We start from the raw sequence: 45,548 nt of genomic DNA on the forward strand, positions 1-45,548 counted from the left end.
TTGCTGTCGCCCCTTGATTGCCTATCTGCAAAGGCGGGCGGGGCTGTCAACGGCGGCGCGTATGCGTCGTTCATCTTGACCGTTGACTGGCTCGGCTGGCTTTGCTATTACCTTGCGGTAAACGTAAATGGATATGATCGCAGTAATCACTTCCGTGATCCAAAACGCATTCCAGACGCCAACCGCTCCGAGAAACCTGCTGAGTAAAAACGCAGCCGGGATGATTACCACTACATACCGGCAAAGAGAAATCAGTAAGGAGGGCGTGCCTTTCCCCAGCCCCTCCAATGCGCCGGAAGAAGTAACAGAAACCGCCGAGACGATAAATCCGGCCCCGATGATGCGCAAGGCAGTTTCCCCGGCCTGGATCGTCGCTTCCGTGTGGGTAAACAGCCCTATCAGCTGGCCGGGGATCAGCAGACATATCGCGGTTCCAAGCACCATAATGATACCGCTCATGCACAAAACAATCTGATAAATCTGGCTGACTCGTTTGTGCTCCCCTGCACCGTAGTTATAGCCGATCAGGGGGCGCATCCCCTGCACAATGCCATTCGCCGGAAGATAGATGAAGGTCTGCAATTTGTAATAGATCCCCAAAACCAGAATATACACTTCGGAATAGGCCGCTAAAATCGCATTGAGCGCCGAAATCAAAAGAGACGGAAGTGCAAGATTCAGGGTTGCGGGAATGCCGATAGAATACAGCTTGATGACCATCTTTTTGCTGGGCAAAATGTACTGCCTGCGGATATGCACGCGAATTGGCCGCAAAAGATAGACTACAAGGTAAATCGCCAGTGTCAGAGCCTGTCCGATGCCGGTTGCCAGCGCAGCGCCTTCAATTCCCATTTCCGGGAATGGGCCATAGCCAAAAATCAGAACGGGGTCTAAGACGATGTTTGTGATGCACCCGCACATCAGGCTGATCATGGTTGTCTTCATGTTTCCTACTGCCTGGAACAGTTTCTCAAACGCCATGCTGACGGTAACAATGAGCGTAAAGGCGAACGCAACGATAGAATAGCGGACGCCAAGTTCAATGACCGCTTCGGATGAAGTGAACATCCGCAGGAAAACCGGCATGATGGCGATACAGCAGACTGTCATAACAACGCCATGAATCACGGCAAGCACAAGTCCCTGCGTGGCTGCCTGATCCGCTTTTTCATGATCCCCAGCGCCCAAATGAATGGCGATTACGGCGTTGATTCCAACGCCAAATCCAATTCCAACAGCATTGATAAAATTTTGAACCGGGTAAACCAACGATAATGCCGTCATAGCCTCCTCGCTGATCTGCGCGACGAAAAAACTGTCCACAATGTTGTAGAGGGAATTGACCAGCATGGATAACACCATAGGCAGGGACATGGATAAAATCAGCGGTAATACCGGCTTTTCTTTCATGAAAGTATCGTTCATAATTCCTCCTTCGCAGAATACGTTATGATTTTTTACGGTGATACCAGGCCATCATTATGAGAGCAACAAGCAAGGTGCCAGTTTCCGCGACAGGGAATGCAAGCCAGATTCCGTTCAGATGGAACAATTTGTCCAGACACCATAAGGATGGAACAAGGAAAAGCAGTTGCCTGCATAATTGAATTGCCATGCTGGAACCTACTTTTTCTGTGGCCTGAAAATAGGTGGAAATCATAGTAGAAAGACCGCAAAACAGATAGCTTGTCGCCATAATCCGCATAGCGGATATTCCAAAGGAGCGCATGGCTTCCGATGCCGTAAACAATCCCAAAATCTGCGCCGGAAAAAGGATGACAGCCAACGTTCCCAGTATCATCATGCCGGTGACCAAAGCAGTTCCGTATCGGAAAGCGGAATGCAGCCGTTCGCTGCTCCCTGCGCCGTAGTTAAACCGCATGACTGGCAAACAACCCTGGATTAAGCCATTTACCGTCATAACAATCAACTGCTGCACCTTAAAATATGCACCGAAGAATGCAATCGCCGTATCAGAATACGCCACCAGAAACAGATTGACGAACGTCACCATAAACGAACTGAGGGCGTTCATAATAAAAGATGGCAGGCCAAAGGCAAAAATACGGCGGATCATCTGTTTCTGCAAGTGAAAGCCTTTGATTTTTATCTGCACTTTTTGCTTTTTGTCCAGCAGCAAAGCAAACGCCAAAATCATGGACAACAAATAGCCCGCAACAGTAGCCACCGCAGCACCGCGGATTCCCATAGCCGGGAAAATACCAATACCAAAAATCAGGATGGGATCGAATACAAAATTGACCACCACGCCCGCAATCTGAAACCACATGGGAGCAATCATGTTCCCGGTGGCCTGTATCATCTTCTGGATTGCGATATGCACCATATTGGGGATTTGCATGAACGAACATACGCCCATATAGGCAATGCTCAACTGATAGATTTCTTCATTATTGGTGAATGCCCGAAAGTAGGGTTTCATAATCAGGAATGACAGAAGGTTGAGCAAAGCACCTATTCCAAAGGCCAGTAACAATCCGTGTGTGACGGTGGTATTTGCTTCATCCTGCTTTTTCTGTCCAAGATACCCCGCAATCAGTACATTCACGCCGACACCAATCCAGATAGACGCCGCATTCATCAGTGTTGTAATCGGGAATGACAGAGAAACAGCCGTCAGCGCATTCTCACTCAGCCGCGCTACAAACGCGCTGTCTATCAGGTTATAGGAATATTGCAGGAACATGGAGATCAGCGGCGGTATCGACATTTGCCAAATGAGCTTTCCAACGGGCGCAACTGCCATTTTATTACTGGTCTGCATACTTTCCCTCCTCTCCACAAAGTGTCCGGCGCAATTTTTTTGCGCCGGACAGCAGGTTATTAAATCCGAACAATATAGTTTTGTTTGCGTGCTGCGGGCTGACCGGCTTCCTTAGCTGGATAACCCAATGCAATCGCTCCGACGCCACGCAAGGTTTCCGGCAGCTTCCACTCCCGCAGGAGAGCCTTACCGCTTTCACTGTCGAAAATCTCACGTTCCCGATGTACCCATACGGTTCCCAGCCCAAGAGCATGGGCGGCGAGCATCATATTTTCAAGGACGCAGCTTCCATCCTCTACAAAGGTGTTTGCGGAGCCATCTGCCAGAACCAAAATCACGACAGGCGCGCCATAATAAGGGTCTGTATTGTTCCCCATCACTTCTGCGTTTAACCTGGCGATTTCCTGCCGGTATTTGGGGTCTGTGATTGCAATGATGGTAGGGGATTGACGTCCTCCGCCGGTAGGTGCATAAGTCCCGGCTTCCAGTACAGCGTCCAACGCCTCGGAAGGGACAGGTTGCGGTTTGTAAGCCCGTACACTACGGCGCGTCTTGATCAGAGATAAGAAGTTGTTTTCCATAAAAAATCATCCTCCATTCTGTCAACATTTCCGAGATGCAGGCAACAAAAAAGCCACACAACTATCATAAGACAGTTGTGTGGCAAAAAGATGACCGAATCCGGAAAAGTCCACTCAAATTTTACGTCTATTATTATAGCGAGCTTTCGGGAGACTGTCAAGTATCAATCTTTACGGAATTGTGGCGGCTGTCTGTTGCTTTTTGTGTTACTTTATGGCACATGAGCAATGGTCCTTGCCTTCTCATGCTGCTCTTTCACAACCTCCACCACTTTTCTGTCGATCTCCGCCTGTGTCTGGGCAGAACAGGAAAGAGATGTGTCGCCTCCCAGGTACTGGTTGGTCTGTGTCTCCATGGCCACCATGTCAAAAGCCTCGCTCATGCCGTACCTGGTGATCATGGCCCTGGCCAGCTTGGTGGCCTGCTCAATATCGTTGGAAGCGCCTGTTGTGATGGAGTGGAAGACGATTTCCTCCGCCGCCCTTCCGCCAGTCAGCGTGGCGATCTTGTTCTCGATCTCCTCCTTGCTCATAAGGTTGTGGTTGCCTTCTTCCACCTGCATGGTGTAGCCGAGGGCTCCGGATGTTCTTGGCACAATGGTGATCTTCTGCACCGGAGCGGACTGGGTCTGCATGGCCGCCACAAGGGCATGGCCGATCTCATGGTAGGATACGATCAGTTTCTCCTTGTCTGTCAGGATGGCGTTCTTCTTCTGGTAGCCTGCGATGACCACCTCAATGCTCTCCTCCAGATCCGCCTGGGTGGCAAACTTTCTGCCGTCCCGGACTGCTCTTAAGGCCGCCTCATTGACAATATTTGCCAGCTCTGCCCCCGAAGCTCCGGAAGCCATCCTGGCGATCTTGTTGTAATCTACATTGTCCGCCACTTTGATCTTTCTGGCATGGACTTTCAGAATATCTTCCCTGCCCTTCAGATCCGGAAGCTCCACAGGCACCCGCCTGTCAAACCGGCCCGGACGCAGAAGAGCCGGATCCAGTGATTCCGGACGGTTGGTGGCCGCCAGGATGATGACGCCTGTGTTGTCCTCAAAGCCATCCATCTCTGTCAGAAGCTGGTTCAGTGTCTGCTCTCTCTCATCATTGCCGCCCATCTGGCCGTCCCTCTTCTTGCCGATAGCGTCAATCTCGTCAATGAATACAATACAGGGGGCCTTCTCTTTTGCCTGGCTGAACAGATCCCTTACCGTGGAAGCGCCCATGCCCACGAACATCTCCACAAACTCTGATCCGGAGATGGAGAAGAAGGGCACTTTCGCCTCCCCGGCCACTGCTTTTGCCAGCATGGTCTTACCTGTTCCCGGAGGGCCTACAAGCAGAATACCCTTTGGCATAGACGCGCCGATCTCTTTGTATTTTCCAGGATCGTGGAGGTACTCCACAATCTCCGCCAGATTTTCTTTTGCCTCATCCTCGCCGGCCACATCGGAAAATCGGATGCCTTCGGAGGAGTTCACATAGATCTTGGCATTGCTCTTTCCCATACCGAACATCATGGAGTTGGGGCCTCCCCCTGCCCGCTTGGCCAGTTTCCTGGACATGTACTGTCCGATGGCAATAAAGACGATCAGCGGGACCAGCCAGGAAAAGATGGCTGTCACAAGGGGAGAGGTCTGCTGGATCTCCTGCCCCGAGAAGGATACCCCCGCCTCGTAAAGGCGCTGAGTCAGCTCCGCGTCGTCCACCATGGCCGTACGGTAGATCTGCTCGTTGTCCTTGTCCGTAAAGAGGATGGTGTTCTCCTGCTCCTGTATCTCTGCTTTTCCCACTTCGCCGTCGTTTGTCATGTCAATGAACGTGCCGTAATCCACATCTTTAATCCCTCTTTCTGTGATAAACGGCACAGCCAGAAGATTAAAAAGCAGAAGCACGACCAGGACGATGGTATAATAATAGATCAATGGTTTTTTTGATGGTTTTACTTCTTTCATATGCGTTCCTCCTGTCTCCTGCAAAGTTCCGGGGTCCCATCGCCCCGGGGTGACATTTTCTCGTCACAGTCCATCTGGGCGTCAATGGCCTTCAGCGCGGACCGCAGGGCATGGTTCATGGCCTGGACCGCAAAGTCAACGCTGAATTCCGCATAGAGCGTCATGGCCTCCGCCTTTCTCTCGGTTCTGTCTTCTATCTCCGACATATAATCTGTCATCTCATTTTCCAGAATATTATCCGCTCTCTTCAAATAATCAAGCTGGATATCTGCCAGTTCTCCCACAGCCCGTGAACGGCATCCGATGATACTCTGCCGCAGCATGTGCTCGCTCTCCTGCCATTCCCGCTCCATATCCCGGATCTCTTCCCTCACAGTATCGTGATCCATCTGCTGGCACGTGGCAAGGCGGGCCTGGAATTTCTTATACTGCTTTTCCAGCTCCAGGAGCTTGGCGGAAAAAATCCCCTGCTGTATGCTCATGGTCTGTCAACCTCCTTCCGCATACTACTTTAGCAGTCTCCGGGTGCATTTGCCATTCGCAATGTTTCACGGATGACTAGACAGATTTCTTCTTCTGTAAAGGAACGCCCGCACGTATCTGGCGCTGGACAAAGGCCTGACGTCCATGCTATGATTGATGAATAACACACAGGAGGCATGACTTTGGCTGAAAATCTGAAAGACAAAATCGCAGAAACCTTTCTGGAAATGACTGCCAGAAAGAGCTTTGACAAGATCACAATAAAAGACCTGGTACAGGAGTGCGGCATCTCCCGCCAGGCCTTCTATTATCATTTCCAGGATATCCTGGACGTCATAGAGTGGATACTCCAGGAGGACGCCAAGCGGCTATCTGGAAAACCTCTACCAGCACACTGCCGTGGACGCGTCCATGAGCTACCGGGATCTGTCCATAGCGCTGGACTTCTTTACATACGGGATCGGCGGCGTGCTCATCGAGAGCAGCAGAAACGGCAGGACGGACCCGGAAGTTCTGACAGACCAGCTCTACCGGCTGCTGTCCGGACAGATGGTGCAGATGCCCCTGGAATAGTCTTTATTCCGGAATACTGTCCCGCACGCACAGAGCCCCGTACCCCACCTGGTTGTTGGGATACAGGGAAAGGCCCGGCAGTTTCCGGGCTCCTTTTCGCAGATAGGCCTTTATCTTCTCACCGTAGAGATAAGGGTCATTTTCTTTTATGATCCCCCACTCCATCAGAAGGGCGGCCCCCCCTGTCACAAAAGGCGTGGCAAAGGAGGTTCCTGTGACTGCCTCCACCGTCCCTCCCGGCATTCTCGTCATCACATTTACTCCGGGAGCGGCCAGGTCCGGCTTTGTCCGGTAGCCTTCCCCCTCTCTTCCCCTCCCCGAGAAATCCGCGTACGTAAAGGTGCGGGCATCATAGGCACCCACCGTGATCACCCGGGAGGCGGTGGAGGGGATGGTAAATGTATCCTCCTCTGAGGGGAAAAGGAAGCCCGTTCCCTGGTTCAATGCCGCCTCCGAGGGGAGCCACATCTGGTATCTGCCGTCCACCACCTCCCCCGCTTCCAGCAGGATCGTCCAGACGCCGGAGGCAATGTACGTCTCCACGGGGAGAAGATCAATAAAAATCTCCTGGGCCAGGCTGTAGGGACTTGGCTCCCCGTAATAGACAAGAATCTCCGTGGGGCCGATCCGGAGTCTCTGGGTTCCTCTTATCTCCTGTATGGGATCGCTTCCCGCCCCGGAGGGAGTGATAATCGTTATGCGTATCTGATCCGCATAGTTTTTCCATATCTGCAGGTTCATGGCCGTCTGCCTTTCCTGTACACCCAACTGGACAGCCACAGATTCGTAGCGTCCAAGCCTTCCTGCCGTGTGCCCCGCCGCATTTCCCTCATTTCCTGCCCCCACGCAGATGCAGGTCCGCCCCAGGTTGGCCACATCGTCAATATACCGTTCCAGAAGGGAGGTGCCGTCGTGGGCGCCGTATGTATTCCCGAAGCTGATATTGATGACAAGTGGCATCCTGTATTCCAGCGACTTTCTCACCGCGTAGTCAATCCCCGCCATCAGCTCCGTCGTCCTTGGGAAGCCATCCGTCCGGGGTACCCCAAGCTTCACCACCAGCAGGCTGCTGCGGGGCGCCACGCCCCGGTACCGGCTCTCCCCTCCGCCGTTTCCCGCCGCAATGGCAGCCACGGAGGTGCCGTGTCCCGACGTGTCCGTGCCGGGGATGATCCTCCTTCTCTGCGCTTCTGACGGCGCTTCTATGGCTGCATTGATCCGCTCCCGGGTATACTCTGTCCCCTCCGCGTATCCGGCCGGGGGAGCTTCCCCCTCCTCCTGGCGGGGCGCCGCCGATTGATCCCACAGGGCCAGGATCCGGGTCGAGCCGTCCTCATTCCGGAAATCCGGCAGCATGTAATCGATGCCTGAGTCTATGACCGCCACCATAACCCCCTGTCCGAAAAGAGAAAAGCGCGCCTCCTGCACCTCGTCAATGCAGGATACGCGCCTCCCGTCCGCTGTCTGAAAAAACAGCCGCTTTGGCTTTTCTATATATTCCACTTCCCTAAGAGCCGCCAGCTCAGACAGCCTGGACTCCTTCACTGTGACAATGGCGTACTCATTGAGCAGGTCTGTCAACCGCACAGCTACATTCCGGACATTGTCCAGACTCCCGGTGTACTTCACGATCACATCCCACTCTCTTTCTATGGGATTATATCCCACATCCAGCTCCAGAGACTTCTCCCTCTCCTCCTGTGTAGCGTCCAGAGCAAGATTCAGAAGATCCTCTATTTTCTGTCCTGCCATCCGCTGTCACTTCCTTATTATAGTTTCTTTTATAACTGTTTCCTTTACATCACCGCTATACTGCCGTCTGTGTACGGAGCCAGGGACAGCGGAATGAAAAACCCCTTCTCATGCCTGCAGAGCGGGCATACTTCCGGGGCTTTTGTCCCCCTGTGAATGTGGCCGCAGTTCAGGCACATCCAGGCTCCCTCCTGTCCCAGCTCAAAGTAGGTGTTTGTCTCCAACAGCTTCTTAAGCGCCCCGAACCGCTTTGCGTGAGTGTTCTCCACCTCCGCGGTCTGGTAAAAAACAGAGGCCGCCTCCAGGAACCCCTCCTCCTTGGCCTGATCTCCAAAGGACTGGTACACATCTTTGTACTCCTCTGTCTCGTTGTGCTGCGCCGCACGCAGAAGATCCGTCAGAGAGTCAAAGGTGTCCACAGGGAAACTGCCGCAGATCTCTATGTTTTCTCCCTCCGCCTCCTTCAGAAGCTCATAGTACCGGTGGGCGTGGGCTCTTTCCTGTTCCGCGGTAAAAAGAAAGATCCGGCTCACCGAGTACATGTGATGTTCCCTGGCCATTTCCGCCGCTATGGTATACCTGTTTCTTGCCTGGCTTTCCCCGGCGAACGCCTTCATCAGATTCTCTTTTGTTCTGCTCTTACAAAAATCAACTGCCATGGTACATACTCCTTTATCTTTTTACATAGAGTATGTGCCATGACAGTTATTTTATACCTTATCCGCAATGTTTTATCGGTATCCGCCTCTTCCTACTGGAAGCCGATGAGCCGCCGGGCCACCATGTAGGCCAGGGATGAGATCTTTCTTCCCGATCTGCCAGGGAGATTCATAGTCTGTCCAAGGATACCGTAGCGGATCTTCACATAAGTTCCGGCGTCCTTTTTTCTCAGATAGATCCACAGTTCTTTTTTCTTATCCAGGTTTTCCTTCTCTTTGGATCGGATACAGAGGATCGATGAAACAGTCATCATAATAGCCAGATAGTTAATCATGTACTTTTTCAGCTTCTTGTTGGTGATCTCTTTCATATGATACATATCGATCATCTTCTTCGTGACAAAGATCTGCTGATCCAGCCTCTTTATCATAACTTTTTCATTGACAGACTGATCCTCCCGCCCGATGTAATAGCGGTAGAAATCCTCGTCCATATAGTAGAGCTTTCTCACATGGGGCAGCGGATAATACACGTAAATATTGTCCACATAGAACGTGTGCTTCGGCAGCGTAAGCTGGCACAAAAGCAGAAGCTCTGTCCGGTAGATCACCGAATGCATGAGAATGTACTGATCCAGATGAAAATGCCCGATGTCCGACCAGTGAAAAATCTCATCCTGGGGCAGCACGTTCCGGTAGTGAATGCACTTCTTATTCTCAACGCCCACTTTTTCATACACGTAATTGGCGATGAACATATCCACCTCTGTCCCCTCTTCCTCGAAATTTCTGAGCACCTGGAGGATCCGGTGCAGGGATTCTTCTTTCACCCAGTCATCGCTGTCCACCACCTTGAAATATTTTCCGGTGGCATTGGCAAGGCCGCAGTTCACCGCGTCTCCGTGCCCGCCGTTCTCCTTGTCGATTACCTTCACAATACCCGGATATTTTTCCGCGTACTCATGCCCGATTTTTGATGTATCATCGCTGGAGCCGTCATTTACAATGATGATCTCCACGTCCTCTCCGCCTGGAAGGATGCTCTCGATCGCATGTGCCATGTAGTCCTGAGAATTATAGCACGGGATCGCAAATGAAATGTACTTCATATAATTTCTTCCTCCTCTGTTCTATAGTATATAGTATTCCTCTCTTTTTTCAACTTAAACTTTGCAAAATCTTCGTCACGCAATTGTAAAAAGGATGGTTTTCCGTTATAGTTATGTGTAGAAGCAAAAGGCCTCTGCTGCGGCAGGGTCTTTGCCGGGGATCAAATATTTGGAGGAAAGAACATGAAAAAAAATATCATTGTGGGACAGTCCGGAGGTCCCACAGCAGTCATCAATGGAAGCCTCTACGGAGTTGCATCTGAAGGGATCAAAAAGACAGATGAGATCGGTACAGTGTACGGCATGATCAACGGTATAGAAGGATTTCTCCAGGGCAACTACATGGATCTGGGCACACTGGACAAGACAAATGAACTGGAGCTTGTCCGCACCACACCGGGCGCCTACCTTGGCTCCTGCCGGTACAAGCTGCCGGAAGATCTGCACGATCCGGTGTACCCGGAGCTGTTCCGCCGTTTTGAGGAGCTGAACATCGGATACTTCTTCTACATCGGCGGAAACGATTCCATGGACACAGTGAGCAAACTATCCCGGTATGCAGGGTTTATGAACAGCTCTATCCGCTTTATCGGCGTGCCCAAGACCATCGACAACGACCTGGTGGAGACAGACCATACTCCTGGATACGGAAGCGCCGCCAAGTATGTGGCCACCACGGTCCGCGAAATCGCCATCGACGCCTCCGTCTACGACAACAAACAGTCCGTCACCATCGTGGAGATCATGGGACGCCACGCCGGCTGGCTCACCGCCGCCAGCATGCTGGCCCGCAAATTCAAGGGGGACAACCCTGTGCTTATCTACCTGCCGGAGGTTGCTTTTGACCAGGAGGCTTTTATCGGGAAAGTAAAAGAGGCCTTGAAGACCACTCCTAATCTGGTTGTCTGCATCTCTGAGGGTATCAACGATGGAAAGGGAACCTTCATCTGCGAGTACGCCAGCGAGGTGGGAACAGATACCTTTGGCCACAAGATGCTCACAGGCTCTGGAAAATATCTGGAGAATCTTGTCAAAGAGCGCCTGGGCGTCAAAGTCCGCTCCGTAGAGCTGAACGTATGCCAGAGATGTTCCTGCGCCCACCTGTCCCGTGTGGATCTGGACGAGGCAGTCAACGCAGGCGTTTATGCTGTACATGCAGCCCTTGCAGGCGAAAGCGGGAAAATGATCACTTTCATAAGAAACAAAAGTGTGCCTTATGAGCTCTCCTACGGCACAGCTGATGTGAATATCATCTGCAACAAGGAGAAAGGTGTTCCCCTGGAGTGGATCACAGGCGACGGCTCGGATATCAGCGACGCTTTTATTGATTACGTCCGTCCTCTGACCCAGGGACATGTGGAGCTGCCAACAAAGAACGGCATTCCTCTTTTCGCTTACCGCAGAGGTTAGACCCGGAACAAAAAACAGAAATCTCAGAAAAATACAGGACAGTATAGCCCGGAGGCTACGCTGTCCTGCTTTGATTCCGGGCTGTTCCCAGACAGGAGACAGCCTCTGCTTTTGTCAGTTTTTCGATGGTACGGCGGATGTCCTCCTCCGTTGTCTCTGGATTGATGGTACACATGCGCAGCACCTTTTTTCCCCCCAGCTCTGTGGTAAAGATCTGGGCAAATCCGCTCTCTGTGATCTCTGCAGATATGTGCTGGTTAGCAGAGTCCAGCTCCTCCTCAGACAGGGTGCCGTCCGCTATGTAACGGAAGTTGACAACTCCCAGAGATGGCCCAGAGATGATCTCCCACTCCGGCTCCTCCTGTATCAGCTTTCCTGCCAGCTCTGCCATCCTGCAGCCGTGGTCGATCATTCGTCCCATCTTCTCCGTGCCTTCTGTCTGCAGGGTCAGCCACAGCTTCAGCCCTCTTGCCGGCCGCGTCAGCTCCGGCCCCAGATCCCAGAACTCGACCCCCTCCTCCGAGGTCTCCGCGTCTTTCAGATACTCCGGATGGGCGGCAAAACTGCGGACCAGATCGGACTGGTTCCGCACCAGTACCGCACTGCATCCATACGTCTGCATCATCCACTTGTGGGCATCCCAGCTCAGACTGTCTGAAAGTTCAATGCCGTCCAGCTTCTTTCTCTGCTCTGACGAAAGAAGCGCCGACGCCCCGAACGCCCCGTCCACATGCATCCACATGTCGTACTTCCGGCAGATGGCGGAAATTTCTGCCAGCGGATCCACGCTTCCTGTGTTTGTCGTCCCTGCGGAAGCCACCACTGCAAAAGGGATATTCCCGTCCGTCATATCTTTTCTGACCGAGGACCTAAGTGCGGAAAGATCCATGCAAAACTCCCTGTCCACGGGGAGAACCCGGATCTGCTCCCTGCCAAAGCCGATGATGTGAAGTCCCTTGGCCACAGACGAGTGAGTCTGGCCGGAGACATACACCACTGCTTTCCCTCTTTCCTCCCAGGTCAGCTTCGCGTCTCTGGCCGCTGTCAGCGCCGTCAGATTGGCAATGGAGCCACCGGACACAAAGAGCCCGCCGCTCTCCTCCGGGTACCCTGCCTGGCCGCACATCCAGCGGATCAGTTTCTTCTCCACCAGATCAGCCGCCGGGGCGTTGACCGTGCAGCTTGCGTGGGGATTATACGCGCCTGTCATCACATCTCCCATCCAGGATACGAGGGACATGGTGGAGGGGACACAGGAAAAGCTGCGGGGATGCTGTCCCAGAATAGTGCTGGAATAAATGTCCCGCTGCATTTCCCGGAACACCTCTTCCACCGGGCGCCCCTTGGCCGGGATGGTCTGTTCCTGTATAGCTGCAAGCCTGTCCTTTGCGGCAGGCCGGCAGACCGGTTCCCTCTCTATATGATCGTAAAAGCCAACTGTCTCTTTGATAAATTCTGTCAGCAGTTCTCCTACCTGTCTGTTCTGCTCTCTTATCTCTCGTCTCATCGTTTCCCTCCTTGACCGCTTCTGACTATCATGCTAACATGGATGGGAAACACTGTAAAATTCATAGTTTTTATAGAAACATTCAAAATTTTTGAACGGTGATGTCATGGAAATACGCAATCTCATAACTTTTGTCCGCATCGCAGAGGTGCGGAACTTTTCAAAAACCGCAGAGCAGCTTGGCTACTCCCAGTCTGCCGTCACCATGCAGATCAAACAGCTGGAAGCCGAATTACAGGTACAGCTTTTTGAGCGGATCGGGAAGAAGGCAAAACTGACACAGGCCGGCCAGCGCCTGCTACCCTATGCCCTGGATATACTAAGCGCAGCCGGCAAGGCAGAAAGCATTGCCCGGGAGCCGGAACAGATCTCCGGGAAACTGCGCATCGGCACGTGTGAATCCTACGTCATCAGTGTTCTCCCTCCGGTTTTCATGGAGATGGGAGAGCGCTGCCCCGGTGTGGAGATCAGCACGCACACGGCCCCGGTCCCCGACTTAATTGATATGCTGCGCCAGAACGACATTGATATTTTGTACTTTCTGGACGAAAAGCTTTACTTTCCTGAGTGGATCAAGGTCATGGAGCAGCCGGAGAATATCTATTTCGTCTCCTCCTCCAGCTCTCCTCTGGCCCTCATGAAGAAGATCCCCATCAGCCGTCTGGTGGGGGAACCGCTCTATCTGACTGAAAAGGGGATCAGTTACCGTTATGCCATGGAGCAGACCCTGGCCGCCGCCGGCTACGAGCTGCATCCCCGGCTGGAGGTGGGAAACACGGACGTGATCACCCGCTTTCTGCTGAAAAACAAAGGCATCTCCTTTCTCCCGGAGTATGTGGTGAAAGACGATGTAGCAGAAGGCCGCCTGGCCATCCTGGACACGGAATGCCCCCGGATCGTCATGTGGAGCCAGCTTGCCTACCACCGGAATAAATATGTGACGCCCCAGATGAAGCTGTTTCTGGAATTCATGCAGAACCGGTAACACAAAACCGCTCCGCCGCTGGCCGATCAGCACAGCTTGCTGCCGTTTGCAACCAGTTTGAATTTGCACCCAAGCCTCTCGGCCGCCCTCCTGCACATGATCATCCGCTGCAGAAAGATCTCAAAATAGTCCATAACTGTGCACATAGAGTCGTCCAGCTCGATCTCCATCCGTATGACACGCTTTTCCTTATCTATCGCAAGACTGGAAGACAAGGCTGCGTAGTTGACCCTGTCATGTATGTCAAAATTAGCCGGAACCGGGTTCTGCACCCGGTTCCTCCGCACATCGGTCTTATCTGCAAGGATCAGGGCGGCCGACACTTCGTCCACAGCCGCCCCTGTCCCCTCGTCATGGTGACCAATAGCAGTCATCACGGTCATGGCGTCTCCCAAGGGCATCTTCCGCTCTTTCAGTATCTGATATGCCAGCATCGCTCCACTGTGGGGATGGTCGTGCCGGTTGACACAGTTGCCGATATCATGCATATAGCCTGCGATCCTGCCCAACTCCACCTTGTGTTTTGCATATCCCAGTTCCTTCAGGATCTTCCCTGCTGTCTCCGCCACCTTGGCGGCATGTTTTCTGGAATGTTCTGTGTATCCCAGCTCATTTAATATTGTATTTCCATGTTCGATCAGCAGCCCGATCTCCTCATCGCTTCTGATCTGTTTATATGTGACTGACAAACTTAAATCCTCCTTTTCCCGGCCCCCATGTCTTCCATGCTGCCGCCGCACTTTACAGCCTGCGTATGGCGTCCATGGCAAGCTCGGATCGCTCACACTCCTCTGCTGTCATGGTAACCTGCCAGCACAGGGGACTGCCCTTCATATGTTCTGAGGCATAGCTGAGTCCATTGGTCCTCTCATCCAGGAAGGGGCGGTCGATCTGGTCCGGATCTCCCAAAAGAATGATCTTGGTGTCTTTGCCCGCCCTGGTGATAATGCCCTTGATCTGGTTCGGCGTCATGTTCTGGGCTTCATCTATAATAAGGTAAGTTTTGATGATCGAGCGGCCTCTGATATAGTTCATGGCCTCTGTCTGGATCAGCCCTCTGGCAAATATCTCTTCGATCTTTCCTCTCAGTTCATCTTCATCTGCATACCGCTCCTCCTCATTGGAGTCGATCAGCTGCTCCAGGTTGTCGATAACAGGGCGCATCAGAGGCGAGATCTTCTCCTGCTCATCCCCCGGCAGGAACCCGATATCTGAGTCAAACTGGGCATTGGGCCGGCACACCAGTATCCGTCTGTACTCCCCGGTTGGATTATTCAGCACCTTTTCAAGCCCAACTGCCAGGGAGTAAAATGTCTTGCTTGTCCCCGCCATTCCCTTGACAATAACAAGGGGCGCTGTCTTGGCCGGCTGCATAAGAGCTTCCTGCAGGAAATACTGTCCTGCGTTTCTCGGTCGGATCCCATAGGGCATGCTTTTTCTGTACTCCAGCTTTCGGATCACTCCGTTTTCCACCCTTCCCAGGTGGGTCTTTTTCACTGACTGGTCCGCCTTCAATATGACAAACTGGTTTTCTGTAAGTTCAGGGACAATTCTGCCATCCTCCCCGTCTGTTACATACACACTCTGGACAGGAATCCCTTTCTTTTTAAAATCCTTAAAAAGTTCCTCTGGCACGTACACCTCGATCCTGCCCTTATACTGGTTTTCGTTGTCAAACACCTGCTCTGTCGTAAAGTCCTCGGCAGATATCCCGAGGATCTGTGCCTTGATACGGAGAAGAATATCCTTTGTCACAAGGATCACCTGCTCTTCGTGTGTCTCTTTCAGTCCAAGACACACTTTCAGTATCCGGTTGTCCATGACCTCCTCCGAGAGCTCCGGCGGCAGCTGGACATCCACATAATTCTTTTCCACCCGGCAGCTTCCTCCACCGGGAAGCTCCACACCAGAGAGCAGATCGCCCCTCTGTCGCATCTGCTCCAGGAATCGGATGGCCCGCCTGGCGCTTGCGCCTCTCTCCCCTTCCGCCTTCTTCAGATTGTCCAATTCTTCCAGTACCGCCATGGGCAGCACGACCTGGTTATCTTCAAAACACTCGGCAGCGTACGGAGCCTGGATCAGGACATTCGTATCAAGTACATAAATCTTTACCATAGAGTATCCCCTTTCCGGATTGTATTTATCTACAGTATATCGTTCTTTTCTTGTTTCAAGATCAAGATCTTGTAAAAAGTGCGTAAAATCTGTCCTGTTCATAATTTGTTCATTTATCATTTAAAAAAGTTTCACTTCTTGAACACTTTTTCTTCACAGCTCTGCCTTATACTAAAATCATCAAATAAATCAAGACGCTTCGTAGTAGAAATACTATTTGGAATAAACTTTTTCATAATACATGCCGGGGACTGAGAAATCGGTCACCCGGCATCCTCCCTTTTTAGGAATTTTTTCTTTCTACACGCATTTTCTTTTGCATTCCCCCTTACTTTTACGCGTTTTTCCTTGAAGACCTTCTCCAGAACCGTTATAATTAGAGGTTGAGAAATGTAAAATTCAGGAGAAATGTGTGTAAAAAATGGGAAAAATATCTATTTATGCAAAGCGAGCTCTGCGTGTACTGCTCACGATCCTGGCTGTACTCCTGGCTGTACTTGCCACGATCATCACCTGCAGTCTCAAGTGGATGTTCGACACCTGGAGCAACCTCACCATGGACGAGCTCATCTACCACCTGACCTCCCCGCTGGAGGGCACAAATGACGCCATGATCAAAGAATACGTTGTCAAATGCATTGTTCCTGCTGTCGTCATCCTGCTTGTCCTGGCTGTCATCTTAACCGCTTTCCGGAAAAAGAAACGGTACTACGCTGTCATGGCGGGAGCCATTGTCCTGTCCGTATCTGTATCCGCCCTGTCGGTCCACGGCGCCTGGCAGGCCCTGGATGTAGGAAACTATGTGGCAGACAGAGGAACCTACTCTACATTTATCGACGACAACTACGTAAGCCCGGCAGATGTGGAAATGACCTTTCCCCAGGAAAAGCGAAATCTGATCTACATCTTCCTGGAGTCCATGGAAACTACATACGCTGACACCCAAAACGGCGGCGCTTTTACCGAGAATGTGATTCCGGAGCTGACCCAGATCGCTCAGGAAAACGAGGACTTTTCCGGCGAGACAGACAAACTGAACGGCGGCTATTCCATGCCCGGCACAACCTGGACCATCGGCGCCATGTTCGGACAGACCGCCGGATTGCCGCTGAGCGTCTCCATCGACGGGAACAACATGGACACCCAGGATACATTCTTTGCCGGCGCTGTGACTCTGGGTGATATCCTGGAGAGCCAGGGGTACTCCCAGACTCTTGTCATCGGATCCGATGCGGTTTTTGGAGGCCGGGAGCTGTATTTTACAGAACACGGCAGCTACGAAATGATGGATTATAAATATGCGGCCCAGAATGGCCTGATCCCGGAGGACTATCTTGTGTGGTGGGGATATGAAGATCAGAAGCTGTTCGAGTTCGCAAAGCAGAAAGTAACTGAACTGGCTGCCCAGCCGGAACCTTTTAACCTGACTATGCTCACGGTAGACACACATTCTGAAGACGGGTATATGTGCGAGGGCTGTCCTAAGCTCTACGGCGATGACCAGTACTCCAACGTCATGCGCTGTTCCAGCCAGCAGGTAGCTTCGTTCATCCGCTGGATTCAGCAGCAGGATTTTTACGAAAACACGACTATTGTCCTGTGCGGCGACCATCCCACCATGGACAGTGATTACTGCGAAGATGTGGACGGTGATTACATCAGAAAGACCTATACGGCTTACATCAATGCCGCTGCCCAGAAGGAGACTGAGACAAGGAGAGATTTCACTACCTTTGACCAGTTTCCCACTACCCTGGCTGCCCTGGGCGTACAGATCGAAGGCAACCGGCTTGGCCTTGGGACCAATCTTTTCTCCTCGGAGCCCACTCTCACCGAGCGCTTCGGTCTTGATACGGAGGCGGCTGAGCTGAAGAAAAAATCGCAGCTTATTGAGGAGCTGGCAGATATCGACTACGACTCCCAGTCGCTGATGGAGCGGGAGGGCCGCGTTCCCACCGGCACAGTCTATGCAGATCCCTATCTGCGCGACATTGGCGGCATTCCTGTGACCGTGACAGATCTGGTCAATCTTCCGGATACGGTGCAGAGTGTGCAGATCGCAGTATGGACCAACGAAGACCAGAGTGACCTGCAGTGGATACAGCTGACGGACCGGGGTGACGGCAGCTACGGCGCCAATATCAATGTGGCCAATTACGGCTTCAAGCTGGGCGTCTACTACATTGATGCCTACATTGTAGACGGCACCGGAACTCCCTATATGATCGGCCAGACAACCGGCTATGTAGATTAAGATAGTTTTGGCGGCGCTGCCCCTAGGGGGTCAGCGCCGCTTTTATGATCCCTTCCTCTTTATTTTCAAACAGCCGGTATATCTCCATGGCATCAGCCAGAGGTGCCCTGTGGGTGATCAGGCACTCACCTTTCAGCTTTCCCCGGGCTGTCAGTTCCAGGATCTCTCTGCAGTTGCATGCATCTACGCCTCCGGTCTTGAAGATCAGATTTTTTCCGTACATCTCAGGCAGGGGAAGGATCTGCTCTTCCTCATACATGGCTGCAATGACGACCACAGCATTGGGCCTTGCCGCCTGCCAGGCAAGCCGAAAACTGTCCTTCCCGCCTGCCGCCTCAATGACCACATCCGCTCCCCGTCCCTGGGTCCACTCCCGCAGTGCTTCTGTCAGCGAGACTTCAGAAGGATCCACAAATTCGTCTGCCAGTCCCTGCTTTCTGGCAAATTCCAGTCTGCTCCTGTCTATATCTGCCGCCACGATGTGGGCAGGCCTGTAGAGAGCTGCACACATCATAGCACAAAGACCGGCTGGTCCGGCCCCAAGCACCAGGACAGTATCTCCCTGCCTGATCTCGCCAATCTTTGCCGCCCAGTATCCCGTAGAGAGCAGATCCCCTGTAAAAAGTGCCTGCTCATCTGTCACCTGGTCCGGGATGGGCGTCAGCGCCTGGTCCGCAAAGGGGACTCTCACATACTCTGTCTGGCCGCCGTCTATCCTGCATCCCAGCGCCCATCCGCCATTTTCATCCTGACAATTATTGACAAAACCTCTTTTGCAGAAAAAACACTCTCCGCAGAAGGTCTCCACGTTGACAGCCACTCTCTGTCCGGCATGTACGCTCTTTACCTTCCGCCCGGTCTCCTCCACAACGCCTACAAATTCATGCCCAAGGATGGTTCCGGGCACTGCCCTTGGCACCGAGCCATTTTTAATGTGAAGATCACTGGTGCAGATGGCAGTCAGCGTCACTCTCACAATGGCATCTGTATCCTTTTCCAGCTGTGGAAGCGGCCTATCTTCCATACAGATCTCACCTTTTCCTCTATATACGACCGCCTGCATCTTTTTTCCTCCTTGCCTGTTTTTTCCTATTTTATCACACTCTCTTCTTTTTTACGATACGTCTGAAGCAGACAAGCCCCGGCAGAAGCAGAAGTCCTGCCGCCACGACTGCCGGCAAAGCGGTCTCATCCCAGCTATCCTGCGCCGACTCTTTTTCTTCTGTCTCTTTCTCACGCTTAAATTGCTCCTCTTCCAGTCCAAGAGACTGTCTGACCGGAGACAGCAGCTTATCGGCCAGAGACTCTTTCGCCACGATTTCAAAGAGAACCGATCGCTCCGCCTTGTTTCCTGCTTTGTCCGCAGCGGCCACCTCCATCTTGTAGACCCTGTACTCGTCAAATGTACAAGTGTACACATCTGTGTCCGGATCCAGCTCTATCTTTTTCCCGTTGACACGGATCTCGCGGATCCAGTCCCCGCTGTTCCCAAGGCGGACCGTACAGGTTCTTCTCTCCTCATAAGCCCTGCCATTTTCCACATCTTCAAACAGAATCTGCGGAGGCGTTCGGTCAATGGCAAACTCTGCCGCAGCTCTGGAGCGGTTGCCGGCCGCGTCCACTGCCTCAGCCTCCAGAAGATGACGCCCCTCCTTTCGGATCGTCTGTCCGGGGAGATAGGGGACGCCGTCCAGTGTCAGCCTGTACGTGTAGCTGGTAAAATCTGTAATGAGTTCAGACACAGGCCTGTTCCAGCAGAATTCCTTCAGCCAGGTCCCATCCAGCTCATCCACATAAGTGATAACCGGATTGTTCTTATCCACAATGACCTGAACCTTTGTCTCCGCATGAAAACCCGCTGCATCCGCCGCCCTGACATGGATCCGGTAAATGCCGTCATTCTGGAAGATCTGCTCCGCCTGCCTGCTGCCGCCTTCCCCGCTCCATTCTCCCCCATCCAGCACGGTCTCCTCTCCCTCCGGAGAAGTCCAGATCGTCTGTACGCTGCAAAAGTCCAGCATATTGTCGTCAGAGACCGCGCAGAGAGCATGAATGTCTTTGCTGGTGATCAGATAGTCCTTGGCACCGCTGATCTGCACAGACGGGGGTGAAGCGTCCACATACACCTCCCCCTCCCAAACCGTCCGGTTGCCGGCCCGGTCAAAGGCAGCGGCTGCCACAGGGATTCCCTGTCCCCCCTTAGAAGTCTGGCGGATCACAAAGGATCCCTTCTCTTTTTCGCTCCTCTCCTGCTCCTTTCCATTTACATAGCATACGATGTATTTAATCCCGCTTCCATCAGTATTTTCACTTGCTTGATACACTAGACCAGCCTGATACTGATGCCAGATATTTCCTCCGTCCACCCACATATCCAGGGCTGGGGGAACCGTATCAACTTTAAACAGCAGCTCTTTTTCATAAAAGATCTGCAGCTCTTTCTCCTGCCCCGGCGGCGTGTATTCAATCCAGATACGGAGCCGGTTTTCCCCCTCTGCAAATGTCTCCTGCCCAATGACAGCCTGCCCTCCCGGCTGGCTGATCCTTCCCTCCAGGACAGTTCCCGCCTCATTTTCCACTGTGTAAACAGTCTCCCCTGTTTCTCCGGGATGGCTGATGGTCACCTGTGGTTTCACCGTATAGTACTGCTCCTCCCCGTCCGGCTCCTCATAAGAAACCTCATAGGGAAGAGGCGGCTCCTTTTCCTGCTCCTCTCCCTGCTCCTCCCCGTCCTCCGGCTCCTTCTCTTCCTCTTCACAGATTGCCTGTGCGTCCTCCTGCGCAAAGATCTCCTGCTGGCCATACAGAGCGGCCAGGACCGCCACCAGCAGAAAGACCTGCCATACTATTTTCCTACCCATACTTCCTCTCCCTCCACTTTGATCTCATATTCTTCCTTCAGTTTTATAAATTCCGGCTCCTCTGCTATCTCCGGTATCTCCTGCAGAAATTCCTGTATCGTCTGCGCACAGATCTGCCTGTCTGTTTCCGGGTTGGCACACTGCATCCGGATATACTGTATCCGAAGCAGTCTTGAGTCCGGAAGCTCCTCCAGACCCTGCCGGCAGAGTTCCCAGGCGGATGCTGTGTCCCCCATTTCCCCGTGCAGAGCGGTCAGCCTGCTGTATATCTGTTCCCGGATGCCCTCGTCCTCCTCCAGTTCCAGTATTGATCCGTACTGTTCCACTGCCTGCTCCGGATCTTCCGCAGTCTCAAAAGCCCCCGCCAGCATCCACCGGACCTCTTTTTCTTTTTCGTGGTCAGAGTCCGACTCTGTCCAGTCCTGAAGAGAAAAGAGCTGTGTTCCCAGGCGGATGATCTCCTCATTCGCACTGCCTTTTCCCAGAAGCGAGTAGCCCCGCAAAATGCTGAGACAATATCTGTAGTCTGACCTGTCCGGTATCCTCTCCTGCATACCTGCCAGGAGTGACTTTATCTGGCTTTCCTCCATGTGATCGGCATCTTCCATACAGGCGGACAGTTTCTCATAGTCTGCTGCCAGAAGATCACTGCCGGCCATCTCTCCGAACAGCCTCCGGCTTTCCCCGTAATCTTCCAGCTCAAGAAAGTAGAGCATGGCCATATCAAATTTTAGACTGTCCTCCCCGTCTCTATCCTTCTCTGCGGCGGAGATTTTCTCCCGTGCGCCGGCATTCTCTGTTTCGGCACCATCGGAAATGGTTTCCTGCGAAAAGAATGTTCTTTCCCCTGCGGCTACCACAGCCAGCAGGGCCAGGGCAGCCGCAGCGGCAACTATCACTTTTTTCGTCTTTTTATGTTCCTGTCTGTCTTTTGGAAATTGTTCTGATATCTCGTGAACAGAATGATATTGTTTCTTTGATCTGCCCCCTGTCTCCTGACCAGGAGTATGACAGAGGCATCTGAAAATGATCTTTTGAAGTTTTCTTTTTGTGTTCCCTTTGATGGGAGGTACCGCCTCCACCGCTGCCAGCATATACTGGAACGTCCTCCCAATTCCATAAATGTCATCCGCCAGGCTCATCCGCTGACAATGCTGGTTGTCCGGCATCAGAAAACTTTCTCTTATGCTCCTTCTCTGCAGCTTTTTCCGAAGATCCTGCTGCCCTGCACTGGAGAGATCGAGAAGGTGGATCTTCCCGTCATCCCCTACCACCATGCTGTAGGGATTTACATACTGGTAACACGGATTTCCTCTGCACCGGTGGAATTTCTCCAACTCCTGCAGGATCTGTCTCATCCACGCAAGGAGCTGGTCCCTGGGCAGGCTGGGCCGGTATTTCAGGCAGGTTGCCAGGAGCATTCCCGGCATACAGTCTGAACTGACATAACAGCGTCCCTGGTTCTCCACAAGCTTGAGGATGTCATATTCTGTCTGATGCTCCATCTGCACACCTCCAGTCTGTATTGTACTCATTGCTAAGGAATCAATCCGGCGAACTGCCGAAGAATAAAAAAGCGACCGCTTTTTGAAGCTTATGTAGATAGTAGCACAGCCCGGGAGAAAATGCAAGACATAAAGCGCAATAATTCCCGCCAGGAAATTACTGCGCTTTATACAGTCAGAGTCCTCTATATTATCTGAATTTTATGACGCCGCAGCCTTCTCAAGCCCGCGCATATGCCGCATCTCCTGCACAATCAGGATGACAGTCGTCACAAACGCGGCCGAATCCGCCACAGGCCCTGCGAACATGATACCGTCCAGCCCGAAGAACAGCGGAAGGATCAGAATAAGAGGTATGAGGAAAAAGACCTGTCTCGTCATGGAGAGAAGAAGTCCTTTCACCGGTTTTCCGATAGCCGAAAAGAAGTTTGAGGAAATAAGCTGAACGCCGTTTGCAATGATCATGAAAAGGAAGATCCTCATAAACTTCACAGCAAAGGTAAAATACATCTCATCTCCTGTCCCGAACAGGGAAATGATCTGTCTCGGGAAAAACTGAAAGAGAATGAATCCCACGGCAGAAATGGCCAGGTTCACACTGATGGCCAGCTTGTAGGTCTTCCGGACGCGGTCATACTGCTTCGCCCCGTAGTTAAAGCCGATGATAGGCTGGCTTCCCTGGGAAATTCCTATAATAAATGCAAGCAGTATGGCATTTGTCTTCATGACAATTCCGCAGGCCGCCAGGGGGATGTCTGTTCCGTATGGAGATGACGCCCCGTAGTATGTCAGCGAATTGTTCAGCACGATCTGGACAAACGTAATGGCTACCTGATTCAGGCTGTTGCTCATGCCCAGTGATGCGGTTTTCAGGCATTCCTGCGGGACAAGACGGATATCTTCCCTTTTCAGTTCTATGTTCTTAAATTTCCCTATGTATATCACTGCCGACACAAACGAGCAGATCTGTCCGATCACCGTGGCCCAGGCAGCGCCGGCTACACCCCAGTGAAAAACAAAGATAAAGACCGGATCCAAAATCGTGTTGACAATGGCGCCGATCAGCATGCTGGTCATAGAGTACTTCGGGCTTCCGTCCGCCCTGGCCAGATTGCTCATACCGTTTGTCACGATAAGAAATGGCATTCCCACCGCCGTGATCCGTGTATATTCGATTGCGTAGGGCATCACATCCGGCGTTGCCCCGAATGCAGTAAGAAGCGGATGCAGGAAGATTTCCACCAGTACCGCATAGATCATGCCAAAGACAACCATCATACTGATGCCGTTTCCCACAACGCGGCATGCCCTGTCCTTCTCCCCTGCTCCCAGGTGAAGTGAAAAACGCGAAGCGCTTCCTATACCGATAAGAAGCGCGATGGCAAGACAGATCGTAGTCAGAGGATAGGCTACATTTGTGGCAGCATTTCCAAGATACCCCACACCCTGGCCGATAAAAATCTGATCCACGATATTGTACAGGGAACTCACTACCATGGCAATAATGCTTGGTATGGCAAAGCTTTTCAAAAGCGCCGGTATACTTTTGTATCCCAGCGGATTTTCCTGGTTTTGTACCTGTGTGTTCATTTTTTTGTTTCTCCTTTATCTGCCGGTCCCGCCGTCAGACCTTTGTCTTCCGACAGCCCGGATCTGTGTTTTTTACCGGGCAGATATCTCAGCGCATCTGTCCCTCATCCAGGAACACGACTTTCACCGCCCTCATCAACTCTGCTTCCTTTTCATCATGGGTCACGAAAAGCACAGTCCTGCCCCGGCATGCCTCTTTTGTATACGCAATGGTTTTCCTGCGTGTCTCGTCGTCCAGACCTTTAAACGGTTCATCCAGAAACAGGATCTGGCAGGGCGCAAGGAGAGCCCTGAGAAGAGCCACCCTGCGCCGCATTCCGCCGGAGAGCTCGTGGACCGGCTGATTTTCACAGCCACCCAGGTCAATCTTCTTCATCTCATTTCTGATTTCTTCTGCCGTCCTTTCCGGGCATGTCAGCCGTATATTAGCCATGGCGCTTAAATTTTCGCACAGCCTGTCCTCCTGAAATACAGCGCTCTTCTTCATGGAAGGCAGTCCGCCGGTCTCTCCTTCATCGGCCGTCTCAAGCCCCATGAGAATACGAAGAAGCGTGGTCTTGCCGCATCCGGATCTGCCCATGATACAGGTAGTCTCCCCCTCCTGTATATGAAGTGAAAACTGTTCCAGTACTCTGTGTTCCCCATATGATTTGCTTATATTTATGATCTCAGGCATTTTCTCACTTCTCTTTCGCTCATTTTCATCCCCGTTGCTCAAGGCGGCGGACACAGTACCCGATGGCCTTCAGAAATCCTTTTTCAAACAGAACGCTGATACAGATAATGACAAGCGTCCAGGCAAAAAGCGCCGATGTGTCCAGATAAATCTTGGCATTGTAGAGTTTTTCTCCTATAGAATTCTGGGGAATCCCTATGACTTCCGCCGCCACGCCGGCCTTCCAGCACAGCCCCAGCGCCAGAGAGCAGCCGGCGCGGAAATAGGGAAGGACCTGGGAGACATAGATACTGCGAATCTGGCGGCCAAAGGGAATCTCAAAGACTCTGGCCATCTCCAGAAGTTTCCTGTCCACCTGGCTGATGCCGTCCAGAACATTCGTGTAGATCACAGGAAATACCATCAGAAATGAAATCAGCACAGACAGGTTTCTGGAGGACACCCATATCAGAACGAGAATGACAAAGGATGCCACCGGGATGGATTTGATAGTCACAATAAATGGAAGCAGAAATTCCCGCAGCCGCACTGACGCTGCTGAAAGTCCTGCAAGAACCACCCCCAGGATCACACCCAGGAGAAATCCTCCTACAATCCGGATCATGGAGGAGGCGATGGAAAGCCAGAATTCTGCTGTGGCCGCCAGTTTTACAACAGCACAGACAACAGTGACAGGAGACACAAGAAGTATCTCCTGTCCTATCCACATACTGACAAGCTGCCACACTGCCAGCCAGACAAGAACGGCCCACAGCCTGATCTTTCCTTTTCTTTTTCCTTCCTTACTCTCCGGTGTAGTAGAAGTCATCATCTGGTAATTTTCCTCCCACAGCTTCCGGATTCTGGTCGTTCAGAACAGAAAGATATCCGGACAGCTTCTCCTGCATCTCATCGCCTGTAATGCAGACAATATTGCACTCGGGGATTGCTGTCTGAGCCACTTCCGCGGTGACAATGTCGTACTGACCTACAAGCTGTGCAGCCTCGTCCACATTTTCGTTGACAAAATCAACGGACGCTTTGTATCTCTCAAGGAAATCGGACACTGCTTCCGGGTTCTCTTTGGCAAATTCTGTTCTCACAACCACAACACCGGTAAGCAGAGCGCCGGGTTCCTGCGCGTCTTCCTGCACTTTGTCCCACTCTTCTGTCAGATCCAGGGCAACCCTGAGATCCGGATTTTTCATCTGGGCTGTTGTCACAAAAGGCTGGGGCAGCATGGCGATGCCGGAAGGATCCTGGGCCAGGGCCGCCACGCATTCAGAATGTTCGCTCTTCCACTCAATGGTCACATCCGCCGCCGGATCCAGGCCGTTCTGCTGAAGAATATAATTCAGGGCATACTCCGGCGTGGCTCCTTTCCCGCTGGCATAGATGGTCTTTCCTTTCAGATCCGCCGCAGACTGGACGGTGTCGCCATTCTCTACTATATAGAGAACTCCCAGTGTATTGACGGCCAGAACCTGAACACCGCCCTCCAGTTTATTATAAAGAACAGAGGCCACATTGGCAGGCACTGCGGCAATGTCTGTCTCTCCCTGGGATATTGCCGGTGTCACCTCGTCTATGGATGCTGCTATAGTAAACTTATAATTTTCGCTGTCAACTTTTCCATTGTCCACATCGTCCATCAGACTGACCATTCCCATGGCAGTGGGTCCTTTCAGCGCTGTCACATTCACTTCCACAGGCTCCGTCTCTTTTGTATTATCCTGGCTTTCGTTGCTGTTGCCGCATCCTGTCAGCATGGATACCGCCATGGCGCAGGCCATGAGGATCGCACTGAGCTTCTTCATTCTCTTTTTCATAATTTATGTCCTCCTTCTCTTTGTCTGATCATGTCCAGAAAGTATTATAACGCCCCAAAGCCGGGGTGTAAAGGCAGGCGGCCGTGTATTTTTTACAGTTATCCTTTCTCCAGGACATAAGAAGACCCGGCCTTCTCCGTCCGGGTCCTCTCTTAAGGTTATGATATCCTATATACTTATACTCTACAGATTATATGGCCGGAAGAGATGACGCGGAATTCCGTCTACCATGACGGGTGACACATCTCCCTGGATCAGTGGGCGCACATAAGCAACAAATTCGTCTGTCACGCCTGTGCCCTCCTCATTGACCCATTCTCCTGGCACCAGTTTCTCATCGTTGGCAATCTTATGCACGTCCTTTACTTCCGTGCCGCACTGGTATGGATCGTCCGAAAGTCTCTGCAGAACAACCATCTTTCCGGAATCTCCCTCGTCCGCTGCTTTCACTGCAGCACCGCCTACCTGATAGGCTTCCAGGATATCCACCCTGGATGCCGCATGGGAAGCGGATCTCTGAAGACTGCTCAGCTCGATAGCACGGGTCTTGCATCCGATCTCGCCCGCAATAAAGCTGGCCAGATAGGAAGCTGTCCCGGAAAGCTGCTTGTGTCCGAAAGCATCCACAAAATCTATGCTGCTGCCCAGCTCGCACACATAAGTACCGTCAGCTGTCCGTATTCCTTCGGAAACGGCAACGACAACAGAAGGTTTCTTTGACAGAAGCTCTTTTACCTTATCGCTGAAAGCATGCAGGTCAAAGGAAATCTCCGGCAGATAGATCAGATCCGGGCCCTCGCAGTCCTCGCCTTTTGCCAGAGCTGCAGCTCCGGTCAGCCAGCCTGCATTTCTTCCCATAATCTCTACAATGCTCACAAGACCTTTGCTGTACTCCAGACAGAAGCTGTCACGGATGATCTCTTTCACAGATGTGCCGATGTATTTTGCAGCGCTTCCGTAGCCCGGTGTGTGGTCCGTAAGAGCCAGGTCGTTGTCAATGGTCTTCGGGCATCCGATAAAACGGGTCGGGTGTCCCGTCACAATAGCGTAGTCGGAAAGTTTCTTGATGGTGTCCATGGAGTCATTTCCACCGATATAGATAAACGCCTCAATATCCAGCTTGTCGAGAATAGAAAAAATTTTCTCGTACACCGCTTTATCCTCATGAATCTCCGGCAGTTTGTAGCGGCAGGATCCGAGGAAAGCTGCAGGCGTCCTCTTCAAAAGTTCTGCGTCCAGCTCTGTGGTGATATACTCTGACAGATCCAGATACCTCTCCTGCAGAAGGCCCTGTATGCCGTGAAGCATTCCATACACTTTATTTGCCCCGCGGTCCTTCGCCGTGCGGTATACACCCGCGAGACTTGAATTGATGGCGGCTGTAGGGCCGCCAGACTGACCTACGATTACATTTCGTTTCATGCTATGCTACCTCCGTCCTTTAAATATCGCGCCGCATGTCCTCTCTCCCGGATCAGGCGGGCACTGTACATTTCCGGCGCTAAGCTCTTAATATATCTATTTTAGTATATTTAGCCATATCTGTCCAGCAAAAGAATATTTTTTTGTACATTTTCACAACTACTCATCCTTTGCCCAGTGATAAGCATAGCGGACCGCCTTATTCCATCCCCGTATCTTATTCTCCCGCTCCTCCTCAGGAATCTGAGGCATAAAGATCCGGTCACTGGCCCAGTTTTTCAGCACTTCTTCCTTATTCTCCCAGTATCCGACGGCAAGTCCGGCCAGATAGGCAGCCCCCATAGCCGTGGTCTCCACACATCTGGGCCGGTTCACAGGGGCATTGCTGATATCCGCCTGGGACTGCATCAGGAAATTGTTGGCGCTGGCTCCTCCGTCCACTTTGAGGGAGCTCAATGTAATGCCTGCATCCGCTTCCATAGCCTTCAGCACGTCATTGACCTGATAGGCAAGGGATTCCAGGGTAGCCCTGATGACATGGTATTTATTGACTCCCCGGGTAATGCCCACAATGGTTCCTCTGGCGTAGGGATCCCAGTGAGGCGCACCAAGGCCCGTGAAAGCCGGCACCACATAGCAGCCGTTTGTGTCTGGCACTTTATTTGCCATATATTCCGAATCCTCGGAGGAATCGATCAGACGCATCTCGTCCCGGAGCCACTGGATAGCTGCTCCGGCCACGAAGATGGATCCTTCCAGGGCGTAGTTCACCTTTCCGTCCAGTCCCCAGGCAATGGTAGTGAGCAGGCCGTTGTCAGAGAACACCGGCTTTTCCCCTGTATTCATCAGCAGGAAGCAGCCTGTACCGTAGGTATTCTTTGCCTCCCCGGGCTGGAAACAGGTCTGGCCGAAAAGAGCCGACTGCTGGTCTCCGGCCGCCCCTCCGATGGGGATGCTGCCGCCAAAGTAGGAGGGATCGCTCTCCCCGTAAATACAGCTGGAAGGCTTCACCTCCGGCAGCATAGTAACAGGGATATCAAGAAGCTTCAGGATATCTTCATCCCACTGCAGGGTATTGATATTAAAAAGCATGGTCCGGGATGCGTTAGAGTAATCTGTCACGTGAACTTTTCCCTTTGTCAGCTTCCAGATCAGCCAGGTTTCCACTGTGCCAAAGAGGAGTTCTCCCCTTTCAGCCCGCTGTCTCGCACCCTCCACATGGTCCAGGATCCACTTGATCTTTGTGGCGGAAAAATATGCGTCAATCTTAAGACCGGTTTTCCGGCGGATCATATCTTCCAGGCCCTCTGCTATCAGCTTGTCACAAAAACCTGCTGTCCTGCGGCACTGCCACACAATGGCATTGCAGACGGGCTCCCCTGTCTTTTTGTCCCACACAATAACAGTCTCCCGCTGATTCGTGATACCGATCGCAGCAATGTCCGTAGCCTCCGCCCCTATCTTGCTCATGGCCTCCACCGCTACCCCAAGCTGGGTGGACCAGATCTCATCCGCATCGTGCTCCACCCAGCCCGGTTTCGGGAAATACTGAGTGAACTCCTTCTGAGCTACGCTGCATATATTCCCCTGTTTGTCAAACAAAATACAGCGGTTGCTGGTGGTGCCGGCATCCAGCGCCATCACAAATTGTTTCATAATTGTCCTCCTTTTTGCAATTCCGGACGTAATACTTTTAAAAAGTATTACGTCCGGAATTGCAGTAACTGGTATGTTATTTTGTATTTACCTCTGAATACTTTCCTTATTGTCTGTTATCCTATTGAATTATCTGCCTGCTTCTGCGTCTTCCCTTGCCAGATAGCGGCGGGTATAAGGGCACACGACAAAGCATTTTCCGCACAAGTCCGCCTCGATCCCGGTGCGCTGCCGCATAAGTTCCACCTGTTTCTTATAGCAGGTATCCTTGTCGAACAATGCCTCCCGGCCCATGCCTGCACTCCACAGTGTCCCTTTCAAGGCATGTGCAGGACAGTTATCCACACAGGCCCTGCAGGCGCCGCAGCGGGAACTTGTGACCGGCTGTCCGCAGGGAAGAGGGGCGTCTGTGAGAAGCGACGAAAGGCGGATGGCTGAGCCGAACGCTTCCGTCACAAGGATACAGCTTTTCCCTATCCATCCAAGCCCTGCTCTCGTGGCCACTGTTTTGTGGGGAAGAGGCGTGATCCAGTTTTCATCCTGGCTGACTCTGTCCGTAGTCTGTGCATAGGCCCTGAATCCCCGGCTTTTCAGGAAATCCTCTCCGGCCAGCACGATCCTGTTCAGTTTCTGATTCAGGGAATGGTAGGTCTCATAGTATTCCAGCGTGGGGCCGTCCTGGATCTGCCGGACGATCTTTTCCGGAACCGGGACAGCCACGGCCACACCCACAGGATATGGCGGGGTATGCTCCTGCCGGGACATGATTTCGGCCAGATCCCCGCACCCTGCCAGCGCAGCCCCTTCCTGCTCCAACACAGATTTCAGTTCTTTCCAGAGTGTATCCTCCATGCCCTGTCCCTCCTCACCTTACAGAATGGCAGTACTTAACAGTATTCACATTACAGCAGGACCTTAAAGCTCTTCTCATCTTCCTCCAGCGGGAGGTCTTTCCCATCGATCCAGTCAATCTCGATAAAGCTGTCGTGGTTCAGGCTGTACAGGAGCTTGTCCACAAGCTGGGGCCTTCCCTGGATCTCCAGCGTCACGGTCCCGTCCATCTCATTTCTCACCCAGCCTGTGATCCCCAGGGATTGGGCCAGGTATTTGGCTTTGTAACGGAAACCCACGCCCTGCACCCTCCCGCGGAAATTCAATTTTTTTCTGACTTCAGCCATATATTCCTCCTGTTCTCTTTCATCTGAGGTATTGTTTTTATTCTAATTCTTTTTCCACAGGCTGACAAGTCCTTCCAGTTATATCCGCATCATCTCCGACATGATGCAGCCGCCCGCCGCTCCGCAGGACAGGATTTCCTTCATCTGACCCGTGCCCATATGTATACCGCCGATGGCCCACACCGGCACATCCGCCAGAGCGCAGATTTCCTGCAGAAAGGCGGTTCCCCGGGGAGGCAGCCCTTTTTTACAGTCCGTAAGATAAATATGCCCCGCAGTCAGGCAGGTGGCGCCCAGCCGCAGCGCTTCCTCAGCCTCCCGCACAGAATGGACCGATGTTCCCACATGGATGAATTCCTTTAAAATCCCCGTTTCCCTGTATCTTTTCATAAGCGCCAGCGGCAGGTGGATGGCATCCACCCCTGCACATAGCGCAGCTTCCGGGTATGTATGATATACGCAGGGCACCTGGTACTCCCGGCAGATCGCAAGCACCTGTCCGGCCAGGCGGGCGTAATCCTCCTCTTCCAGATCCTTCTCCCGCACGATCACAGCCGCCGGATGTAACTGACAGACCCGGCGGATCTGCTCCAGGTAGGGCCGTGCGGCCAGATGGCGGTTTGTCACCACCGCCACCCGGGACAGGACGTCCTCATCCGGAAGGCCTCTCTTTGCCATTTCTTTCCTACACATAGATGTACTCCGCCATGACAGGCTGCAGATGGTTGGACTCCAGGGCATGATAGACCTCATTAACCGACCGGCCGTCTGAAATTTCGAACTGTTCGTCGCCCCGATCCGCCACATCATCGCCGTGCTCTCCGATACCGGTGCTGACTCCCGCCGAGATCTTGGTGGCAGCGATCTGCACCAGGTTATCCCGGACTCTGGCACATTCCCGGCTGGATATGGTGATGCTTGCAAAAGGCATGAACAGCCGATAGGCGCAGACTACCTGGAGAAGCTGGGCCTCGTGGACATCCATGGGATTGATCTTGTCATTGTTGATAATGGGACGAAGCCGCGGACAGGAGAAGGCGATCTCCCCGTGGGGATATTTCTTCTGCAGCAGATATGCATGCATGCCGGTGGCAAATGCATCCTTCCGGAAATCGTCCAACCCTAAAAGGGCGGCAAATCCCACACCTCTCATGCCTCCCATAAGGGCCCGCTCCTGGGCGTTGAACCGGTAGGGAAAGATCCGCTTGTGTCCGGCCAGGTGGAGAGTCTCATATTTGTCGGAATTGTAGGTCTCCTGGAAGACCGTCACATAGTCTGCCCCGCATGTTTGCAGGTACGCATACTCGTCCGAGTTCATGGGGTAGACCTCCAGCCCGATGACACGGAAATATTTCCTGGCGATCTGGCAGGCCTTTCCGATATACTCCACAGTAGATTTCTTCCTGCTCTCCCCTGTCAGGATCAGGATCTCCTGCAGCCCGGTCTCTGCGACAGCCGCAAACTCTCTCTCCATCTCCGCCTCGTCAAGCTGGGCCCTCTTTATCTTGTTGTGGCAGTTGAATCCGCAGTAAATGCAGTAATTTTCACAATAATTTGCGATGTACACCGGCGTGAACATGGCGATCGAGTTGCCGAAATGCTTCCTGGTCTCCGCCTGTGCCGCCTGGGCCATCTCTTCCAGGAGCGGCATAGCTGCCGGGGAGAGAAGGGCCTTGAAATCTTCCGGGGAGCGGCTTTCCTTTGCAAGCGCACGTCTCACGTCCGCTTCCGTGTAGCTGTCGTAGTCATAGCGGTCCATCTCAGCTATAACTTTGTCCATCACTTCCGAGCCGATATCCTCCATATCCGGCAGGTACGTCATATGGTCGATCCGATTCTCCCGCTGATGCTCCCGGATCTCATCGTTTAAAATGCTCTCATTTATATGATTTTCTGCGCTCATTTTCGCAAGCCTCCTTCTATGCCAACTGTTAATCTCTCAGATACCCGGTAAGCGGCGATGAGGCGCTTCCTCCTTTTGCCCGGACACTTCCCATCCCCGCAAGGTAAGCGGCGCGTCCCGCCTCCACAGCCAGCTTCATGGCGCCGGCCATGGCCGCGATGTCTCCCGATGTGGCGATGGCGGTGTTGGCCATAACAGCGGCAGCCCCCATCTCCATGGCCTCACAGGCCTGAGAGGGCTTCCCGATCCCAGCGTCCACGATGATGGGGAGATCGATCTCATCAATGAGGATCTGGATAAACTCTTTTGTACAGAGCCCCTTATTGGAACCGATGGGTGCCCCCAGCGGCATGATGCAGGCAGCTCCCGCCTCCGCCATGTCTCTTGCCATATTCAGATCCGGGTACATGTAGGGCATGACGGTAAACCCTTCTTTTGCCAGGATCTCTGTGGCCTTGACCGTCTCATAGTTATCCGGGAGCAGGTATTTGGTGTCCCGCATGATCTCGATCTTGATCAGGTCACTGCCGCAGACCTCCCTTGCCAGCCTTGCGATCCGCACCGCTTCCTGGGCGTTTCTCGCACCGGAAGTGTTGGGCAGGACAGCCACCTCTTCCGGTATGTAATCCAGGATGTTGGCAAGTCCTCCCTCATTTGCCCGGCGCAGGGCCATAGTCACGATCTGAGCCCCCGCATGCTCCACGGCTGCCCGGATCAGGTCCAGGGAATATTTTCCGGATCCCAGGATGAACCTGGATGTAAATGTATGATCTCCCAGTTTCCATGTGTCTTTTTTGCTGTCTATCCTTGTTTCCATTTTCTTTCCTTCCCCGCCGGCTTTTCCTGGCCGGCGCTTTTTCATTTCTTCGTCTTTTCGTTTCTGCCTGTGATAACTTCCTAACTCTCGCCCAGTATGAGCCTGATCACCATGTTGGCCTGATGAGCCGCGCAGAGAGCCACCCTGGGCGCCATAAGCCCCCGTCCTGCTGCAGCCTCAGTTTTCTCATCCCCGCACAGGTAAAAGCGGGAGACAACTCTCCTTGTGTGGATCTCATTGCCGTCCCCGTACCCTGCCATGCCGCTGGCGGCCACCAGATATTTCTCCGGCAGCTGCTCCAGCACCGTCCGGACAAACATGGCCTTCTGCTCCGCAACGTCAAAGGCCTCACAGATATAGGTGTCGTCCCGCAGCAGCCCGGCAGCGTTCTCCTCTGTCACCCGCAGGCAGTCTGTCCGCAGATCCAGCCAGGGATTGATCCGCAGCAGATTCTCCCGAAGGGCCTCGGTCTTTGGCATGCCCACCTGGTCGGCAAAATACTGCTGCCGGTTCAGATTGGTCACATCCACCCTGTCAAAATCGATCAGATGGAGATGTCCCACCCCCAGCCTGGCAAGGCTGACCGCTATATTTGACCCAAGACCTCCAAGGCCCGCCACCGCCACCCGGGCGGCGCTGATCCGTGCCTGGATGCCCTCTGTGTGGCGACTTACGAGGGCCTGCCGGATCTCCTCTTCTGTTACTTGGATGTTCTGCATCTTCTCTAGCCCCCTCCCACAAAACTTACGACTTCCAGTGTATCTCCGTCCTCGATAAGGCGGCTCTCATACTCCCTTTTGGGCACAATGGAGCCATTTTGCTCTACGGCCACCCGGTCCGGCCTGTATCCCTTTTCTTCCAGAAATGCACTGACAGAAAGGGACGACGCAAACGTCTCCGGCTGTCCATTAATGCGCGCTGTGATCACAAAACCCTCCTCCTTTCTTCCGGGCAGTCGTCCTCTGGTAAGGGACAGCAGAAATATGTCCCAAGAAAAAAAGGTTCACGAAAGAATACACCCGCGGTGGTGCACCCCTTCGTGAACCGTCCTTATCCATTCACTGTTCACTCACATGGTCCTGCCCTGTTCTGTTGTCTGTAAATTTCCTGACCTGCCCGCAAAATAAGAAAAGGGAAATGGCATCATGCCATTTCCCGCAGTCTCTCATCTATTTCCCTACGTTGGCATTATCCAAATCAGGTTCCCGGGTCGAAGTTCCCAACTTCCTCTCAGCCTGTCTACAAGCTCCCCCTATGCAATTTACATGTCCCAATATACCCACTTTGCCAGGAAAAGTCAATAGCTTTTCCTCTACTCGGCTTCTATGGCCTCATATCCCTCCGGGATGGTGATGCCCAGCTCCTCACAGATAGCGGGATTGTACTTTTTCGTCACCTGGGCCGCTGTCTCCACCTCCATGGATGCAATGTCTTCTCCCTCTGCCAGTATCTTGTATGCCATCTCGCCGGTCTGGTATCCCAGATCGTAGTAGCTGATGGAGAGCGTGGCCACGCCGCAGCCGCTGCAGATGCCCTCCTCTCCCGCGATCACCGGGACCTTGGCGGGAAGGCAGATATTGTTGATGATCTGGGTGTTGGACGCCATGGTGTTGTCCGTGGGGATGTAGATGGCATCGCACTCCTCCACCGCGTTTTGAGTCACAGACTGTATCTCGTTGGAGTCGGCAGCTGTGTACTCTTTGTAGGAAATGCCGTCCGCCTCCAGCTCTGCCTCAAAAAGCTCTGCCTGGTACTTGGAGTTGGACTCTGCGGAGCAGTAAAGGATCCCCACTGTCTTCGCCTCCGGCACAAGCTCCAGCAGCATATCCTCCTGCTCTTCGATTGGCGCCAGGTCGCTTGTCCCTGAAATGTTCACTCCCGTGGCTCCTGTCCAGTCGTCTATTCCCAGCGCGCTGCCATAATCAGTAACGGAAGTTCCCAGGATCGGGATGTCTGACGTCGCCTGGGCTGCTGTCTGGAGAGGCAGGGTAGCGTTGGCAAGAATTAAATCTACATCAGAAGAAACAAAATTATTAACGATGGTGGAGCACATAGTCTGCTCTCCCTGTGCGTTCTGCACGTCAAACTCTACATTGTCCTCGCCAAACAGCTCCCGGCAGGCATCCTGAAACCCTTCCGTGGCCGCATCCAGAGCCGCATGCTCCATCTGCTGGCAGATTCCTATAGTATATGTACCGCTTCCGCCTGCGTCATCTCCGCTGCTTCCAGAGCTGTCTCCTGAGCTGCTTCCGCAGGCTGCAAGTGCGGCTGTCATGACTGCTGTCAGTAAGATTGCTGTTACCTTTTTTAACTTCATGTCCTTTTCCTCCTGTCGCTTTATCACTTAAAACTTCTACACTTTATAGTGCTAAAGTATTTATGAAATAAATTATACAGAGATACGCAGAAAAGTCAAGCCCTTTTTTATTTTCTTTTCACACGTCCTCTGTATACCCCTTTGCTCCACATGGCAGCGCCGCAAGCTGCACCTCAGCCACAAACCAGTCTTCCTCCATACGGGCGGCGATATCTCCCTCCATCCTGCGGGCCAGCTCTCTGGCAATGGAGAGGCCCAGCCCCGTGGAGGTCCGGCTCCTTGCCTCATCTGCCTTGTAGAACCTGTCAAACACATGCTCTGTATCAATCTTGTCCGGACAGGACACCTGGTTGGCAAAGGTCATGACAGCCCTGTTCCCCTGCCTCTTGAGCGCAATGCGGATCTTCTTCTCGCCGTGGTCCATCCCGTTCTTAATGAGATTCTGGATGACCCGTCTGAGGGCACGGGGGTCTGCCTCCACACAGATTTCCTCCTCAGGAATGGAAAACTCCGGTCTGATCCCAAGCGCCAGCCATTCCTCGTAGTAGGAAAACAGCGTCTCCTTCAGGATCCGGTTCAGCCGGCAGGCTGTCCTCTCTATTTCATAGCGCCCGCCCTGGAGTTTCGTGTAAGTGAACAGCTCCTCCAGCATCTCCTTCAGACTGCCGATCCTCTCCTGGATGATGCGGATATACCGTTCCTGCTCCTCCGGGTCTCTGGTCTCCCGGAGGAGCTGAAAATACCCGTCCAGGGAGGTGAGAGGCGTGCGGATATCGTGGGACAGGTCCGTGTAGATGCGGGCAATCTCTCCCTCCTTTTCCATGTACTCTCTGTGTTCACTTTTCATCTCCAGCAATAGTTCATTGAGCTCTTCTGCCAGCTCGCCCACCCCGCCGGCCCGGATCTGGGTCGTGATGAGCATATTGCTGTCGTGCTCCCGCAGGAACGCAATCTGGCGGCAGATGTCCTTCATCTGCCGCTGGTATTTCCACAGCACTGCCGCCAGGATCACGATACCTGTTATAAGGATAATAGTCAGCATCCTGTCTCTCCTTCTGTAAATGCTCCTCCTGTTGACTTCTCCTGTCCCCTACACATCCCTCTTCTGGAACACGAGAGCCCCCAGGCCTGCCGCCAGGACAAGGAACAGGGCCGCTGTCAGCAGCGCTCCTGTCACGTCTGACGCGGAGGGCGCCAGGGGGAGCATGGCAATCTTTCCCGTGATGGTGTGGGAGATAATGTCAACATCTCCAGCCCCCATCCTGCGCAGCAGTGTCTCCGCCCCGCCGTACAGGATGATAGCCAGGTTCTGGCAGAGCAGCACCCCCAGCACCATGCTCAGCACGCTGCTCCGTATGATCACTGTAAGGGCACACAGGACCACCATAAAGGTACAGTGCAGCGCTGTCTGCGCTCCCAGATAAGGGAGGAACTCGCCCGGGTCACCCCAGGCCAAAGCTCCAAAAAGCAAGGCATCAGAAATCGCCTCAATGGCCACGAAAAAGAGGATGGTAAACACTGTGTACACCATCACAGCCACCGCCTTGGCCGCCACAAGGGCCGCCCGGCTCCTCACCTGTCCCGCTGTGTTCTTCACATAGCCGCTGCTCATGTCCGCCCCGGAAAACAAAATCGTGAATATAGCAATAAAAAGAGCTATAAATCGCCCCTGTATATTTGCCGCAAACAGGTCAAACACAGTCACCTGCTCTCCAGGTGTGGTGGGGAGAGTGACAGTCATACCCAGATTGGGCGTCTCCTCCCCGCTCTCATCCGGCGAGGAGGGACTCACCTGCACCATATCCACCGATGCCTCGGCCGCCTTCCTTGTGTCTGCCCGATACTCATCCCGGCTCATGATATTAGTAAAAAGCACGCACCCCGTCAGCACGATGAGGATCACATAGGCGCTCCTTGTGTGGAGCATCCGGTATGTTTCCATTTTTATCATATTAAGCATTTGCCCCGCCTCCTGTCAGTTTTAAGAAATAGGTCTCCAGCTCCTCGTTTGTGACAGAGATGCCCCGCACAGGGATTCCTGCCTTTGCGAAGGCCATGTTGAGCGCCGCGCTCTCCTCCAGCCTCTCAAAAATATAGATGTGCTCCCTGTCTGCCACCTGGTATCGTTTTATTCCCAGGCGGTCCATCACCGGAACAGCCCGCTCCGGGTCATCCAGTGTGACCTCCAGCCTCTCGCTGCATTTTTCCATCAGCTCTTCGTTCGTCAACTCCTGGAGAAGAGTCCCGTTGTGGATGATCCCGTAGTCTGTGGCTATCTTGGAGAGCTCCTCCAGGATATGGCTGGAAATGAGGATCGTCATATTCCTTTCCCTGTTCAGCTTCAGCACCGTATCCCGCACCTCCGCGATCCCCTGTGGGTCCAGGCCGTTGATGGGCTCGTCGAGGACCAGCAGGTCCGGCTCTCCCACCAGGGCCAGGGCGATGCCCAGCCTCTGCTTCATGCCCAGGGAGTACCTCTTCACCGGCTTCTTGCCCACGCCCCCAAGGCCCACGATATCCAGAAGCTCCTCCTCGTATCCCCTCTTGTACACGCCAAGGAGCATGCTCTTCATTTTCAAGTTGTCTCTGGCAGACATGCTTCCATAGAGGCCCGGCCCCTCGATAAGGCAGCCCACCCTGGAGCGTATCCGGCTCAGCTCGCGGCCCCTGCACCCGAACAGCTCGATCTCTCCCGCCGTGGGGGAGGCCAGACCGCTGATCATCCGCAGGGTAGTGGTCTTGCCCGCTCCGTTCCTGCCGATAAAACCGTATATCGCCCCCTTCTTTATATGCATGCTCACCTGGTCTACTGCCCTGTGCCTGCCGTACTGTTTTGTCAATGCTCTTGTCTGCAGCAGCAGCTCACTCATATGTCTCACTCCTTTTCTCTCGATCTGTCTTACATTCTAAGGACCTTTCCTTAATCCTTCGCAAATAAAATCTAAAGAAAAGGTAAAGCTTACCGGGGCATACGGTAGCCGATACCCCATATAGTCTCAATGTACTCCTCCTGCGTCTCCTTCTTTATCTTCCTGCGGATATTGCTGATGTGCACATCCAGCGTCTTGGTCTCCCCCATGTAGGGCTCCTCCCAGGCGTACTCAAAGATCTCCTCCTTGCTGTAGACCCGCCCCGGGTGGGACAGGAGGAGTTCCAGGATGGCAAACTCCTGGCGTGTAAACCGGGGCAGCTCTCTTCCCCTCACAAAGACCTTAAAGGGCTCCTTGTCCAGGGTCATCTTCCTGTGGCTCAGAGTGTCCCCGGCAGCCTCGGCTGTCCCCCGCCTGCGCAGCTGCACCTCGATCCTTGCCAGCACCTCCCGTATCTCAAAGGGCTTTGTCACATAGTCGTCCGCCCCGCTCTTTAAGAGGTCCACCTTGTCGTCCAGCCGGTCCTTCGCAGTCAGCACAATGACCGGGATATCCCTCTTTCTGCGTATCTCCTCCAGCACCCTCTCCCCGGACATGCCCGGCAGCATCAGGTCCAGGAGGACCAGGTCAAAGGGCTCCATGTCCAGGCGCAAAAGCGCCTCAGTGCCGGAGTAGGCCTGGCTGCAGGTGTAACCGCCCTTCTCCAGCGCCTCTCTAAGCAGGTTATTGATGTTTGTGTCGTCGTCTATGATCAGAATATGGCTCATTCAGAATGTCTCTCCTCCATGCAGCTGGCGGATTCTTCCGCCTTTTCCTATCATTGTAGCAACATAAAATTCGAAAAACAAGACGGTTTTCTTACTCTGCATTCTCCCGGCCCTCTTCCCTTAGACACCAAAATAATCCCGGATCTCCTTCATCCTCTCTGTCTGCTTCACCTGGAAAGGACAGCGCCTGTCGCAGTGGCCGCATCCAGTACAGCTGGAAGCTTTCTTCTCCAGATTCAGATAGTGGTTCCTGGCCAGCGCATCCCCTGCCATGGCAAGGTCATAGTACTTATTGATCAGCCCCACATCCAGGCCGGAAGGACAGGGCTGGCAGTGGTTGCAGTAGACACAGACGCCTTCCGCCTCCCGGGGTGCAAAGGAACCCAGGACAGAGTAGTCCTTCTCCTCTTCCGCGGCCTCAAAAAAGCCCAGAAGGCGACGCAGATCCTCGGTTCCCCTAAGGCCGGGGAGAACAGTCAGTACGCCCGGCTTGTCCAGGGCATACTGGATACACTGGTACTCGCTGAGGGCCTGCCCAAAGGGTGAAGTCCCTGCGTTTAAAAGCTGTCCACCCCCGAAGGCCTTCATAACAGAGATGCCGACTCCCTCCGCCTCGCACCGGCGGTACAGGGCCGTCCGCTCGTCTACCGTCCCGATGGCATAGTCTCCGTGCCGGTAGTCATAGGCCGGATTGATGCTGAACATGACCATGTCGATGAGCCCTGTATCCAGCATCCGGTTCACGATCCCCGGCGTGTGGGAGGAAAGCCCGATATGGCGCATGACTCCCGCCTCCTTCAGCTGCTTCATATAGTCCAGCGTGCCGCCCTCCAGGACTTTCCTGAGGTCTGCCTCCTCGTCGATGCAGTGCACAAAGCCGAAGTCAATGTAATCTGTCTTCAGATTTTTAAGCTGCCAGTCCACAGACTTTTTGATCCGCTCCAGGCTCAGGGTCCAGCCATATTTTCCCGTCCTGTACTCAGCCCCAAAATGCACCTGGTAGTAGAGCTCTTTCCTTCTGTCTTTCAGAGTCTCTCCGTATACAGCAAAGGGAGACGCCTCTGACATGGCCAGGTCAAAGTAATTGACTCCCCGCCCGACAGCCAGCTCCAGGGCCTTCCTCATCTCCTTCTCACCGCCCTCGCCGATATATCCTCCTCCAAGTCCGATCACGCTGATCTTCTCTCCTCCTCTTGGAAGTATACGGTATTCCATAAAAATCCCTCCTTGTACTTCTTATCTTCCCTCCCATTATAGGGTCCGCCTGCATCAAAAAACAAATACCTGTATCCTATATCCTGCCATAGCTTTTTTGAATGGTTTCCCAGCTCCCGGCAGCCTTATCCTCTCTCCCAAAATAGTATTTCACCAGCCTTTGGGGTATGGTATAATATATTTGTTGTGCATGCCGCACTTCATATTAAAAGGAAAAAGCGGCTGCGCCGGCGGCATCTTCTCTCTCCGCCCCGGCCCCGCAAAGAAAGAAGGATATAGATCATGAAACGATTTGAAGACAAAAAAATCACGGTCCTTGGACTGGGAGGCGTAGGCGGCTACGTGGGCGCCCTGCTGGCGGACACATACCCTCATGTCACCTTTGTCGCCAGAGGAAACAGAGGTGCCTCCATCCAGTCAGGAGGGCTTATCCTCCACAGTGACTACCGGGGCGAGCGCACCGTTCACCCGGAAAATGTAGTGGAGACAGCGGCGGATCTGGAAACCCAGGACTACATTTTTATCTGTGTGAAGAACTACTCTCTTGAGGAGGCCTGCCGCTCCCTGGCCGGCTGTGTGTCTGAGGATACGGTCATCATCCCGGTCATGAACGGGGCTGATCCCGGCGACCGGGTGCGGGAGTATCTGCCCCGGGCCACTGTCATTGACTCCCTCATCTACATCGTGGCTTTTGCCAATGCCGACTACTCTGTCACCCAGCAGGATAAGTTTGCCAACCTCTATGTGGGCATCCAGGATGCGGATCCTGCCGACTGGAAGAAATGCTGTGATGTGACAGACCTCCTCAACGGAGCCGGCGTGGACTGCACTGCCTCCCGGGATATCCAGGCAGAGATCTGGAAAAAATACATATTAAACTGCGCTTACAATGTAGAGACAGCCCTCTACAACAATTCCATCGGCCAGCTCCGGGATGATCCACAAAAAGCTGCTATCTACGAGGCTCTCGTGGACGAGGCCTGGCATGTGGCTCTGGCCAAAGGCATCCACGTCACAAAGGCGCACCGGGATGCTATCCTTCACCGCTTCCACTACGAACTCCAGTATGATGCCACCAGCTCCCTGCAGCGGGACGTCAATGCCGGCCGGCCCACAGAGCTTGAGACATTCAGCGGCTATATCGTCCGGGAAGCCCGGCGGCTCGGCACAGCTGCCCCTGTCTCTGAAAAAATGTACGAAGAACTGAAAGAAACATGCAGAAAAGCAGACTGATACCAACAGAGAAAGGATCACAACAATGAAGCGTCTACTCAATTATTTAAAGCCCCATCCTTTTATCACCGTCATGGCCCCTCTCTTCAAGATGCTGGAGGCGACCTTTGAACTCTTTGTCCCTCTGGTCGTGGCCCAGATGATCGATGTGGGGATTGCAGGAAACGATGGCCCCTACCTCTGGAAGATGGGGGCTCTCCTCATCCTCCTGGGCATCGTGGGTTTTTCCTTCTCCCTGACTGCCCAGTACTTTGCGGCCAAGTCCGCTGTCAGTGCCGGGATGACCATGCGCAGCGACCTGTTTGCCCACATTGGCACCTTCTCCTACCAGGAGATCGACACTATCGGCACCTCCACCCTCATCAACCGGATGACCAATGACGTCAATCAGGTGCAGAATGGAATAAACATGTTCCTCCGGCTGTTCCTGCGCTCCCCCTTTGTGGTTCTGGGCGCCATGGTCATGGCCTTCACCGTGGATGTCCATGCGGCCCTTCCCTTTGCCGTCACTATCCCTGTGCTTCTTGTGGTTGTTTTCACCATCCTCCTTGTCAGCATGCCCCTCTACAAGAAAGTCCAGAGGCAGCTTGACAGGGTTCTCCTTCTGACCCGCGAAAATCTCCTTGGCATCCGGGTTGTCCGGGCCTTTGCAAGGCAGGAGGAGGAAAAAGAACGGTTCAGCCAGGAGACGTGCGGGCTGTACAAAAAACAGCTCTTTGTGGGGAAGATCTCTGCTCTTTTGAATCCTCTCACCTACGTCATCATCAACCTGGGGATCATCGCAGTCCTCTATTTTGGGGGACGGCAGGTGGATGCAGGGAATCTGACACAGGGGCAGGTCATCGCCCTCATCAACTACATGTCCCAGATCCTGACAGAGCTTGTGAAGCTGGCCAACCTGATCATCCTTCTGTCCCGGGCTCTCGCCAGTCTCGCCCGGGTAGGTGCCATCTTCGATGTGGAGCCCTCCATTTCCGACGAGGGGGAGGCCCCCTTACTCTCCCCTGCCAAAGAGGGACATCCTGCTGTTTCCTTTGAAAATGTGGGCTTCACCTATGCCGGGGCCCGAGAGGAGACACTCCACGGCATCAGTTTTTCCGCCATGCCCGGAGAGACAATCGGCATCATCGGGGGAACCGGTTCAGGCAAATCCACTCTGGCAAGCCTGATCCCCCGGTTCTACGACTGCACCTCCGGCACCATCCGGCTTTTCGGACAGGATGTGCAGTCCCTTAAGCCCTCCTCCATCCGGAAGCGGGTAAGCATCGTGCCCCAGAAGGCCACTGTTTTTTCCGGTTCCCTCCGCAAAAATATGCAGTGGGGCAAACGGGATGCCACAGATGAGGAGATCTACCGGGCGCTGGACACGGCCCAGGCAAGGGAGTTCGTGGACAGCAAAAGGGAGGGGCTTGACCTTGTGATCCAGCAGGGAGGCAGCAACCTGTCCGGCGGGCAGAAGCAGCGTCTTACCATCGCCCGGGCCCTTGTGGGGCAGCCGGATATCCTGATTCTGGACGACAGCGCCTCGGCCCTCGACTTTGCCACCGACGCAAGGCTCCGCAAAGCCATCCGGGAGAACACAGGGAACATGACCGTCTTCATCATCTCCCAGCGGGTATCTGCCATACAGAGTGCAGACCACATCCTTGTCATGGATGACGGGCGTCCCGCCGGGTACGGCACCCACCAGGAGCTTCTCTCCTCCAACCATGTATACCAGGAAATCTGCGCATCCCAGTCTGCCGGAAAGGAGGCATCTGCAAATGCATAAAGAGACATCAGACAAAAAGAAGAACAACAAAAAAACGCTGAGACGGATCCTCCACTACATCCGGCCCTACACCGCTCTTGTAGTCCTCTCTCTCCTGCTCTCGGCACTGACCGTGGGACTGACCCTCTACGTCCCCATCCTCACCGGCCGGGGCGTGGACTACATCGTGGGGGAGGGGCAGGTGGATTTCGCGGGACTTATGGCCGTGATCACAGGGATCCTCCTCTCCATTGCTATCACCGCCGCAGCCCAGTGGATCATGAACCACATCAATAACAAGGTCACCTACCGCATTGTCCGCGACCTTCGCGTTCAGGCCTTCAACCATCTGCAGGAGCTGCCTCTGTCCTATGTAGACCGGCACTCCTCGGGCGATCTATTAAGCCGTGTCATCACAGATATTGATCAGTTCTCGGACGGCCTGCTCCTTGGCTTTACCCAGCTCTTTACAGGCGTGGCCACCATTGTGGGAACGATCCTTTTCATGCTGGGCATCAACCCATGGATCACCCTGGTGGTTGTCGTCTTAAGCCCCATGTCCTTTCTGGTGGCAGATTTCATCTCAAAGAAATCCTTCACCATGTTCAAAAAGCAGTCTGAGACCCGGGGCGAACTGACCGGTTTCACCAACGAGATGCTGGGGGGCATCAAGGTGGTCCAGGCCTTCGGCCACCAGGACGAGGCAAATAAAGAGTTTGATGAGATCAACAAAAGGCTCTCCGAGTACTCGCTGAAGGCCACCTTCTTCTCCTCCATCACCAACCCCGCCACCCGCTTCATGTACTCGGCCATCTACGCAGGCGTAGCCATTGCGGGGTGTTTTTCTGTCATGGGGGGCATGCTCACTGTGGGACAGCTCTCCAGCTTTTTGAGCTACACAAACCAGTACACCAAACCGTTCAATGACATCACCGGCGTGCTGACCGAGTTCCAGAACTCCATCGCCTCCGCCGCCCGGGTCTTCGAGCTCATAGACGAGCCGGCTGCTCCGGCGGAACCTGCAGACGCAGTGGTGCTGACAGAGCCGGAGGGACGCATTCTCCTGAAGGATGTGGATTTCTCCTACACGCCGGGCGTGCCCCTGATCCAGGATCTGAATCTCTCCGTAAAGCCGGGGCAGCGGATCGCCATCGTGGGACCCACAGGCTGCGGAAAGACCACCCTCATCAACCTGCTCATGCGTTTCTACGATGTGCAGAAGGGCTCCATCCAGGTGGACGGCCACGACATCCGCCAGATCACCCGCCACTCTCTTCGCACCAGCTACGGCATGGTCCTCCAGGAGACCTGGCTGAAATCCGCATCCATCCGGGACAACATCGCCTACGGCCGGCCCGGCGCCAGCCTGGAAGAGATCATCGAGGCAGCCAGGAAGGCCCACGCCCACAGCTTTATCATGCGTATGCCGGAGGGATATGACACCATCATCACCGAGGGCGGCGGCAACTTGTCTCAAGGGCAGAAGCAGCTTCTGTGCATTGCCAGGATCATGCTCTGCCTGCCTCCTATGCTGATCCTGGACGAGGCCACCTCTTCCATAGACACCATGACAGAGATCCGCATCCAACGGGCCTTTGAGACGCTGATGCGGGGCCGCACCAGCTTTGTGGTGGCCCACCGCCTCTCTACGATCCAGACGGCGGATGTGATTCTGGTTATGAACAAGGGACGCATCATCGAGCAGGGCACCCATCAGGAGCTTTTGGCAAAGCAGGGTTTCTACGCAGACCTGTACTACAGCCAGTTTGCAGCGGACAGTTAAGTTTTTTTATTTTTTTCTTGACAGTCCTGCCAAAG

The 45,548-nt window shown here is 53.4% G+C and carries 40 protein-coding genes, 1 pseudogene and 1 riboswitch; of the genes and pseudogenes, 8 read left to right on the plus strand and 33 right to left on the minus strand.

What is annotated here, in order from left to right; genetic code table 11:
* Positions 1 to 21 precede the first annotated feature (21 nt).
* The 5 genes from Q5911_RS10610 to Q5911_RS10630 form a co-directional block, all read right to left on the minus strand.
* Complete coding sequence (locus Q5911_RS10610; RefSeq protein WP_303182672.1) at positions 22 to 1,425, minus strand: MATE family efflux transporter; 1,404 nt, start codon at positions 1,423 to 1,425, stop codon at positions 22 to 24.
* A gap of 22 nt (positions 1,426 to 1,447) precedes the next feature.
* On the minus strand, positions 1,448 to 2,785 hold the full coding sequence (locus Q5911_RS10615; protein WP_015573791.1) for an MATE family efflux transporter: 1,338 nt from the start codon (positions 2,783 to 2,785) through the stop codon (positions 1,448 to 1,450).
* 59 nt (positions 2,786 to 2,844) lie between these two features.
* Complete coding sequence (locus Q5911_RS10620; RefSeq protein WP_205151839.1) at positions 2,845 to 3,366, minus strand: nitroreductase; 522 nt, start codon at positions 3,364 to 3,366, stop codon at positions 2,845 to 2,847.
* A 212-nt stretch (positions 3,367 to 3,578) separates the two neighbouring features.
* Positions 3,579 to 5,315, minus strand: a complete 1,737-nt coding sequence (gene ftsH, locus Q5911_RS10625) for an ATP-dependent zinc metalloprotease FtsH (RefSeq protein ID WP_303182673.1) — start codon at positions 5,313 to 5,315, stop codon at positions 3,579 to 3,581.
* Positions 5,312 to 5,797: a hypothetical protein gene (locus Q5911_RS10630; protein WP_303182674.1), complete on the minus strand. Its 486-nt coding sequence runs from the start codon at positions 5,795 to 5,797 to the stop codon at positions 5,312 to 5,314. The genes ftsH and Q5911_RS10630 overlap by 4 nt, the downstream gene beginning before the upstream one ends.
* Before the next feature lie 228 nt (positions 5,798 to 6,025).
* Here Q5911_RS10630 and Q5911_RS14955 point away from each other — a divergent pair.
* Positions 6,026 to 6,109, plus strand: a pseudogene (locus tag Q5911_RS14955) (hypothetical protein); the annotation flags it as partial.
* A 100-nt stretch (positions 6,110 to 6,209) separates the two neighbouring features.
* Positions 6,210 to 6,371 carry a TetR-like C-terminal domain-containing protein gene (locus Q5911_RS10640; RefSeq protein WP_303182705.1) on the plus strand — a complete coding sequence of 54 codons (162 nt, stop codon included), beginning with the start codon at positions 6,210 to 6,212 and terminating at the stop codon, positions 6,369 to 6,371.
* 3 nt (positions 6,372 to 6,374) lie between these two features.
* Here Q5911_RS10640 and Q5911_RS10645 read toward each other — a convergent pair whose 3' ends face one another.
* From Q5911_RS10645 to Q5911_RS10655, 3 genes are all read right to left on the minus strand, one after another.
* Entirely contained in the window at positions 6,375 to 8,123 is a 1,749-nt protein-coding gene (locus Q5911_RS10645) for a S8 family peptidase (RefSeq protein WP_303182675.1), read from the minus strand.
* A 44-nt stretch (positions 8,124 to 8,167) separates the two neighbouring features.
* Positions 8,168 to 8,782, minus strand: a complete 615-nt coding sequence (locus tag Q5911_RS10650) for a rubrerythrin family protein (protein WP_303182676.1) — start codon at positions 8,780 to 8,782, stop codon at positions 8,168 to 8,170.
* 92 nt (positions 8,783 to 8,874) lie between these two features.
* The gene (locus Q5911_RS10655) at positions 8,875 to 9,891 is read right to left on the minus strand and encodes a glycosyltransferase family 2 protein (RefSeq protein ID WP_076778336.1); all 1,017 of its coding nucleotides are present in this window, start codon (positions 9,889 to 9,891) and stop codon (positions 8,875 to 8,877) included.
* 183 nt (positions 9,892 to 10,074) lie between these two features.
* Here Q5911_RS10655 and Q5911_RS10660 point away from each other — a divergent pair, with 183 nt between their 5' ends.
* Positions 10,075 to 11,301, plus strand: a complete 1,227-nt coding sequence (locus Q5911_RS10660) for a 6-phosphofructokinase (RefSeq protein WP_076778338.1) — start codon at positions 10,075 to 10,077, stop codon at positions 11,299 to 11,301.
* A 55-nt stretch (positions 11,302 to 11,356) separates the two neighbouring features.
* Here the strand turns inward: Q5911_RS10660 and Q5911_RS10665 are convergent, their stop codons facing one another.
* The gene (locus Q5911_RS10665) at positions 11,357 to 12,808 is read right to left on the minus strand and encodes a pyridoxal phosphate-dependent decarboxylase family protein (protein WP_303182677.1); all 1,452 of its coding nucleotides are present in this window, start codon (positions 12,806 to 12,808) and stop codon (positions 11,357 to 11,359) included.
* Between the two features lie 106 nt (positions 12,809 to 12,914).
* Between Q5911_RS10665 and Q5911_RS10670 the strand changes: the two genes are divergently transcribed.
* Positions 12,915 to 13,793 (plus strand): LysR family transcriptional regulator, encoded by an 879-nt coding sequence (locus Q5911_RS10670; RefSeq protein WP_303182678.1) that lies wholly within the window; start codon positions 12,915 to 12,917, stop codon positions 13,791 to 13,793.
* 26 nt (positions 13,794 to 13,819) lie between these two features.
* Here Q5911_RS10670 and Q5911_RS10675 read toward each other — a convergent pair whose 3' ends face one another.
* Together Q5911_RS10675 and Q5911_RS10680 are read right to left on the minus strand one after the other, a co-directional pair.
* On the minus strand, positions 13,820 to 14,482 hold the full coding sequence (locus Q5911_RS10675) for an HD domain-containing protein (RefSeq protein ID WP_076778353.1): 663 nt from the start codon (positions 14,480 to 14,482) through the stop codon (positions 13,820 to 13,822).
* A 52-nt stretch (positions 14,483 to 14,534) separates the two neighbouring features.
* Complete coding sequence (locus tag Q5911_RS10680) at positions 14,535 to 15,908, minus strand: PhoH family protein (protein ID WP_303182679.1); 1,374 nt, start codon at positions 15,906 to 15,908, stop codon at positions 14,535 to 14,537.
* Between the two features lie 421 nt (positions 15,909 to 16,329).
* On the opposite strand from Q5911_RS10680, the gene Q5911_RS10685 reads away from it, so the two are divergent.
* Positions 16,330 to 18,162 carry a GBS Bsp-like repeat-containing protein gene (locus Q5911_RS10685; RefSeq protein WP_303182680.1) on the plus strand — a complete coding sequence of 611 codons (1,833 nt, stop codon included), beginning with the start codon at positions 16,330 to 16,332 and terminating at the stop codon, positions 18,160 to 18,162.
* Between the two features lie 22 nt (positions 18,163 to 18,184).
* Here Q5911_RS10685 and Q5911_RS10690 read toward each other — a convergent pair whose 3' ends face one another.
* The 22 genes from Q5911_RS10690 to Q5911_RS10795 all read right to left on the minus strand — a co-directional run bounded on the left by Q5911_RS10690 (position 18,185) and on the right by Q5911_RS10795 (position 40,747).
* Complete coding sequence (locus tag Q5911_RS10690; protein ID WP_303182681.1) at positions 18,185 to 19,225, minus strand: alcohol dehydrogenase; 1,041 nt, start codon at positions 19,223 to 19,225, stop codon at positions 18,185 to 18,187.
* A 34-nt stretch (positions 19,226 to 19,259) separates the two neighbouring features.
* Entirely contained in the window at positions 19,260 to 21,023 is a 1,764-nt protein-coding gene (locus Q5911_RS10695; RefSeq protein ID WP_303182682.1) for a hypothetical protein, read from the minus strand.
* The gene (locus Q5911_RS10700; RefSeq protein ID WP_303182683.1) at positions 21,008 to 22,528 is read right to left on the minus strand and encodes a hypothetical protein; all 1,521 of its coding nucleotides are present in this window, start codon (positions 22,526 to 22,528) and stop codon (positions 21,008 to 21,010) included. The genes Q5911_RS10695 and Q5911_RS10700 overlap by 16 nt, the downstream gene beginning before the upstream one ends.
* Positions 22,529 to 22,729: 201 nt before the next feature.
* The gene (locus tag Q5911_RS10705) at positions 22,730 to 24,118 is read right to left on the minus strand and encodes an MATE family efflux transporter (protein ID WP_303182684.1); all 1,389 of its coding nucleotides are present in this window, start codon (positions 24,116 to 24,118) and stop codon (positions 22,730 to 22,732) included.
* 88 nt (positions 24,119 to 24,206) lie between these two features.
* The gene (locus tag Q5911_RS10710) at positions 24,207 to 24,794 is read right to left on the minus strand and encodes an ATP-binding cassette domain-containing protein (RefSeq protein WP_303182685.1); all 588 of its coding nucleotides are present in this window, start codon (positions 24,792 to 24,794) and stop codon (positions 24,207 to 24,209) included.
* Positions 24,795 to 24,819: 25 nt separating this feature from the next.
* Complete coding sequence (locus Q5911_RS10715; RefSeq protein WP_331592409.1) at positions 24,820 to 25,605, minus strand: ABC transporter permease; 786 nt, start codon at positions 25,603 to 25,605, stop codon at positions 24,820 to 24,822.
* Positions 25,577 to 26,602, minus strand: a complete 1,026-nt coding sequence (locus tag Q5911_RS10720; protein WP_331592411.1) for an ABC transporter substrate-binding protein — start codon at positions 26,600 to 26,602, stop codon at positions 25,577 to 25,579. The genes Q5911_RS10715 and Q5911_RS10720 overlap by 29 nt, the downstream gene beginning before the upstream one ends.
* Positions 26,603 to 26,785: 183 nt before the next feature.
* Positions 26,786 to 28,024, minus strand: a complete 1,239-nt coding sequence (locus tag Q5911_RS10725; RefSeq protein ID WP_303182686.1) for a 6-phosphofructokinase — start codon at positions 28,022 to 28,024, stop codon at positions 26,786 to 26,788.
* A 159-nt stretch (positions 28,025 to 28,183) separates the two neighbouring features.
* Positions 28,184 to 29,680, minus strand: a complete 1,497-nt coding sequence (glpK, locus tag Q5911_RS10730) for a glycerol kinase GlpK (protein ID WP_303182687.1) — start codon at positions 29,678 to 29,680, stop codon at positions 28,184 to 28,186.
* 129 nt (positions 29,681 to 29,809) lie between these two features.
* Complete coding sequence (locus tag Q5911_RS10735) at positions 29,810 to 30,532, minus strand: 4Fe-4S double cluster binding domain-containing protein (protein WP_303182688.1); 723 nt, start codon at positions 30,530 to 30,532, stop codon at positions 29,810 to 29,812.
* 50 nt (positions 30,533 to 30,582) lie between these two features.
* Positions 30,583 to 30,858 (minus strand): acylphosphatase, encoded by a 276-nt coding sequence (locus tag Q5911_RS10740; protein WP_303182689.1) that lies wholly within the window; start codon positions 30,856 to 30,858, stop codon positions 30,583 to 30,585.
* 78 nt (positions 30,859 to 30,936) lie between these two features.
* Entirely contained in the window at positions 30,937 to 31,551 is a 615-nt protein-coding gene (locus Q5911_RS10745; RefSeq protein ID WP_303182690.1) for a thiamine phosphate synthase, read from the minus strand.
* Complete coding sequence (gene thiH, locus Q5911_RS10750; protein WP_303182691.1) at positions 31,544 to 32,761, minus strand: 2-iminoacetate synthase ThiH; 1,218 nt, start codon at positions 32,759 to 32,761, stop codon at positions 31,544 to 31,546. Before thiH ends, Q5911_RS10745 begins: the two co-directional genes overlap by 8 nt.
* Positions 32,762 to 32,789: 28 nt before the next feature.
* Positions 32,790 to 33,578 carry a thiazole synthase gene (locus Q5911_RS10755; protein ID WP_303182692.1) on the minus strand — a complete coding sequence of 263 codons (789 nt, stop codon included), beginning with the start codon at positions 33,576 to 33,578 and terminating at the stop codon, positions 32,790 to 32,792.
* A gap of 80 nt (positions 33,579 to 33,658) precedes the next feature.
* Complete coding sequence (gene thiF / locus Q5911_RS10760; protein ID WP_303182693.1) at positions 33,659 to 34,297, minus strand: sulfur carrier protein ThiS adenylyltransferase ThiF; 639 nt, start codon at positions 34,295 to 34,297, stop codon at positions 33,659 to 33,661.
* Between the two features lie 5 nt (positions 34,298 to 34,302).
* Entirely contained in the window at positions 34,303 to 34,506 is a 204-nt protein-coding gene (gene thiS / locus Q5911_RS10765; RefSeq protein ID WP_076778386.1) for a sulfur carrier protein ThiS, read from the minus strand.
* A gap of 229 nt (positions 34,507 to 34,735) precedes the next feature.
* A riboswitch (TPP riboswitch) is annotated at positions 34,736 to 34,841 on the minus strand.
* Between the two features lie 49 nt (positions 34,842 to 34,890).
* Positions 34,891 to 35,895 (minus strand): ABC transporter substrate-binding protein, encoded by a 1,005-nt coding sequence (locus tag Q5911_RS10770; RefSeq protein ID WP_303182694.1) that lies wholly within the window; start codon positions 35,893 to 35,895, stop codon positions 34,891 to 34,893.
* Between the two features lie 118 nt (positions 35,896 to 36,013).
* Positions 36,014 to 36,937 (minus strand): sensor histidine kinase, encoded by a 924-nt coding sequence (locus Q5911_RS10775; RefSeq protein WP_303182695.1) that lies wholly within the window; start codon positions 36,935 to 36,937, stop codon positions 36,014 to 36,016.
* 48 nt (positions 36,938 to 36,985) lie between these two features.
* Positions 36,986 to 37,855, minus strand: coding sequence for an ABC transporter permease (locus Q5911_RS10780; RefSeq protein WP_303182696.1), 870 nt, complete (start codon positions 37,853 to 37,855; stop codon positions 36,986 to 36,988).
* Positions 37,848 to 38,765: an ABC transporter ATP-binding protein gene (locus Q5911_RS10785; RefSeq protein WP_303182697.1), complete on the minus strand. Its 918-nt coding sequence runs from the start codon at positions 38,763 to 38,765 to the stop codon at positions 37,848 to 37,850. The genes Q5911_RS10780 and Q5911_RS10785 overlap by 8 nt, the downstream gene beginning before the upstream one ends.
* Positions 38,766 to 38,854: 89 nt before the next feature.
* Positions 38,855 to 39,532 carry a response regulator transcription factor gene (locus Q5911_RS10790; RefSeq protein WP_303182698.1) on the minus strand — a complete coding sequence of 226 codons (678 nt, stop codon included), beginning with the start codon at positions 39,530 to 39,532 and terminating at the stop codon, positions 38,855 to 38,857.
* Between the two features lie 120 nt (positions 39,533 to 39,652).
* A complete protein-coding gene (locus Q5911_RS10795; protein ID WP_303182699.1) occupies positions 39,653 to 40,747 on the minus strand; it encodes an aldo/keto reductase in 1,095 nt (364 codons plus the stop codon).
* Positions 40,748 to 41,029: 282 nt separating this feature from the next.
* Here Q5911_RS10795 and Q5911_RS10800 point away from each other — a divergent pair, with 282 nt between their 5' ends.
* The 3 genes from Q5911_RS10800 to Q5911_RS10810 are packed head-to-tail and all read left to right on the plus strand — an operon-like array spanning position 41,030 to position 45,513.
* On the plus strand, positions 41,030 to 41,980 hold the full coding sequence (locus tag Q5911_RS10800; RefSeq protein WP_303182700.1) for a ketopantoate reductase family protein: 951 nt from the start codon (positions 41,030 to 41,032) through the stop codon (positions 41,978 to 41,980).
* A gap of 25 nt (positions 41,981 to 42,005) precedes the next feature.
* Positions 42,006 to 43,751 carry an ABC transporter ATP-binding protein gene (locus tag Q5911_RS10805; RefSeq protein ID WP_303182701.1) on the plus strand — a complete coding sequence of 582 codons (1,746 nt, stop codon included), beginning with the start codon at positions 42,006 to 42,008 and terminating at the stop codon, positions 43,749 to 43,751.
* Positions 43,744 to 45,513: an ABC transporter ATP-binding protein gene (locus tag Q5911_RS10810; RefSeq protein WP_303182702.1), complete on the plus strand. Its 1,770-nt coding sequence runs from the start codon at positions 43,744 to 43,746 to the stop codon at positions 45,511 to 45,513. The genes Q5911_RS10805 and Q5911_RS10810 overlap by 8 nt, the downstream gene beginning before the upstream one ends.
* Positions 45,514 to 45,548: the final 35 nt, after the last annotated feature.

It is taken from the genome of Lachnoclostridium phocaeense, from assembly GCF_959599685.1.
Lineage (GTDB): Bacteria > Bacillota > Clostridia > Lachnospirales > Lachnospiraceae > Claveliimonas > Claveliimonas monacensis.

Coding starts and splice junctions, on each gene's coding strand:
- Q5911_RS10655 (WP_076778336.1), bottom strand. CDS start 9,891: ATGAAGTACATTTCATTTGCGATCCCGTGCTATAATTCTCAGGACTAC.
- Q5911_RS10755 (WP_303182692.1), bottom strand. CDS start 33,578: ATGGAAACAAGGATAGACAGCAAAAAAGACACATGGAAACTGGGAGAT.
- Q5911_RS10615 (WP_015573791.1), bottom strand. CDS start 2,785: ATGCAGACCAGTAATAAAATGGCAGTTGCGCCCGTTGGAAAGCTCATT.
- Q5911_RS10680 (WP_303182679.1), bottom strand. CDS start 15,908: ATGGTAAAGATTTATGTACTTGATACGAATGTCCTGATCCAGGCTCCG.
- Q5911_RS10645 (WP_303182675.1), bottom strand. CDS start 8,123: ATGGCAGGACAGAAAATAGAGGATCTTCTGAATCTTGCTCTGGACGCT.
- Q5911_RS10685 (WP_303182680.1), top strand. CDS start 16,330: ATGGGAAAAATATCTATTTATGCAAAGCGAGCTCTGCGTGTACTGCTC.
- Q5911_RS10725 (WP_303182686.1), bottom strand. CDS start 28,024: ATGAAACGAAATGTAATCGTAGGTCAGTCTGGCGGCCCTACAGCCGCC.
- Q5911_RS10710 (WP_303182685.1), bottom strand. CDS start 24,794: ATGCCTGAGATCATAAATATAAGCAAATCATATGGGGAACACAGAGTA.
- Q5911_RS10735 (WP_303182688.1), bottom strand. CDS start 30,532: ATGGAGGATACACTCTGGAAAGAACTGAAATCTGTGTTGGAGCAGGAA.
- thiH (WP_303182691.1), bottom strand. CDS start 32,761: ATGAGCGCAGAAAATCATATAAATGAGAGCATTTTAAACGATGAGATC.
- Q5911_RS10800 (WP_303182700.1), top strand. CDS start 41,030: ATGAAACGATTTGAAGACAAAAAAATCACGGTCCTTGGACTGGGAGGC.
- thiF (WP_303182693.1), bottom strand. CDS start 34,297: ATGCAGAACATCCAAGTAACAGAAGAGGAGATCCGGCAGGCCCTCGTA.
- Q5911_RS10740 (WP_303182689.1), bottom strand. CDS start 30,858: ATGGCTGAAGTCAGAAAAAAATTGAATTTCCGCGGGAGGGTGCAGGGC.
- Q5911_RS10700 (WP_303182683.1), bottom strand. CDS start 22,528: ATGGAGCATCAGACAGAATATGACATCCTCAAGCTTGTGGAGAACCAG.
- Q5911_RS10805 (WP_303182701.1), top strand. CDS start 42,006: ATGAAGCGTCTACTCAATTATTTAAAGCCCCATCCTTTTATCACCGTC.
- Q5911_RS10660 (WP_076778338.1), top strand. CDS start 10,075: ATGAAAAAAAATATCATTGTGGGACAGTCCGGAGGTCCCACAGCAGTC.
- Q5911_RS10670 (WP_303182678.1), top strand. CDS start 12,915: ATGGAAATACGCAATCTCATAACTTTTGTCCGCATCGCAGAGGTGCGG.
- Q5911_RS10795 (WP_303182699.1), bottom strand. CDS start 40,747: ATGGAATACCGTATACTTCCAAGAGGAGGAGAGAAGATCAGCGTGATC.
- ftsH (WP_303182673.1), bottom strand. CDS start 5,315: ATGAAAGAAGTAAAACCATCAAAAAAACCATTGATCTATTATTATACC.
- Q5911_RS10790 (WP_303182698.1), bottom strand. CDS start 39,532: ATGAGCCATATTCTGATCATAGACGACGACACAAACATCAATAACCTG.
- Q5911_RS10650 (WP_303182676.1), bottom strand. CDS start 8,782: ATGGCAGTTGATTTTTGTAAGAGCAGAACAAAAGAGAATCTGATGAAG.
- Q5911_RS10810 (WP_303182702.1), top strand. CDS start 43,744: ATGCATAAAGAGACATCAGACAAAAAGAAGAACAACAAAAAAACGCTG.
- Q5911_RS10610 (WP_303182672.1), bottom strand. CDS start 1,425: ATGAACGATACTTTCATGAAAGAAAAGCCGGTATTACCGCTGATTTTA.
- Q5911_RS10705 (WP_303182684.1), bottom strand. CDS start 24,118: ATGAACACACAGGTACAAAACCAGGAAAATCCGCTGGGATACAAAAGT.
- Q5911_RS10780 (WP_303182696.1), bottom strand. CDS start 37,855: ATGCTTAATATGATAAAAATGGAAACATACCGGATGCTCCACACAAGG.
- Q5911_RS10640 (WP_303182705.1), top strand. CDS start 6,210: ATGAGCTACCGGGATCTGTCCATAGCGCTGGACTTCTTTACATACGGG.
- Q5911_RS10785 (WP_303182697.1), bottom strand. CDS start 38,765: ATGAGTGAGCTGCTGCTGCAGACAAGAGCATTGACAAAACAGTACGGC.
- Q5911_RS10775 (WP_303182695.1), bottom strand. CDS start 36,937: ATGCTGACTATTATCCTTATAACAGGTATCGTGATCCTGGCGGCAGTG.
- Q5911_RS10620 (WP_205151839.1), bottom strand. CDS start 3,366: ATGGAAAACAACTTCTTATCTCTGATCAAGACGCGCCGTAGTGTACGG.
- Q5911_RS10630 (WP_303182674.1), bottom strand. CDS start 5,797: ATGAGCATACAGCAGGGGATTTTTTCCGCCAAGCTCCTGGAGCTGGAA.
- glpK (WP_303182687.1), bottom strand. CDS start 29,680: ATGAAACAATTTGTGATGGCGCTGGATGCCGGCACCACCAGCAACCGC.
- Q5911_RS10745 (WP_303182690.1), bottom strand. CDS start 31,551: ATGTGTAGGAAAGAAATGGCAAAGAGAGGCCTTCCGGATGAGGACGTC.
- Q5911_RS10665 (WP_303182677.1), bottom strand. CDS start 12,808: ATGAGACGAGAGATAAGAGAGCAGAACAGACAGGTAGGAGAACTGCTG.
- Q5911_RS10720 (WP_331592411.1), bottom strand. CDS start 26,602: ATGAAAAAGAGAATGAAGAAGCTCAGTGCGATCCTCATGGCCTGCGCC.
- Q5911_RS10715 (WP_331592409.1), bottom strand. CDS start 25,605: ATGATGACTTCTACTACACCGGAGAGTAAGGAAGGAAAAAGAAAAGGA.
- Q5911_RS10695 (WP_303182682.1), bottom strand. CDS start 21,023: ATGGGTAGGAAAATAGTATGGCAGGTCTTTCTGCTGGTGGCGGTCCTG.
- Q5911_RS10690 (WP_303182681.1), bottom strand. CDS start 19,225: ATGCAGGCGGTCGTATATAGAGGAAAAGGTGAGATCTGTATGGAAGAT.
- Q5911_RS10770 (WP_303182694.1), bottom strand. CDS start 35,895: ATGAAGTTAAAAAAGGTAACAGCAATCTTACTGACAGCAGTCATGACA.